The 53,116-nt window shown below is 71.7% G+C and carries 65 protein-coding genes, 3 tRNA genes and 1 pseudogene (2 of these 69 cut by a window edge); 40 read left to right on the top strand and 29 right to left on the bottom strand.

Features of this window, described 5'->3' with window-relative positions:
* On the bottom strand, nucleotides 1-689 hold the 5' portion of the coding sequence (locus tag FHU30_RS25425; RefSeq protein WP_253879107.1) for an ABC transporter substrate-binding protein. Its footprint begins 187 nt before the window's first position; only the first 689 of its 876 coding nucleotides appear in the window; it begins with the start codon at nucleotides 687-689; its stop codon lies off the left edge, out of view.
* Nucleotides 690-777: 88 nt separating this feature from the next.
* Complete coding sequence (locus FHU30_RS25420) at nucleotides 778-1,587, bottom strand: SAM hydrolase/SAM-dependent halogenase family protein (protein ID WP_253879106.1); 810 nt, start codon at nucleotides 1,585-1,587, stop codon at nucleotides 778-780.
* 170 nt (nucleotides 1,588-1,757) lie between these two features.
* Here FHU30_RS25420 and FHU30_RS25415 point away from each other — a divergent pair, with 170 nt between their 5' ends.
* Complete coding sequence (locus tag FHU30_RS25415; RefSeq protein ID WP_253879105.1) at nucleotides 1,758-2,696, top strand: LysR family transcriptional regulator; 939 nt, start codon at nucleotides 1,758-1,760, stop codon at nucleotides 2,694-2,696.
* Between the two features lie 7 nt (nucleotides 2,697-2,703).
* Here FHU30_RS25415 and FHU30_RS25410 read toward each other — a convergent pair whose 3' ends face one another.
* The 6 genes from FHU30_RS25410 to FHU30_RS25385 all read right to left on the bottom strand — a co-directional run bounded on the left by FHU30_RS25410 (nucleotide 2,704) and on the right by FHU30_RS25385 (nucleotide 8,182).
* Entirely contained in the window at nucleotides 2,704-3,102 is a 399-nt protein-coding gene (locus tag FHU30_RS25410; RefSeq protein WP_253879104.1) for a RidA family protein, read from the bottom strand.
* On the bottom strand, nucleotides 3,086-3,886 hold the full coding sequence (locus FHU30_RS25405) for an NAD(P)-dependent oxidoreductase (RefSeq protein ID WP_253879103.1): 801 nt from the start codon (nucleotides 3,884-3,886) through the stop codon (nucleotides 3,086-3,088). The genes FHU30_RS25410 and FHU30_RS25405 overlap by 17 nt, the downstream gene beginning before the upstream one ends.
* A gap of 135 nt (nucleotides 3,887-4,021) precedes the next feature.
* Nucleotides 4,022-4,384, bottom strand: coding sequence for a DUF202 domain-containing protein (locus FHU30_RS25400; protein ID WP_253879102.1), 363 nt, complete (start codon nucleotides 4,382-4,384; stop codon nucleotides 4,022-4,024).
* Entirely contained in the window at nucleotides 4,381-4,767 is a 387-nt protein-coding gene (locus FHU30_RS25395; RefSeq protein ID WP_253879101.1) for a YidH family protein, read from the bottom strand. Before FHU30_RS25395 ends, FHU30_RS25400 begins: the two co-directional genes overlap by 4 nt.
* Before the next feature lie 220 nt (nucleotides 4,768-4,987).
* Entirely contained in the window at nucleotides 4,988-5,623 is a 636-nt protein-coding gene (locus FHU30_RS25390; protein WP_253879100.1) for a MerR family transcriptional regulator, read from the bottom strand.
* Nucleotides 5,624-5,815: 192 nt separating this feature from the next.
* The gene (locus FHU30_RS25385) at nucleotides 5,816-8,182 is read right to left on the bottom strand and encodes a glycoside hydrolase family 3 protein (RefSeq protein WP_253879099.1); all 2,367 of its coding nucleotides are present in this window, start codon (nucleotides 8,180-8,182) and stop codon (nucleotides 5,816-5,818) included.
* Between the two features lie 86 nt (nucleotides 8,183-8,268).
* On the opposite strand from FHU30_RS25385, the gene FHU30_RS25380 reads away from it, so the two are divergent.
* Nucleotides 8,269-8,883, top strand: coding sequence for a TetR/AcrR family transcriptional regulator (locus FHU30_RS25380; RefSeq protein WP_253879098.1), 615 nt, complete (start codon nucleotides 8,269-8,271; stop codon nucleotides 8,881-8,883).
* Nucleotides 8,884-8,960: 77 nt separating this feature from the next.
* Here FHU30_RS25380 and FHU30_RS25375 read toward each other — a convergent pair whose 3' ends face one another.
* Nucleotides 8,961-9,680, bottom strand: coding sequence for an IclR family transcriptional regulator (locus FHU30_RS25375; protein WP_253879097.1), 720 nt, complete (start codon nucleotides 9,678-9,680; stop codon nucleotides 8,961-8,963).
* Nucleotides 9,681-9,777: 97 nt separating this feature from the next.
* On the opposite strand from FHU30_RS25375, the gene leuC reads away from it, so the two are divergent.
* From leuC to FHU30_RS25355, 4 genes are all read left to right on the top strand, one after another.
* On the top strand, nucleotides 9,778-11,184 hold the full coding sequence (gene leuC, locus FHU30_RS25370; RefSeq protein WP_253879096.1) for a 3-isopropylmalate dehydratase large subunit: 1,407 nt from the start codon (nucleotides 9,778-9,780) through the stop codon (nucleotides 11,182-11,184).
* 58 nt (nucleotides 11,185-11,242) lie between these two features.
* Complete coding sequence (gene leuD, locus FHU30_RS25365) at nucleotides 11,243-11,830, top strand: 3-isopropylmalate dehydratase small subunit (protein ID WP_253879095.1); 588 nt, start codon at nucleotides 11,243-11,245, stop codon at nucleotides 11,828-11,830.
* Nucleotides 11,831-12,067: 237 nt separating this feature from the next.
* Nucleotides 12,068-12,313 carry an SCO5555 family protein gene (locus FHU30_RS25360; protein WP_253879094.1) on the top strand — a complete coding sequence of 82 codons (246 nt, stop codon included), beginning with the start codon at nucleotides 12,068-12,070 and terminating at the stop codon, nucleotides 12,311-12,313.
* A gap of 158 nt (nucleotides 12,314-12,471) precedes the next feature.
* On the top strand, nucleotides 12,472-12,750 hold the full coding sequence (locus FHU30_RS25355) for an HU family DNA-binding protein (protein ID WP_253879093.1): 279 nt from the start codon (nucleotides 12,472-12,474) through the stop codon (nucleotides 12,748-12,750).
* Nucleotides 12,751-12,907: 157 nt separating this feature from the next.
* Here the strand turns inward: FHU30_RS25355 and FHU30_RS25350 are convergent, their stop codons facing one another.
* Together FHU30_RS25350 and cofC are read right to left on the bottom strand one after the other, a co-directional pair.
* Nucleotides 12,908-13,111 carry a hypothetical protein gene (locus FHU30_RS25350; protein WP_253879092.1) on the bottom strand — a complete coding sequence of 68 codons (204 nt, stop codon included), beginning with the start codon at nucleotides 13,109-13,111 and terminating at the stop codon, nucleotides 12,908-12,910.
* 9 nt (nucleotides 13,112-13,120) lie between these two features.
* Entirely contained in the window at nucleotides 13,121-13,792 is a 672-nt protein-coding gene (gene cofC / locus FHU30_RS25345) for a 2-phospho-L-lactate guanylyltransferase (protein ID WP_372503947.1), read from the bottom strand.
* Nucleotides 13,793-13,882: 90 nt separating this feature from the next.
* Here cofC and FHU30_RS25340 point away from each other — a divergent pair, with 90 nt between their 5' ends.
* The 4 genes from FHU30_RS25340 to FHU30_RS25325 are packed head-to-tail and all read left to right on the top strand — an operon-like array spanning nucleotide 13,883 to nucleotide 18,316.
* Complete coding sequence (locus FHU30_RS25340) at nucleotides 13,883-14,737, top strand: lysophospholipid acyltransferase family protein (protein ID WP_253879090.1); 855 nt, start codon at nucleotides 13,883-13,885, stop codon at nucleotides 14,735-14,737.
* Nucleotides 14,734-15,771, top strand: coding sequence for an NAD(P)H-dependent glycerol-3-phosphate dehydrogenase (locus tag FHU30_RS25335; RefSeq protein WP_308211394.1), 1,038 nt, complete (start codon nucleotides 14,734-14,736; stop codon nucleotides 15,769-15,771). The genes FHU30_RS25340 and FHU30_RS25335 overlap by 4 nt, the downstream gene beginning before the upstream one ends.
* A 13-nt stretch (nucleotides 15,772-15,784) precedes the next feature.
* Nucleotides 15,785-17,182: a trans-sulfuration enzyme family protein gene (locus FHU30_RS25330; protein ID WP_253879089.1), complete on the top strand. Its 1,398-nt coding sequence runs from the start codon at nucleotides 15,785-15,787 to the stop codon at nucleotides 17,180-17,182.
* A gap of 21 nt (nucleotides 17,183-17,203) precedes the next feature.
* Nucleotides 17,204-18,316 carry a D-alanine--D-alanine ligase family protein gene (locus tag FHU30_RS25325; RefSeq protein WP_253879088.1) on the top strand — a complete coding sequence of 371 codons (1,113 nt, stop codon included), beginning with the start codon at nucleotides 17,204-17,206 and terminating at the stop codon, nucleotides 18,314-18,316.
* A 55-nt stretch (nucleotides 18,317-18,371) separates the two neighbouring features.
* Here the strand turns inward: FHU30_RS25325 and FHU30_RS25320 are convergent, their stop codons facing one another.
* A complete protein-coding gene (locus tag FHU30_RS25320) occupies nucleotides 18,372-20,129 on the bottom strand; it encodes a beta-propeller domain-containing protein (protein ID WP_253879087.1) in 1,758 nt (585 codons plus the stop codon).
* Nucleotides 20,130-20,365: 236 nt separating this feature from the next.
* Here FHU30_RS25320 and FHU30_RS25315 point away from each other — a divergent pair, with 236 nt between their 5' ends.
* A complete protein-coding gene (locus FHU30_RS25315) occupies nucleotides 20,366-20,950 on the top strand; it encodes an acetamidase/formamidase family protein (protein WP_253879086.1) in 585 nt (194 codons plus the stop codon).
* Here FHU30_RS25315 and FHU30_RS25310 read toward each other — a convergent pair.
* Genes FHU30_RS25310 through FHU30_RS25295 form a run of 4 tightly spaced genes read right to left on the bottom strand, consistent with a single transcriptional unit; the run spans nucleotide 20,904 to nucleotide 24,355 of the window.
* Complete coding sequence (locus FHU30_RS25310; RefSeq protein ID WP_253879085.1) at nucleotides 20,904-21,281, bottom strand: carboxymuconolactone decarboxylase family protein; 378 nt, start codon at nucleotides 21,279-21,281, stop codon at nucleotides 20,904-20,906. The genes FHU30_RS25315 and FHU30_RS25310 overlap by 47 nt on opposite strands.
* Nucleotides 21,274-22,125, bottom strand: coding sequence for an NAD(P)-dependent oxidoreductase (locus FHU30_RS25305; protein WP_253879084.1), 852 nt, complete (start codon nucleotides 22,123-22,125; stop codon nucleotides 21,274-21,276). The genes FHU30_RS25310 and FHU30_RS25305 overlap by 8 nt, the downstream gene beginning before the upstream one ends.
* Entirely contained in the window at nucleotides 22,122-22,874 is a 753-nt protein-coding gene (locus tag FHU30_RS25300) for an SDR family oxidoreductase (protein ID WP_253879083.1), read from the bottom strand. The genes FHU30_RS25305 and FHU30_RS25300 overlap by 4 nt, the downstream gene beginning before the upstream one ends.
* Before the next feature lie 2 nt (nucleotides 22,875-22,876).
* Nucleotides 22,877-24,355 carry an aldehyde dehydrogenase gene (locus FHU30_RS25295; protein ID WP_253879082.1) on the bottom strand — a complete coding sequence of 493 codons (1,479 nt, stop codon included), beginning with the start codon at nucleotides 24,353-24,355 and terminating at the stop codon, nucleotides 22,877-22,879.
* A gap of 23 nt (nucleotides 24,356-24,378) precedes the next feature.
* Here FHU30_RS25295 and FHU30_RS25290 point away from each other — a divergent pair, with 23 nt between their 5' ends.
* From FHU30_RS25290 to FHU30_RS25260, 7 genes are all read left to right on the top strand, one after another.
* Nucleotides 24,379-25,059 (top strand): hypothetical protein, encoded by a 681-nt coding sequence (locus FHU30_RS25290; RefSeq protein WP_253879081.1) that lies wholly within the window; start codon nucleotides 24,379-24,381, stop codon nucleotides 25,057-25,059.
* A 98-nt stretch (nucleotides 25,060-25,157) separates the two neighbouring features.
* Nucleotides 25,158-26,036, top strand: coding sequence for a metal-dependent hydrolase (locus tag FHU30_RS25285; RefSeq protein WP_253879080.1), 879 nt, complete (start codon nucleotides 25,158-25,160; stop codon nucleotides 26,034-26,036).
* The gene (locus tag FHU30_RS25280; RefSeq protein WP_253879079.1) at nucleotides 26,033-27,070 is read left to right on the top strand and encodes a PDR/VanB family oxidoreductase; all 1,038 of its coding nucleotides are present in this window, start codon (nucleotides 26,033-26,035) and stop codon (nucleotides 27,068-27,070) included. The genes FHU30_RS25285 and FHU30_RS25280 overlap by 4 nt, the downstream gene beginning before the upstream one ends.
* A 190-nt stretch (nucleotides 27,071-27,260) precedes the next feature.
* Nucleotides 27,261-27,334 (top strand) — tRNA-Leu (locus FHU30_RS25275).
* Nucleotides 27,335-27,338: 4 nt separating this feature from the next.
* Nucleotides 27,339-27,411, top strand: a tRNA-Leu gene (locus FHU30_RS25270).
* Nucleotides 27,412-27,416: 5 nt separating this feature from the next.
* Nucleotides 27,417-27,499 (top strand) — tRNA-Tyr (locus FHU30_RS25265).
* 348 nt (nucleotides 27,500-27,847) lie between these two features.
* Nucleotides 27,848-28,402 (top strand): cysteine hydrolase family protein, encoded by a 555-nt coding sequence (locus FHU30_RS25260; protein ID WP_253879078.1) that lies wholly within the window; start codon nucleotides 27,848-27,850, stop codon nucleotides 28,400-28,402.
* Nucleotides 28,403-28,405: 3 nt separating this feature from the next.
* On the opposite strand, the gene FHU30_RS25255 is transcribed toward FHU30_RS25260, so the two are convergent.
* Complete coding sequence (locus tag FHU30_RS25255) at nucleotides 28,406-28,939, bottom strand: TetR/AcrR family transcriptional regulator (RefSeq protein ID WP_253879077.1); 534 nt, start codon at nucleotides 28,937-28,939, stop codon at nucleotides 28,406-28,408.
* 140 nt (nucleotides 28,940-29,079) lie between these two features.
* Here FHU30_RS25255 and FHU30_RS25250 point away from each other — a divergent pair, with 140 nt between their 5' ends.
* On the top strand, nucleotides 29,080-29,733 hold the full coding sequence (locus FHU30_RS25250; protein WP_253879076.1) for a class I SAM-dependent methyltransferase: 654 nt from the start codon (nucleotides 29,080-29,082) through the stop codon (nucleotides 29,731-29,733).
* On the opposite strand, the gene FHU30_RS25245 is transcribed toward FHU30_RS25250, so the two are convergent.
* Complete coding sequence (locus FHU30_RS25245) at nucleotides 29,715-30,134, bottom strand: DUF6463 family protein (RefSeq protein ID WP_253879075.1); 420 nt, start codon at nucleotides 30,132-30,134, stop codon at nucleotides 29,715-29,717. The genes FHU30_RS25250 and FHU30_RS25245 overlap by 19 nt on opposite strands.
* A gap of 113 nt (nucleotides 30,135-30,247) precedes the next feature.
* Here FHU30_RS25245 and FHU30_RS25240 point away from each other — a divergent pair, with 113 nt between their 5' ends.
* On the top strand, nucleotides 30,248-30,796 hold the full coding sequence (locus FHU30_RS25240) for a TetR/AcrR family transcriptional regulator (protein ID WP_253879074.1): 549 nt from the start codon (nucleotides 30,248-30,250) through the stop codon (nucleotides 30,794-30,796).
* Nucleotides 30,797-30,815: 19 nt separating this feature from the next.
* Here the strand turns inward: FHU30_RS25240 and FHU30_RS25235 are convergent, their stop codons facing one another.
* From FHU30_RS25235 to FHU30_RS25210, 6 genes are all read right to left on the bottom strand, one after another.
* Entirely contained in the window at nucleotides 30,816-31,391 is a 576-nt protein-coding gene (locus FHU30_RS25235; RefSeq protein ID WP_253879073.1) for a GNAT family N-acetyltransferase, read from the bottom strand.
* A 71-nt stretch (nucleotides 31,392-31,462) separates the two neighbouring features.
* Nucleotides 31,463-32,014, bottom strand: a complete 552-nt coding sequence (locus FHU30_RS25230) for a hypothetical protein (RefSeq protein WP_253879072.1) — start codon at nucleotides 32,012-32,014, stop codon at nucleotides 31,463-31,465.
* Nucleotides 32,015-32,068: 54 nt separating this feature from the next.
* Nucleotides 32,069-32,326, bottom strand: a complete 258-nt coding sequence (locus FHU30_RS25225; protein WP_253879071.1) for a DUF397 domain-containing protein — start codon at nucleotides 32,324-32,326, stop codon at nucleotides 32,069-32,071.
* Between the two features lie 7 nt (nucleotides 32,327-32,333).
* Nucleotides 32,334-32,585, bottom strand: coding sequence for a DUF397 domain-containing protein (locus FHU30_RS25220; protein ID WP_253879070.1), 252 nt, complete (start codon nucleotides 32,583-32,585; stop codon nucleotides 32,334-32,336).
* A 7-nt stretch (nucleotides 32,586-32,592) separates the two neighbouring features.
* Complete coding sequence (locus FHU30_RS25215) at nucleotides 32,593-32,778, bottom strand: DUF397 domain-containing protein (protein ID WP_253879069.1); 186 nt, start codon at nucleotides 32,776-32,778, stop codon at nucleotides 32,593-32,595.
* Nucleotides 32,769-33,632, bottom strand: a complete 864-nt coding sequence (locus tag FHU30_RS25210) for a helix-turn-helix domain-containing protein (protein WP_253879068.1) — start codon at nucleotides 33,630-33,632, stop codon at nucleotides 32,769-32,771. The genes FHU30_RS25215 and FHU30_RS25210 overlap by 10 nt, the downstream gene beginning before the upstream one ends.
* 104 nt (nucleotides 33,633-33,736) lie before the next feature.
* On the opposite strand from FHU30_RS25210, the gene FHU30_RS25205 reads away from it, so the two are divergent.
* The 5 genes and pseudogenes from FHU30_RS25205 (at nucleotide 33,737) to FHU30_RS25185 (ending at nucleotide 36,016) form a co-directional block, all read left to right on the top strand.
* On the top strand, nucleotides 33,737-34,123 hold the full coding sequence (locus FHU30_RS25205) for an ATP-binding protein (RefSeq protein WP_253879067.1): 387 nt from the start codon (nucleotides 33,737-33,739) through the stop codon (nucleotides 34,121-34,123).
* A 229-nt stretch (nucleotides 34,124-34,352) separates the two neighbouring features.
* Nucleotides 34,353-34,676 carry a hypothetical protein gene (locus tag FHU30_RS25200; protein WP_253879066.1) on the top strand — a complete coding sequence of 108 codons (324 nt, stop codon included), beginning with the start codon at nucleotides 34,353-34,355 and terminating at the stop codon, nucleotides 34,674-34,676.
* Nucleotides 34,673-35,017, top strand: a complete 345-nt coding sequence (locus FHU30_RS25195) for a nucleotidyl transferase AbiEii/AbiGii toxin family protein (protein WP_253879065.1) — start codon at nucleotides 34,673-34,675, stop codon at nucleotides 35,015-35,017. Before FHU30_RS25200 ends, FHU30_RS25195 begins: the two co-directional genes overlap by 4 nt.
* Before the next feature lie 27 nt (nucleotides 35,018-35,044).
* Nucleotides 35,045-35,380 (top strand): annotated as a pseudogene (locus tag FHU30_RS25190) (nucleotidyl transferase AbiEii/AbiGii toxin family protein); the annotation flags it as partial.
* Between the two features lie 57 nt (nucleotides 35,381-35,437).
* Complete coding sequence (locus tag FHU30_RS25185; RefSeq protein WP_253879063.1) at nucleotides 35,438-36,016, top strand: HD domain-containing protein; 579 nt, start codon at nucleotides 35,438-35,440, stop codon at nucleotides 36,014-36,016.
* Nucleotides 36,017-36,043: 27 nt separating this feature from the next.
* On the opposite strand, the gene FHU30_RS25180 is transcribed toward FHU30_RS25185, so the two are convergent.
* On the bottom strand, nucleotides 36,044-37,054 hold the full coding sequence (locus FHU30_RS25180; RefSeq protein WP_253879062.1) for an aldo/keto reductase: 1,011 nt from the start codon (nucleotides 37,052-37,054) through the stop codon (nucleotides 36,044-36,046).
* 47 nt (nucleotides 37,055-37,101) lie between these two features.
* Entirely contained in the window at nucleotides 37,102-37,809 is a 708-nt protein-coding gene (locus FHU30_RS25175; protein WP_253879061.1) for an MBL fold metallo-hydrolase, read from the bottom strand.
* Nucleotides 37,810-37,904: 95 nt separating this feature from the next.
* On the opposite strand from FHU30_RS25175, the gene FHU30_RS25170 reads away from it, so the two are divergent.
* The 8 genes from FHU30_RS25170 (at nucleotide 37,905) to FHU30_RS25135 (ending at nucleotide 44,089) form a co-directional block, all read left to right on the top strand.
* The gene (locus tag FHU30_RS25170) at nucleotides 37,905-38,435 is read left to right on the top strand and encodes a TetR/AcrR family transcriptional regulator (protein ID WP_253879060.1); all 531 of its coding nucleotides are present in this window, start codon (nucleotides 37,905-37,907) and stop codon (nucleotides 38,433-38,435) included.
* An 89-nt stretch (nucleotides 38,436-38,524) separates the two neighbouring features.
* On the top strand, nucleotides 38,525-39,082 hold the full coding sequence (locus tag FHU30_RS25165) for a TetR/AcrR family transcriptional regulator (protein ID WP_253879059.1): 558 nt from the start codon (nucleotides 38,525-38,527) through the stop codon (nucleotides 39,080-39,082).
* 14 nt (nucleotides 39,083-39,096) lie between these two features.
* Complete coding sequence (locus FHU30_RS25160; RefSeq protein ID WP_253879058.1) at nucleotides 39,097-40,281, top strand: cytochrome P450; 1,185 nt, start codon at nucleotides 39,097-39,099, stop codon at nucleotides 40,279-40,281.
* Nucleotides 40,282-40,329: 48 nt separating this feature from the next.
* Entirely contained in the window at nucleotides 40,330-41,109 is a 780-nt protein-coding gene (locus FHU30_RS25155) for an SDR family oxidoreductase (RefSeq protein ID WP_253879057.1), read from the top strand.
* Nucleotides 41,106-42,431, top strand: coding sequence for a lanosterol 14-alpha demethylase (gene cyp51, locus FHU30_RS25150; RefSeq protein WP_253879056.1), 1,326 nt, complete (start codon nucleotides 41,106-41,108; stop codon nucleotides 42,429-42,431). The genes FHU30_RS25155 and cyp51 overlap by 4 nt, the downstream gene beginning before the upstream one ends.
* The gene (locus FHU30_RS25145; protein WP_253879055.1) at nucleotides 42,428-42,628 is read left to right on the top strand and encodes a ferredoxin; all 201 of its coding nucleotides are present in this window, start codon (nucleotides 42,428-42,430) and stop codon (nucleotides 42,626-42,628) included. Before cyp51 ends, FHU30_RS25145 begins: the two co-directional genes overlap by 4 nt.
* A 59-nt stretch (nucleotides 42,629-42,687) precedes the next feature.
* A complete protein-coding gene (locus FHU30_RS25140; protein WP_253879054.1) occupies nucleotides 42,688-43,239 on the top strand; it encodes a nuclear transport factor 2 family protein in 552 nt (183 codons plus the stop codon).
* Nucleotides 43,240-43,282: 43 nt separating this feature from the next.
* The gene (locus FHU30_RS25135; RefSeq protein ID WP_253879053.1) at nucleotides 43,283-44,089 is read left to right on the top strand and encodes a Rossmann-fold NAD(P)-binding domain-containing protein; all 807 of its coding nucleotides are present in this window, start codon (nucleotides 43,283-43,285) and stop codon (nucleotides 44,087-44,089) included.
* A gap of 63 nt (nucleotides 44,090-44,152) precedes the next feature.
* Here the strand turns inward: FHU30_RS25135 and FHU30_RS25130 are convergent, their stop codons facing one another.
* Nucleotides 44,153-44,608: a DUF3515 domain-containing protein gene (locus FHU30_RS25130; protein ID WP_253879052.1), complete on the bottom strand. Its 456-nt coding sequence runs from the start codon at nucleotides 44,606-44,608 to the stop codon at nucleotides 44,153-44,155.
* Nucleotides 44,609-44,642: 34 nt separating this feature from the next.
* On the bottom strand, nucleotides 44,643-44,876 hold the full coding sequence (locus FHU30_RS25125; RefSeq protein ID WP_253879051.1) for an Lrp/AsnC family transcriptional regulator: 234 nt from the start codon (nucleotides 44,874-44,876) through the stop codon (nucleotides 44,643-44,645).
* 112 nt (nucleotides 44,877-44,988) lie between these two features.
* Here FHU30_RS25125 and FHU30_RS25120 point away from each other — a divergent pair, with 112 nt between their 5' ends.
* From FHU30_RS25120 to thiD, 3 genes are all read left to right on the top strand, one after another.
* A complete protein-coding gene (locus tag FHU30_RS25120; protein ID WP_253879050.1) occupies nucleotides 44,989-45,948 on the top strand; it encodes a thiamine-phosphate kinase in 960 nt (319 codons plus the stop codon).
* 125 nt (nucleotides 45,949-46,073) lie between these two features.
* Nucleotides 46,074-46,655, top strand: a complete 582-nt coding sequence (locus FHU30_RS25115; RefSeq protein WP_253879049.1) for a cellulose binding domain-containing protein — start codon at nucleotides 46,074-46,076, stop codon at nucleotides 46,653-46,655.
* Between the two features lie 49 nt (nucleotides 46,656-46,704).
* The gene (gene thiD, locus FHU30_RS25110; RefSeq protein ID WP_253879048.1) at nucleotides 46,705-47,517 is read left to right on the top strand and encodes a bifunctional hydroxymethylpyrimidine kinase/phosphomethylpyrimidine kinase; all 813 of its coding nucleotides are present in this window, start codon (nucleotides 46,705-46,707) and stop codon (nucleotides 47,515-47,517) included.
* A 106-nt stretch (nucleotides 47,518-47,623) separates the two neighbouring features.
* Here the strand turns inward: thiD and rpmB are convergent, their stop codons facing one another.
* On the bottom strand, nucleotides 47,624-47,818 hold the full coding sequence (gene rpmB, locus FHU30_RS25105) for a 50S ribosomal protein L28 (protein ID WP_067883900.1): 195 nt from the start codon (nucleotides 47,816-47,818) through the stop codon (nucleotides 47,624-47,626).
* Nucleotides 47,819-48,074: 256 nt separating this feature from the next.
* On the opposite strand from rpmB, the gene FHU30_RS25100 reads away from it, so the two are divergent.
* The 4 genes from FHU30_RS25100 to FHU30_RS25085 form a co-directional block, all read left to right on the top strand.
* Nucleotides 48,075-48,350 carry a hypothetical protein gene (locus FHU30_RS25100; protein WP_253879642.1) on the top strand — a complete coding sequence of 92 codons (276 nt, stop codon included), beginning with the start codon at nucleotides 48,075-48,077 and terminating at the stop codon, nucleotides 48,348-48,350.
* Entirely contained in the window at nucleotides 48,305-49,687 is a 1,383-nt protein-coding gene (locus tag FHU30_RS25095; protein WP_253879615.1) for a DAK2 domain-containing protein, read from the top strand. The genes FHU30_RS25100 and FHU30_RS25095 overlap by 46 nt, the downstream gene beginning before the upstream one ends.
* Before the next feature lie 72 nt (nucleotides 49,688-49,759).
* Complete coding sequence (recG, locus tag FHU30_RS25090; RefSeq protein WP_253879047.1) at nucleotides 49,760-51,952, top strand: ATP-dependent DNA helicase RecG; 2,193 nt, start codon at nucleotides 49,760-49,762, stop codon at nucleotides 51,950-51,952.
* Nucleotides 51,953-52,147: 195 nt separating this feature from the next.
* On the top strand, nucleotides 52,148-53,116 hold the 5' portion of the coding sequence (locus tag FHU30_RS25085; protein ID WP_253879046.1) for an MFS transporter. It continues 465 nt past the right edge of the window; 969 of the gene's 1,434 nt are visible here — the first part of the coding sequence; its start codon is at nucleotides 52,148-52,150; its stop codon lies off the right edge, out of view.

Here is a 53,116-nt window from a genome sequence, read left to right as displayed (position 1 = left end):
GAGCCCTCGACCTGCGCGGCGGTCACGTAGAACGCGGTCGGCAGGTCGACGACGATCGCGTCCACCTGCTTGTTCTTCAGCGCGTTCACCGCGTCGATCTGGTTGTTGAACACCTTCGGCTGGCTGCCCGGCTTGATCTGGTCGCGGACGGCCGCCAGCGCGGTCGTGCCGACCTGCACCGCGATCTTCGCGTCCTTCAGCTGGGCGACCTGCGTGACGTCGGCGAACTTGCCGTCCTTCATGGTCACCACGCCCTGCTGGACGTCGTAGTACCCGTCGGAGAACGTCACGGCCTTCTCGCGGGCCGGGGTCACCGAGATCTGGTTGATGTCGAAGTCGAACTTCTTGGGGCCCGGCGCGTAGGACGAGTCGAACGACTCGGTCACCCACTTGACCTCGGTCTTGGCGAAGCCGAGCTTGCCCGCGACCGCGTACGCCACGGCGCTTTCGTAGCCCTGCCCGTTGGTCGGGTCGTCCTTCTTGAACCAGGGCTCGAAGGCGGGCTTGTCGGTCGCGACCGTGAGCTGGCCGGGCTTGACGAGCTTGAGCTTGTCCTTGGTGCAGGACGCCGCCGGCACCGGGGACTTCCCGGCGGACGAGTCGTCCTTCTTCTGTGGCGCGCACGCGGACGCGGCGAGGGTGAGCGCGGCCAGCCCGGCGAGGGCGGTCAGCAGGGGACGGCGGGCCAAGGCGGGCCTCCAGCGATGCGACGGGATCGGAGTGGCGGTGGAACCGGGAGCGGCGGGGTCTGCGGGGTCCTCGGGTGGCGCGGGTGCGTCAGGCTCGGGTGATCGTCAGGGCCATGCCGTCGGCGAGGCCGAAGCGTTCGGCCGCCGAACCCTGGTTGACGGCGAGGCCGAGCCGCCCGGACGAGTCGACCCACACCAGGGACTCGCCGACGGCGACCTTGCCGAAGGTCTCCTCGAACGGTACGCGCGCCCGGCCGCCGTCCCAAGCCAGTTCGAGGCCGGTGCCGAACGGCAGTTCACCGAGCGCGCCGGTGAGGTCGGCGGGCTCGGCGCCGAGGACGAGGCTGCCGAACTGGTCGGTGTAGAGGACGGACGCGGTGAGCGAGCCGTCCGCGACGACGGGGGCGGGCAGGTCGAGCGGGAGCAGGGCGTCCGCGGCGGCGCCCAGCTCGGCGATCGGGACGCCCGTGAGGAGGTGTCCGGCGGCGGGCGCGAAGATGTCCCGGCCGTGGAAGGTGGTGGAGACCGCGGGCTGCCGGTAGGCGGGGTTCTCCAGGTAGTGCGCGGCGGTCACGCCGCCGAGCGCCTCGGCGGCGGGGACCAGCAGGCCGTTGTCCGGGCCGACCAGCACGTCGCCGCGTCCGGTGGCGACCGCGACCGGACGGCGCGGGGTGCCGACGCCCGGGTCGATGATCCCGACGTGCACGCCGACCGGCAGGTAGGGCAGCGCCTGCCGGAGCAGCATCGCGCCCTCGACGATCCGGTACGGGGTGACCTCGTCGCTCAGCACGAGCACGTTGGCTTCGGGGGCGATCGCGTACATCACACCCGCGCAGGTGCCGCTGTAGGCGGCGCCGAAGTCGGTGGTGAGGCTGGCGAACGGGCGGGTTTCGGGCACGGGCGGACCTATCACGAGCTGCGGTGATCACGGAAAGTGATGCCTGAGCGTACCAAGCCGCCCCGCATTCCACACAATCGCGGTGGGGTATCCCGCGCCGGTCCGCCCCCTGTCGTGCGGCGTCCGCTCGGGCGCGCGCGGACCGGGCGGGCGGGACGTATGCTGCGGCGGTGCGCGCCGAAGCCCTGGATCCCGTGCTGCTGCGGACGTTCGCGTCGGTGGCCGAGCTGGGCTCGTTCACCGCCGCCGCGACCGCGCTCGGCTACACGCAGTCGGCGGTGTCGCGGCAGGTCAGGACGCTGGAGGAGGCGTGCGGCGTCGAGCTGTTCGCGCGCGGCGCCCGGGGCGTCCGGCCGACTCCGGCGGGGGAGTACCTGCTGCCGCACGCGCGCGCCCTGCTGGAGCGGTACGCCGACACCGCGCGGGCGCTGGACGGCCTCCGCCAGGTGGATACGGGGATGCTGCGGCTCGGGGCGTTCTCGACGGCGAACGCCGTGCTCGTCCCGCGCGCGCTCGGCCGGTTCGGGGCGCGGCATCCGGGCGTGGAGATCCGGTTGCGCGAGGGGCTGACCGAGCGCCTGCTGCCCGCCCTGGACGCTGGGGAGCTCGACCTCGCCCTGGTCAGCACCCACAAGCTGGGCAAGCTCGGAACCGATCTGATCGCGCTCGGCGGCGACCCGCTGCTCGTCGCGCTGCCGAAGGCGCACCGGCTGGCGCGCCGCCGGACCGTCCCGCTGGACGAGCTGGCGGGCGAGAACTGGATCGTCGCGGACGACGCGGCGGCCGTCGCCGCCCTGCACGCCCGCTGCGCGCCTGCCGGGTTCGTCCCCCGGACGCCGCTGCGGGTGGCGGAGTGGACGTCCAAGCTGGGCCTGGTCGCCGCCGGTTTCGGCGTGACGTTCGTGCCCGCGCTGGCGGTCGGCGGCGTCCGCGACGACGTGGCCCTGAAGCCCCTGTCCGTCGCGGACGCCGATGCCGAGCCCCAGCGGGCGGTCTATGCGGCGGTCGCGCGCCACGCCCGCCGCGCCCCCGCGGTCACCGCCTTCCTGGACGACCTGCGCGCCGTGGCCGCCGAGCTGCTCCAGCCCGCGGCCACGGCGCGGCCGTGACGCCGGGTCAGGCGGCCGGCGCGGCGGCGACGACCTCGACCTCCAGCAGGGCGTCCGGGTGGAACAGCTTGGACACCTCGACGGTCGTGCTGGTCGGCGGGTCCTTGGGGAAGTAGCGGTTGCGCACCGCGCCGTACTCCCGGACGCGGGACAGGTCGGTGACGAAGGTGCGGATGTTGATCACGTCGGCGAAGGACGCGCCGTGCGCGGCGAGCAGCCGCTCGATGATCGACATGATCACCTCCGACTGCCGGCCCATGTCGCCGACGCCGTCGATCTCGCCGTCGTCGCCGAACGCGACCTGCCCGGACAGGAACAGCAGCGGCCCGGCCGACACGTGCGCGACGTGCGAGTAGAAGCCGTTGGTCGCCGGGACGGTCGGCGGGTTGTCAATGGTCACGCGCATCGGCGGCCTCCGAGGGGACGAGAACGGTGATGTCGGCGCCGCCGAGGCCGCGCTCGACGGCGGCGGCGGTGTGGGCGCGGGCGGCGGCGAGCACGCCGGCGTCCGGGCCGAGCAGGCCGAGCGCGAGGCCGAGGTCCTTGTCGGCGAGCCCGGCGGTGAAGGTGACGGGCGCGTCCGGGTTGCGGGTCCGGGTGCGCTCGGCCTGCGGGAGCGCGCGGCCGAGCAGTTCGAGCGCGGTGTCGCGGTCGAGCCCGAGCGAGGTCGCGAGCTGGACGGCCTCCGCGACGGCGCCGAACGCGGCGATCAGCGCGCTGTTGACGACGAGCTTCGCCGCCGCCCCCTGCCCGGACGCGCCGACCGGCCGGACGGGCCCGAACACGCCGAGCACGTCCGCGGCGCGCTCGACGTCCGCGTCCGCCCCGCCCGGCATGATGATCAGCTCGCCGGCCTCCGCGTGCGGGACGCTGCCGAGCACCGGCGCGTCCACGAGCGCGACGCCCGCCGGGAGGCGTTCGCGCAGCTCGCGCACGGCGTCCGGGCCGATCGTGGACATCTCGACGACCAGCGTGCCGGGCGCGATCCGCGCGCCGAGCAGCACGTCGTGCACGGCCGCGGCGTCGGTCAGCATGCTGATCACCAGGTCGTGCCCGGCGACGGCCTCGGCGGGCGTCGCGGCGGTGCGCGCGCCCCGCGAGGCGAGAGGGGCGGCACGCTCGGGCGTGCGGTTCCAGACGGTCAGTTCGTGGCCGGCGGCGAGGAGCCGTCCGGCCATCGGGGCGCCCATGCGCCCGAGTCCAAGGAAAGCGATGCGTGTCATAACGCGAACGACGTTAGGACGCCGCGAGCCATACCACCAGCGAACATCTCACATGGCAGCCATGCGCACCCCGCATGGCTCGCATGGGCTCGCATGGATCGCTCAGTGCAGCGCGAACGCGATCCCCATCAGCCCAAGCAGGACGGTCACGCTGGTCAGCAGCAGGATCGAGCCGGGATCGGCCACCGACTCGCCCGCCCGGAGCCGCCGCCCGCGCTTGCGCCGCTGCCAGCTCGTCCGGCGGGCGTGCAGGGCCGCCAGGCCGAACACCGCGACGGCCGCGAGCGCGGTGCCCAGGTCGTCCGGGGCGAGGCGCACGCACAGCAGCCCGGCCGCCATGAACGCCACGGTCGTCCGCGTCCAGGCGAGCGAGGTCCGCTCCGGCTGCGCCCCCGGGTCCCAGATCTCCTGCGGCACGCGACCGGGGCGCCGCGCGGGCCTGCCGCTTCCGTCCCGGACGGTCATCGGGTGAGCAGGAGCGCCACCAGGACGACGACGGCCGCGGCGGCGAGGCCGTAGGACATCAGCGGCGCGAGGACGGGCGGCGGGAGCGTCTCGTCCTTGCGCAGCGCCCGCTCGGTGCGCAGCCAGCGCCGGAACGCCAGCATCGCGACCAGCGCGCCGACGGCCGCGAACGCGGCGGCCAGGCCGTGCCGGAGCGGACCGGTGATCAGGTGCCCGCTGAGCGCGAGCCCGACACCGCCCGCGATCAGGGCCAGCGCGGTGCGGATCCAGGCGAGGAAGGTCCGCTCGTTGGCGAGGGTGAACCGCGGGTCGGGGTCCCGGCCCTCGGCCAGCAGCCGCTCCGTCCAGCGCGGATGCCGGTCGCGGGAGTCCTGGACGCTCATCGGCCGCTCACTTCGCCCTCTTTTCGCACCGGTGAATTCCCATGTTACGTCGTTAATGCGACATGAGAATTCCGACCCGATATACGGGAAAAGTGCCGAAGTGGCGTGAGTCACACCGCCGGCGACGTGCGGGAACGCCATTCCGGCCGCCGAATCGGTTTTTCCGCCGGCCGGGCCGCCGTTTCGCGTGCCGGGGTTCGGCGTGCCAGGGTTTCGCGGGTCAGGACGCTTCGGGGGCGAAGCGGCGCGCGGAGGCGTCCTCCTGGGCGAGCCGGTGCAGCGCGGTGAGGACCTGCTCGTAGATCACGGTCGAGGCGAGCATCGCGTGCACGGTCAGCGTGCGCGGGTTGTCCAGCGCCACCCGGTTGATCTCGTGCTCGGCGACCGAGGTCGCGGCGGTGACGTAGGGGCGCAGGTCGGTGAGGGTGACCGGGAAGCCGAGCCGGCGCAGCGCGACGAAGGTCTGGGCGAGCAGCGCGCGGGCGGGCGCGCGCTCGCCGACCTCCCAGCCCAGCTCGCGGACGAGCATGTCCACGTCCTCGCGCGCGGCCCGCCAGTGCGGGTCGTTCGGCGGGATGATGTGCGGGCCGAGCGCGTACTGGGTGGTGCCGAACAGCTCGTGCAGCCCGACCGACTCGTCCTCCATCGCGGCGACGATCTTCTTGATGGACGCCACCGGCAGGTCGCCGACCTCGCGCAGCGCCCGGATCAGCCGCAGCCGCTCCAGGTGCCGCTGGTCGTAGTCGGCGCGGGTGACCGTGGTCGAGGTGCCCTTCGGCAGCAGGCCCTCGCGGATGTAGAACTTGATCGTCTGAACGGTCAGCCCGCTGCGGTCGCTGAGTTCGGAGATCTGCACCCGTCCACGCCCCTCGCCTGATGCCTGCCGCGTCTGGATATCGCCACTATCCAGCAGGAGGGGCATTGAATACCGGCACTATCCAACAAACGAGGGCGCCGTCCCGGCAGGCCGGGACGGCATAGTCTGACAAATCAGGCGTATCGCCTCGTTCGGCGCGTCCCCGGGGCGTCGGGGGGACGCGCCGGGGTCTCAGGCGTGCAGCCGGAGGTCCGCCACCGAGCGGCCCACGTGCACCCGGCAGGACGCCGGAAGCCGGTCGTCCAGCTCGATCCGGACGGTCACCGACTCGCCCGGAGCCGCCTCCGCGACGGCGAACCCCGCCAGCCGCACCGGCATCTCGTCGGTCGTCGCGTACGCCTGCACGACCTCGCGTCCGGTCCGGTGCCCGGTGTTGCGGACGGTCACCTCGGCGACGCCTCCCACGACCTTGACGTCCGCGTACTCCCAGGTCGTGTAGCCGAGGCCGTGGCCGAACGGGTACGCGACGTCGTCCGCCGGGTAGTGCCGGTAGCCGATCTTGTCGCCCTCCTCGTAGGCGAGCACGCCGTCCACCGGGACCGGCGACAGGACGTTGTCCTCCGACGCCGGGAACGTGGTGGGCAGGCGCCCGCCGGGCTCGGCCGCGCCGGTCAGCACGTCCGCGATCGCGTCGCCGCCCTCCTGGCCCGGCAGCCACGCCCACAGGACGGCCGCCACGTCGTCCCGCCACGGCATCAGCACCGGCGAACCGGCGTTCACGACCACGACGGTGCGCGGGTTGGCGGCGGCGACGGCCGCGACCAGCTCGTCCTGGCGGCCGGGCAGCGCGAGGGTGTCCCGGTCGAAGCCCTCGGACTCCACGTCGTCGTTGGTGCCGACGACCACGATCGCGACGTCCGCCTCGCGGGCGGCGGCGACCGAGGCGTCCAGCTCGTCGTCCTCGGGCAGGTGCGGCGCGAAGTACCCGAGCCCGAAGGACGCCGCGCCGAACAGCGCCTCGCCGCTCAGCTCGTGCTCCAGCCGGAACGGGACGGTCGCGCCCGCGTCCAGCTCCAGGACGAAGCGGCGCTCCGGGGGAGCGAGCAGGCCGCCGAGCGGGTCGTCGCCCTCCAGTGCCATCGTGATCTCGGTGACCGTGTCGCCGAGCGTCACCCCGTACGTGCCGAGGCCCTGCGCGGCGAAGGTGTGCAGGCCCGGCTCGGCGACCGTGACGTCCGTCGCCACCGTGATCTTCGCCGTGCCGTCCGGGATGCCCTCGAAGAACAGGAAGCTCGCGGCCTCGCGCCTCTCCGACTTGAGGACGCCGCCCTGCGCGTCCAGGAACGTCAGCCGGACGCCGCGCCCGCCCGTTTCGGGATCGGTCGCCAGCTCCATCGGCAGGCCCGCGTACCGCTTGTGCGGGTAGACGCCCGCACGCAGCTCGATCTCGGTGTCGTCCCCGAGGACGCGGCGCAGCCCCTCCAGCGGCGTGACCACGTGCTCCGGGTTCACGTGCGCGGACCCGCCGCCCTGCGCGCCGAACCGCACCGCGTTCGGGCCGATCAGCGCGATCTTGCGCGGCGCGTTCAGCGGCAGGACGCCGCCCTCGTTGCGCAGCAGCACCATCCCGCGCGCGGCCAGGTCGCGGAGCTGCTCGCGCGCGTCGGACGGCGTGCTCACCGGCGCCGGCTCGGGGAACCCGTCGAGCACGCCCACGCGCGCCGCCAGCCGCAGGATGCGCAGCACCTTGTCGTCGATCACCTCCTCGGAGACCGCGCCCTCGCGGACGGCCGCGACCAGCTTGTCCCGCCAGAAGTTCAGCGGGCCGGGCAGGCCGGGCATCTCCAGGTCCATGCCCGCGTTCGCGGACTCGGCGGTCGAGCGGATCGCCGTCCAGTCCGACATGACGATGCCGTCGAAGCCCCACCTCACCTTGAGCACGTCGGTGAGCAGCGGCCTGTGCTCGGTCATCGAGAGGCCGTTGACCTTGTTGTAGGCGGCCATGACCGCCCACGCGCCCGCCTTCACCGTCTCCTCGAACGGGCGCAGGTACAGCTCGTCCAGGGTCTCGTCGTCGATCACGGCGTCGTAGGAGTTCCGCTCGGTCTCCGAGTCGTTGCCCACGAAGTGCTTCACCGTCGCGGCGACGCCCGCCGACTGGACGCCGCGGACGAACCCCGCCCCGATCCGGGACACCAGCAGCGGGTCCTCGGAGAAGTTCTCGAAGTGCCGGCCGCCGAGCGGGGTGCGGTGCAGGTTGATCGTCGGCGCGAGCTGGACGTGCACGCCCTTGTCCCGCGCCTGCGCGCCGTTCAGCCGCCCGGTCCGCTCGGCCGCCGCGACGTCCCAGGTCGCGGCGAGCGCGGTGACGCTGGGGAACAGCAGGCTCGGGTCCCGCTCGTCCCAGGTGGTGCCGCGCACGCCGGACGGGCCGTCCGACAGCACCATCCGGCGCAGCCCGATCTTCGGGACCGGGTGCAGCGTCCAGAAGTCGGCGCCGGTCAGCAGGCCGACCTTCTCCTCCAGCGTGAGCTTGGCCAGCCGCGCCCGCAGCACGTCCTCCATGAGACCTCCTGAAACCAGCGGGGAACCCGTCATCGGTCCGGACTCTATGCCGCTTTACCGAGTACTCGGTAGGTTTGTTACCAGTGCGTGACCTACTCCGATGCGTAAAGTGAGGCGCCGTGGCCACCAGGACGGACGGGCGGCGGGGCTACGCCGCCGGAGACGCGCGACGCGAGCGGATCCTGCACATCGCGATGCAGGAGTTCGCCGAGAACGGCTACCGGGGCACGTCCCTGGCCCGCGTCGCCGAGCGCGCCGGGCTCTCCCAGCCCGGCCTGCTGCACCACTTCCGCAGCAAGGAGCAGCTCCTGGTCGCCGTCCTGGACCTGCGCGACCGCCGCGACGCCGAGCGCTTCCTCGGCCCGGACGGCGCCCCGCCCACCGGCGCCGCCATGCTGGACGCGCTGGCCGACCTGGTCGAGCACAACTCCCGCGCGCCCGAGCTGGTGCGCCTGTTCGCCGTCCTGACCAGCGAGGCCGTCACCGCCGACCACCCCGCGCGCGCCTGGGCCCGGGACCGCTACGCCCACCTGCGCGCCCGCGTGGCCGAGTCCTTCGCCGCCGGAGTCGCCGCCGGGGAGTTCCGCGCCGGCATCGACGCCGACTCCTATGCCGTCCGGGTCATCGCCCTCATGGACGGCCTCCAGACCCAGTGGCTCCTGGCGCCCGACGAGATCGACATGCCCGCCCTCTTCCGGGCCCAGGTGGCCGACATCCTCGCCGCCCTCCGCTGAAAGCCGGCTGCCGGGCGAACAAAAAGCCGGACCCTGGTGAAGGGTCCGGCTGAGGTCTGCTCGTAGGGGGCCGGGGGTCAGTTCGTGGTGCGGCGCATGGCCTCGCTGACCTTCTCGGCGGCGGCCGTGACGGGGGCGGCGTGCAGGCGTCCGGGGGTGCGGGTCAGGCGCTCCAGGGGGCCGGAGACCGAGACGGCGGCGATCACCCGTCCGCCCGCGCCGCGGATGGGGGCCGAGACCGAGCCGACGCCCTGCTCGCGCTCGCCGACGCTCTGCGCCCAGCCGCGCCGGCGGACCTGGGCGAGCGTGGTGGCCTCGAACTTCGCGCCGCGCAGCCCGCGGTGCAGGCGGTCCGGCTCCTCCCACGCGAGGAGGATCTGCGCGGCCGAGCCCGCGGTCATCGGCAGCGCCGCGCCGACCGGGATCGTGTCGCGCAGGCCGCTGGAGCGTTCCGCCGCCGCCACGCAGACCCGGACGTCGCCCTGTCGGCGGAACAGCGAGGCGCTCTCGCCGGTCATGTCCCTGAGCTGGGCCAGGATGGGCTGGGCGATCGCCAGCAGCCGGTCCTCGCCCGCCGCGACGGCCAGCTCGGCGAGCCGCGGACCGAGGATGAACCGGCCCTGGGTGTCGCGGTGCACGAGCCGGTGGTGCTCCAGCGCGACGGCGAGCCGGTGGGCCGTCGGGCGCGCCAGTCCGGTGGTCTGGACGAGCTGCGCCAGCGAGGCCGGACCGGCCTCCAGGGCGTTCAGCACGAGAACCGCTTTGTCGAGAACGCCGACTCCGCTAGAGTTGTCCATGCCTTGATATTGCCGTCTCGGGATGTGAGATGCAAGTCGGGGAGACGGAGGAGCCGGGCGCACCGAGGCGCCGGCCGGACACAGGTGAGGTGGAGCGATGGGCCGCACATTGGCCGAGAAGGTGTACGACGCGCACGTCGTGCGACGTGTCGAGGGCGAGCCGGACCTGCTCTACATCGACCTCCACCTCGTGCACGAGGTCACCAGCCCGCAGGCCTTCGACGGGCTGCGGATGGCCGGGCGGCCCGTCCGCCGCCCCGACCTGACGATCGCGACCGAGGACCACAACGTCCCGACGACCGACCTGCTGGCGCCGATCGCCGACCCGGTCTCCCGCACGCAGGTGGAGACGCTGCGCAAGAACTGCGCCGAGTTCGGCGTCCGGCTGCACCCGATGGGGGACGACGGGCAGGGCATCGTGCACGTCATCGGCCCGCAGCTCGGCCTGACCCAGCCCGGCATGACGGTGGTCTGCGGCGACTCGCACACCTCCACGCACGGCGCGTTCGGCGCGCTGGCCCACGGTATCGGCACCAGCGAGGTCGAGCACGTCCTCGCCACGCAGACGCTGCCGCAGGTCAAGCCGAAGATGATGGCCGTCACCGTGAACGGCTCGCTGCCGGACGGCGTCACCGCCAAGGACCTGATCCTGGCGATCATCGCCGAGATCGGCACCGGCGGCGGCCAGGGCCACATCATCGAGTACCGCGGCCAGGCGATCCGCGAGCTGTCGATGGAGGGCCGGATGACGGTCTGCAACATGTCCATCGAGGCGGGCGCCCGCGCCGGGATGATCGCCCCGGACGAGACGACGTTCGCGTACCTGAAGGACCGCCCGCACGCCCCGCAGGGCGCCGCCTGGGACGAGGCCGTCGAGTACTGGACGTCCCTGCGCACCGACGACGACGCCGTGTTCGACAAGGAGGTCGTCATCGACGCCTCCACGCTCACGCCGTTCGTGACCTGGGGCACCAACCCCGGCCAGGGCCTCCCGCTGGGCGAGTCCGTGCCCGACCCGGAGGCCATCGCCGACCCGACCGAGCGCCAGGCCGCCGAGCGCGCCCTCCAGTACATGGGCCTGACCGCCGGGACGCCGCTCCGCGACATCGCCGTGGACACCGTCTTCGTCGGCTCCTGCACCAACGGCCGCATCGAGGACCTGCGCGCCGTCGCGTCCGTGCTGTCCGGACGGCGGGTCGCGGACGGCGTCCGGATGCTGGTCGTCCCCGGCTCGATGAAGGTCAAGCAGCAGGCCGAGGCCGAGGGCCTGCACGAGGTGATCTCCGCGGCGGGCGCCGAGTGGCGCGAGGCGGGCTGCTCGATGTGCCTGGCGATGAACCCCGACAAGCTCACGCCCGGCGAGCGCAGCGCCTCCACGTCCAACCGCAACTTCGAGGGACGGCAGGGACCCGGCGGCCGCACCCACCTGGTGAGCCCCGCCGTCGCCGCCGCCACCGCCGTCACCGGCCGCCTGGCCGCGCCCGCCGACCTCTCTGCTCGGTGAGCCGGGGCCGCCTCGCCGCACCCTGTTCACCGGCCGACCTGTAAGGACGTAAAGAATCATGGAGAAGTTCGTCACGCACACCGGGCGCGCGGTCCCGCTGCGCCGCAGCAACGTCGACACCGACCAGATCATCCCGGCCGTCTGGCTCAAGCAGGTCAGCCGCACCGGCTTCGACAAGGGCCTGTTCTCCGCCTGGCGCGAGGACCCCGCGTTCGTGCTGAACCAGCCCGAGTACGCCGGCGCGACCGTGCTGGTCGCCGGGCCGGACTTCGGCACCGGCTCGTCCCGCGAGCACGCCGTCTGGGCCCTCCAGCAGTACGGGTTCCGGGTCGTGATCGCGCCGCGCTTCGGCGACATCTTCCGCAACAACAGCACGAAGATGGGGCTGCTGCCGGTCGTCCTGCCCGCCGAGACGGTCGAGGCGATCCAGGCCCGCGCCGAGCGCGACCCGCAGGCCGAGATCACCGTCGACCTGGAGAACCGCCAGGTCACGGCGGGGGACGTCGTCGCGTCCTTCGAGATCGACGACTACACCCGCTGGCGGCTCATGGAGGGCCTGGACGACATCGGCCTGACCCTGCGCCACGCCGACGCGATCGCCGACTTCGAGCGGAACCGCCCCGCGCTGCTCCCCACCACGGCCTGAACCGCGCCGAGCAGCTCCCCACCACGGCCTGAACCGCCCGACGGCCCTGGCCGCAGGTCCGGGCGCGGTGCCTGATTCCGTGCTCTGACCTGCGACGTCGTCCGCCCCGCGCCCGGGGCGCGTCCGCTGGACGCACCCCGGGCGTACCGGCATGCCCGCGCAGCAGGGACAATTCCCCTTGTGCGAAGGCACGCGCGACGTGCCGGAAAGGGGGCCGGGCGTGGCAGGAGGCGCGCGGTGAGCGGCGTTCCGTGGGCGGGACCCGCCTGGGACGACCCGGAGCTCACCCGGCTCGCCGAGCGGCTGCGCGAGGCGCACCGGAGGCTCGCGCCGCTGCCCGCGGGCGACCGCCGCAGGCTCCACCGGCAGCTCCTGGCGATCACCGACCTGGCCAAACGCGACCCCGGGCTGGCCGCCCGCAGGCTGGACGCCTTCCTGGAAGGGCGCGCCGCCGATTTCTCGTCTTCCCCCGACTCCCGCTAGCGTTCGCCGTGGCCGGATCCGGTCCGGCGCCCGCCCGAGACGGGGGCGAGACCGACAAAAACGCCTGCGACACGGGAACTCTCGCGTTCAGGTGATTGTGTCGGTGGCATGGCTCCCTTAGTTTCGTTCGGGCAAGGGGGGAACTAGAGGAGTAACCCATGAACAAGCGTGAGCTGGTCGACGCCATCTCAGAGCGGCTTGGCAGCAAGAAGGCCGCCGCTGAGGCCGTCGACGCGATCCTGGAGACGATCCAGGCCACGGTCGCCAAGGGCGACAAGGTCGCGATCACCGGGTTCGGTTCGTTCGAGAAGGCCGACCGGCCTGCCCGCACGGCCCGGAACCCCGCAACGGGCAAGACCATCGAGGTTCCCGCGACGTCGGTGCCGAAGTTCAAGGCCGGGGCCGACTTCAAGAACCTGGTCGCCGGCAAGAAGTAGGCGCAACGCAAGCGACGGCGCCCGGCATCCGCATCCCGCGGGGCCGGGCGCCGTTGTCTTGTGCCGCGGCCGTGCTGTGCCCGCGTCCCTGGCTGGCGCCGTTGTGCCGCGTCCCTGCTTGGTGCCGCGTCCCTGGCTGGTGCCGCGTCCCGGCCGGTCAGGGCAGGGGGAACGTGGAGAGGGTGATCGCGGTGACCCGGCCGTCCGGGGCCACGGCGAGGTTGACGCGCTGGCCGAGGCGGAGCAGGCGCAGGCCGCCCGCGTCGAAGGCGGGGGCGTCGAAGTCCAGCTCGGAGCCGTCGTCCAGCAGGACGCTGCCGGAGCGGGTCTCCGGGTCGTACACGCGCACGGTCGCCTGCATGCCCCGACCCTAGCGGCCGGTCACCGGTTCGGGGAGCAGGGCGGCGACGGCCGCCGTCCGCGGGCCGACGCCCAGTTCCAGCGCGGCCCTGAGATCGGCGGGGGTGTCGACGTCGCGGCGGACGCTGTCGATCTCCGGAAGCAGCAGCTCGCGGGCGCCCCGGGCGCGGTGCGCGGTGCGCGAGTCACCGCCGAACGCCGGAGCGAACGGCACCCCCGGACGGGCCGTGTAGAGCGTCGTGCCGACACCGACCGCGTCCGGGACGAACGCCTCGGGCGCATCGGACGCGGCGTCCAGGGCCCTGGCGAGTTCGGCAGGGCGCAAAGCGGGTAGGTCGGCAGAAAGCGCCCCGACACCCGAGTCGGGATGGAGCGCGCGGCCGCGTCCGGCGCCGTGCACGAGGGCGGGGTTGAGGCCCGCGTCCGGCTCGTCCGGGACGACCGTGGCGCCCAGGGCGGCCAGCTCGGCGGCGGGCAGCGGGTCGTCGGTGACGACGATCACAGCGCGGACCCGGTCGCAGGCCAGCGCCGCGGCGACCGTGTCGCCCGCGACCGCGAGCGCCAGGGCCTCGCGGTGCGGGCCCGCGCCGTCCGCCATCCGGGTCTTCGCCCTGGCCAGCACCTTGACCGGGACGACCAGCGTCCAGCCGGTGCGGAGCACGGCGCGTTCTGCTGTAGACATGGCCATTCGACTTTATGCGCTCGCAACCGCGACACTTGAGGACACCCCGCGTTCACCTCGGCGGGGGTTTCGGAACGAGGAGGGACGGGCATGGGCCACGGTTATTCGCCCGGCTGGCGGAAGCTGACCATCGTCATCCTTCGCCCGTTGCTGTACGGGCTGCTGAAGCGGGACTGGCGGGGCCGGGGGAACGTGCCGGGCGAGGGCGGCGTGATCATCGCGGCCAACCACATCTCCGAGTCCGACCCGCTCGCCCTCGCGCACTTCGTCTACGAGTCCGGCCGCTACCCGGTGTACCTGGCCAAGTCCACCCTGTTCGACGTCCCGGTGATCCGGAACGTGCTGCGCGGAACCGGGCAGATCCCGGTGTACCGCGACCGTTCGGACGCCGCCCTCGCGCTCCGCGACGCCGAGGAGGCCCTCCGCAACGGCCAGTGCCTGATGTTCTACCCCGAGGGCAGCTGCACGCGTGACCCGGAGCTGTGGCCGATGACCGGGCAGACCGGCGTGGCGCGGATGGCGCTGAAGACGGGCGCGAAGGTCGTCCCGGTGGCGAGCTGGGGCGCGCACGAGCTGCTGCCCTACAAGAAGGGCGAGCCGACCGGGCTGCGCGGACGGCTGAAGAAGGGCTTCCACCCGTTCCCGCGCAAGACCATGCAGGTGATCGCCGGGCCGCCCGTGGACCTGTCGGAGTACGAGGGCCAGCCGCTCACCAAGGCCACGCTGCGCGCCGCGACCGACGACATCATGCGCCAGATCGCCGACCTGCTCGGCGAGCTGCGCGGCGAGCAGGCGCCCGCCGAGCTGTACGACCACCACAAGGTCCTGGAGGAGCGCCGCCGCGCCGCCGAGGCCGCCGGCTCCGCCGAGGCCGCCGGTTCCGCCGAGCCGTCCGGGATCGTCGGCACACCGGAGCAGGCCGCGGAACAGGGGGACGGCAAGTGACCCTGCGCTGCGCCGTACTCGGCGCCGGTTCCTGGGGGACCGTCGTCGCCAAGCTGATGAGCGACGCGGGGAGCGAGGTGACCCTCTGGGGCCGCCGTCCCGAGGTCGTCGAGGCCGTCAACGAGCGCCACGAGAACCCCGACTACCTGCCCGGCGTCGCGCTGCCCGAGGACCTGCGCGCCACCACCGACGCCGCCGAGGCCCTCGCCGGCGCGGACGTGGTCGGCATCGCGGTCCCCGCGCAGACGCTGCGCACCAACCTCGCCGCCTGGGCCCCGCACCTGCCGCCGGACGCGCTGCTGGTCAGCCTGATGAAGGGCGTCGAGCTCGGGACCACGCGGCGGATGAGCGAGGTGATCGCCGAGGTGGCGGGCGCGCCGCCGGAGCGGGTCGCGGTGTTCTCCGGCCCGAACCTGGCGCGCGAGCTGGCCACCGGCGAGCCCGGCGCGGCCGTCGCCGCCTGCCTGGACATGGCGGGCGCCGAGCGCCTCCAGGCCGCCACGATGACCCCGTACTTCCGCACCTACACCTCCACCGACGTGATCGGCGTGGAGCTGGGCGGCGCGGTGAAGAACGTGATCGCGCTGTGCGTCGGGATGGCGGTCGGGCTCGGCTTCGGCGACAACACCAAGGCCGTGCTGATGACCCGCGGGCTCGCCGAGACCGCCCGGCTGGGCGCGGCGCTCGGCGCGGACGAGCACACCTTCGCGGGCCTCGCCGGGATGGGCGACCTGGTCGCGTCCTGCTCCTCGCCGCTGTCCCGGAACCGGACGTTCGGCGAGAACCTCGGCCGCGGCATGACGCCCGAGCAGGTCATCGCGGTGACCAAGCAGACCGCCGAGGGCGTCAAGTCGTCCAAGGCGGTGCTGGAGCTGGCGCGCAAGCACGACGTGGAGATGCCGATCACCGAGGAGGTGGCGGCGGTGCTGCACGAGGGCAAGCCGGTCAAGGAGGCGGGCCTCGCGCTGATCACCCGGTCGCCGAAACCCGAGCGTTACGGCGTGACACCGAAGGCGGATAAGCACAGTCCGTGACACACTGGGGACGATGCGTAGCACCTCCAGTACCCGGCAGGGTGAGAACACCCGAGCCGCACACCTGCCCCAGCCGGCGGTCCCGCAGCAGATCCCGGTCGGCGCGCCCGTGTGGCGCACGGCCGCCTTCGCCTACGCGGGCGCGGCCGAGCACGCCGAGCTGGCCGCCGCCGGATCCGCGGTAGGCGGGGCCGACCCGGTCGACAACCCGTCCGCGCTGGCGTTCGCGTCCGGCGTGGCCGCTCTGGACGGCGCCCGTCTGGACGGCCCGGCGACCGCCGAGGCGTTCCCGTCCGGCGCCGCCGCCGTCACGGGCGTGCTGCTGGCCTGCGCGACGTCCGGTGCGCACGTCGTCGCGCCCGCCGCCGCGCACGGGCCCGTCCGCACCGTGCTGACCGGGCTGCTCGCCCGTTTCGGCGTCGAGACCACGTTCGCCGAGCCGTCCGAAATGGCGGCGGCGATGCGTCCGACGACGCGCCTGGTGTGGGCGGAGGCGCTCTCCGAGCCCGATCTCGCCGTGCCGGACCTGCCGCGCCTCGCCGCGCTCGCGCATGCGCGCGGTGCGCTGCTCGCCGTCGACGCGTCCCGGACGACGCCGGTGGTGTGCCGCCCGCTCGAACACGGCGCCGACCTGGTCGTCCACGACGCGTCCGGCGGGCTCGGCGGGCACGGCGACGCGTCCGGCGGCGTGGTGGTCGGCGGCGCGCACGTGATGGCGGTGATCCGGCGCGTCCGGGTCGAGACCGGCGCGTCGCTCGGCCCGGACGACGCGTTCCTGCTGCGCCGCGGCCTGGAGACGCTGCCGCTGCGCGTCCGGCGGCAGTGCGACACGGCGAGCGTGTTCGCCGCCGCGCTGGCCAAGCACCCGGCCGTCCGGTCCGTGGGCTACCCGGGGCTGCCGCAGCATCCGTCGCACAAGCTCGCGCGCCGCCTGTTCGATGCCGGGCCCGAGGGCACGCGGTTCGGCGCGGTCGTGACGGTGACGCCGCACGGCGGGCTCGCCGCGGGCCAGGCGCTGGTCGACGCGGTCCGGCTGGCGCTCGTCGCCGGGACCGACGGCGGTGTCCGCACGGCCGTCGCGCACGCCGCGACCGAGCTGCCCGGCTGCGACCCGGCGGCCGTCCGGTTCCGGATCGGCCTGGAGGACGCCGCCGACCTCGTCCGCGACGTCGGCCGCGCCCTCGACACGGTCGCGCGCGTCACCGGCCGGGAGACCGGCGGACGCGCCGGACCCGCCGCCGGGCGCGCCGGAACCGACGCCCGGCGCGCCGGACCCGCCGCCGGGCGCGCCGGAACCGACGCCCGGCGCGCCGGACCCGTCGCCGGACGCGCCGGAATCGACGCCGAGCGCGCCGGAACCGATGCCGGACGCGGCGCCGGGCCGGTGCCGAGCGTGGCCGATAGCGCCTGATCACCGGTAGGGTCGGACACCATGTCCCAGGTTTCAGGCAAGATCCGTGTGGCGGTGGTGTTCGGCGGGCGCAGCTCCGAACACGCCATCTCCGCCGTCACCGCGGGCGCGGTGATGGCCGCGATCGACCGCGACCGCTACGAGGTGCTCCCGGTCGGCATCGCGCGTGACGGGCGGTGGGTGCTGCCCCCCGCGGACCTGGACCTGGCGATCACCGGTGGCCGGCTGCCCGAGGTCGGCGCCGAGGGCAGCGCGCTGGCGCTGCCGTTCGACCCCGAGGCGCGCGGCCTGATGGTCGTCGAGCCCGGCGAGGTGCCGCGCACGCTCGGCGAGGTCGACGTCGTCCTGCCGCTGCTGCACGGCCCCTACGGGGAGGACGGCACGCTCCAGGGCCTGCTCGAACTCGCGGGCGTCCGCTACGTCGGCGCGGGCGTGCTGGCGAGCGCGGTCGGCCAGGACAAGGGCTTCATGAAGCTGGTCTGGCAGGCGCAGGGCCTGCCGGTCGGCCCGTACGTGACGATGACCGACCGCGAGTGGCGGCGCGAGCGCAAGCGCAAGCTGGACGAGATCGCCGAGCTGGGCCTGCCGGTGTTCGTCAAGCCCGCGCGCGCCGGGTCCAGCATGGGCATCACCCGGGTGACCGACGAGGCCGACCTGGAGGCCGCGATCGAGACGGCCCGCGAGCACGACCCGAAGGTGATCGTCGAGGCCGCGATCGTCGGCCGCGAGATCGAGTGCGGCGTGCTGCAGGGCATCGGCGACGCGCCGGCCGAGGCGAGCCCGCCCGCCGAGATCCGGATGGCGAACGCGCACGACTTCTACGACTTCGAGACCAAGTACCTCGACGGCTCGACCTCGCTGACCATCCCGCCGGACCTGCCCGTCGGCGCGATCGAGGAGCTGCACCGGATCGCGGTGCGGGCGTTCGACGCGCTCGACTGCGAGGGCCTGGCCCGGGTCGACTTCTTCTACACGCCCGACGGCCGCTGGATCCTCAACGAGATCAACACCATGCCGGGCTTCACCCCGACGTCGGCGTTCCCGCAGATGTGGGCCGCCGCCGGGGTCGACTACCCGGCCCTGGTCGACCGCCTCATCCAGACCGCCCTGTCCCGCCGCGTCGGCCTCCGCTAGCCGCCTTCCGTCGGCCTCCGCTAGCCGCCTTTCAAGCCTTTCACGGTCGGGCGCGTCAGGGCTGGGGGTAGGTGATCTCGGCGCGCCTCTTCAGGTCGGTGAGGCCGGAGGCGATCGCGCCTGTGTCGGAGAACGTCCAGAGCGTGTCGCCGATGACCATCGCGCGGCGCACCCGGTCCTGCCTGATGAAGCCGGTGGGACGGATGCCCTTGGCGTCGATCGTCAGCGCGAAGGCGCCCTCGGGCGGCGGGTAGGTGCCGATCGACTGGGCCGGGATGACGGCCAGGCCGGTCGCGGGCCAGTACAGGAACGCGTGCGGGTCCATGCCGGTGTAGGAGAGCCGGTCCTTCTCGGTGTAGGACGCGATGCGCCGCGGGGGAGTCGAGCCGTCGAACTCCGAGACCAGCAGCCCGGTCGGGATGCCGCGGGCCGTGACGTCCTGGCCGACGCCGATGAGGTGGCCGTCCGGGGTGGGGTGCAGGTAGGACGAGTAGCCGTTGATCTTGAGTTCGCCGAGCGCGCGCGGGTGCGCGGGGTCGCCGAGGTCCAGCTCGTACAGCGGGTCCACCTGGCGGAACGTGACGGCATAGGCGATGCGTCCCAGGTAGCGGACGGCATACAGGCGCTCGTTGCGGCCCAGTCCGTCGAGCTGCCCGACCTGCGTGAGGCGGTCGTCCTTGCGGGTGAGGATGTGGACGCCGCTGACCTTCCCGACCGTCGTCGCGACGCGGAGCGCGCCCTGGTATTCGGACAGCGCGTACTGGTTGAGCAGCGTGCCGGGAACCGTTCCGGACGCGACCCAGCGGGGCTTTCCGGTCCCGCCGACGTCGAAGCGGTGGACGCGGGTCTGGATCGTCCCGGTGAAGGTGGAGCCCGCCACGTACAGGGTCGTCCCGTTGCCGTAGACGGTCTGGCCGTCGCCGACGACGCTGACCGGCTGCGGGTCGCCGAGGCCCTTCGCGGGGTCGATGGTCAGCACGCTGAGCAGCCCGCCACCGGTCGGCGCGGACGGGCGTTTCACCTGGTCGCAGGGCTCCTGGTAGGTCCTGGACGGCGCGCCGGGGACGGACACGGTCGCGCTGGGAAGCCAGTCGTCCAGCTTCGGCTGCGGCGTCGGCTCCTGGCTCGGCGACGTGGACGGGCTGTCCGGCATGGTGGTCCGGGGCAGGTGCTGCGGCATGTTCTCGCGCGGCCGGAACGGGATGATCATGCGCGGCGCCGAGCGGACGACGAGCCGGACCGTCGAGCCGGTCTGCCGCGCGTCCACGTACGAGCCGTTCACGGTCATCGTCCCGATCGCCTTCGGGACGCCGGTCAGATCGACGAGCGTGAGGGTCGTCTGGACGCGCCGGACGGCGGGCCCGCGGTCGGGCACGGTACCGGGCCGGACGGTCCCGGGCGGCGGGAGCAGGCTGCGCGTCGAGATCACGAGCGCGCGGTCGCCGCTGAGTAGCAGCTGGTCGCCGCGTATGTAGGGGCCGGGCGTGGCAGTCGCCAGCGAGAGCCGCGCGGTCAGCGTCCGGGTGGCGGCGTCGATGATCTGCAGGCGGTCTCCGGTGAGCGCGACAATGCGGCGGCCGTCGGTCTTCACGGAGTCGGGCTCGTCCGCGTCCGGTTCATAGGCATTTGTGCCGGAATGCTGTGCGGGGGCCTGGTTGGGCGCGGCGGCATAGGCGTTGCCGTCCGGGACGCCTGCTCGGCCCACCAGATCCCGGTCCTCCGGGACGGGCTCCGGCGGCGAGGCCTTGCGCAGATCCCGCAGGAGCGCGTCGCACGAGTCGTACCCGACCAGCTTCAAGGGCGGAAGGGCCACGGGACCGTTGCGGGTGCCGGAGGAGCCGCAGGCCGCAAGGGCGAGCGTCGCGGCCGTGAGCGCGGATGCACAAACCAGGGCACGCATGGGTGTTGGACGTCGCGGACGCGCGTCCGGTTCCTGGCTTTCCGGTGATGGCACGCTTACCTGCGCGTCGTCCCGTCGAAACGGTCCGGAAACAGCCGCGTAGGCATGATCGTGCCTGTCACCCCGCCGTCTCGGGAAGGGAACCCACCGTGCCGTCCTCGCTCATCGATCTCCCGCGCCGCTGGCATCCCCAGATCCCCGCTGCGGCCGAGGTCATCACGGGCGGGACGGCACGGCTGGCGGTCCCCGCGGCCGGACGGTCCGGACCGCTCGTGGTGGTCGGCGCCGAACCCGGCGATGTCGTGGTCGTGGACGTCCTGTCCGTAACGCGCGACGACGGCGCGCCGACCCCGCGCCCCGGACACCCGGGCTCGATCGGCTGCGCCTCGCCCGACCCGCGCGACGACCGCCCGCCCGGCGCGGGCCTGTGCGCCGAGCTGCGCGACGACCTGCACCGCGCCGGTCTGCGCGGCGCCGGCCTGAGCGAGGACGGGTTGCGCGACGCGGCCGGATGCTCGATCGCGCCGCTGACGGCCGGTTCGCGGGTGTTGCTGCCGGTCCGGGTGCTCGGCGCGCGGCTGGCGGTGGACGGCCTTCACTTTCCGGCGCGCGGCGTCTGCCATTCCGCGAGCGGCGTCGTCGAGGTGCGCGTGAACCTGACCAGGCGCGGTGTGGAGCGGTTCGCCGTCACCGGTCCGATCCTGATGCCCGACCCTTCTCCCATCTGGCGATGAGCGTGTCGACCTGCACCGACAGCTTGGATCCGAGCGGCCAGCCGATGTAGTGAGTCAGGAAGATCGCGATCTCGCGCAGCTCGTCCGGGGTGAGGTCGCCGCTTTCCAGCGCCGCCGGGATCTGGATGTCCAGAACGTCGTTCAAGCCCTGACCGGCGAGCATGCCGACCAGCAGTAGCCGCCGGTCGCGCAGGGACAGGCCCGGGCGCGTCCAGATGTCGCCGAACAGGTGGTCGACGGTGATGCCGAAGAAGTCGCCGGGCGCGTCGCCGACCTCCCAGCCGTAGACCTCGCGCATCTTGGCGAGGCCGCGGGCGCGCCGCTCATCCATCTCTCTCCTCAAGGCCGAGGCCGGCGGCGAACCGTTCGAGCGCGAGCCGGGCGAGCGGGGTGTCGACGTCCAGCTCGCCGGCCAGTTCGAGCGCGAACGCCAGGTCCTTCTCGCCGAGCGCCCGCACGTGCTCCAGGATCGGGCGCAGCGGATCGTCGTCCGCGAGCGGCGCGGTGGTCGCGCGCAGCATGATCGAGCCCGCGCCGCCGGTGATCGCGTCGGTGTGCCGGACGATCCGGGCGAGCCGCCGCAGCGACACCCCGGACGCCTCGGCGAGCCGCTGCGCCTCGGCGGCGGCCGTGAACGCGGTGAAGTGCAGCAGGTTGCGGGCCAGCTTCGTGCGCGTGCCCGCGCCGACCGGTCCCATGTGCAGGACGAGCCCGGCCCACGCCTCGAACGGTTCGCGGCAGCGCTCGAACGCCTCGTCCGAGCCGCCGACCATGACCGCGAGGGTGCCGTCTGCCGCGCCCATGAAACCGCCGCTGACCGGCGCGTCCACGACGTGCACTTCGCCTGCGCGGGCGGCCAGCGCCTCGGCGGTGCTCGCGCGGATGGTCGAGTGGATCGCGAACACGCTTCCGGGACGCATCACGGGCAGCGCCTCGTCCGCGACCTCGTTCACCTGCGCGTCGTCCCGGACCATGACCGAGACCAGGTCGGACGCCTCGGCCAGTTCGGCGACGCTCGTAGCGGCGCGCGCGCCCTCGGCGACGAGCGGCTCGACCGCTTCGGGACGCGTGTCGTAGACGACCAGACCGTGCTTGACCAGGTGTTTCGCCATCGGTGCGCCCATCTGGCCGAGCCCTATGAACCCGGTGGTCATCCGCACGGCCCCGGTGGTCATGCGCGGAACACCTCGCCGCCGTCCACGTTGATGATCTGCCCGGTGATCCAGCGCGCCTCGTCGGACAGCAGGAACAGGCACATCCCGGTCAGATCCTCCGGTGTGCCCATCCGCTTGATCGCGAGCCTGTCCCGGACGATCTTCTGCGACATGTTCCCCGGGACGACCGTCCGGTTCGCCTCGGTATCGGTCGGTCCGGGGGCGATCGCGTTGACCCGGATGCCCAGCGAGCCGAGCTCGTGCGCGAGCTGCTGCGTCAGGCCGTTCACGCCGACCTTCGCCAGCCCGTAGAACCCGGCGTACTGCCAGGCCGCCGTGGACGACTGGTTCACGACCGCGCCGCCGCCGCGCGCCTGCATGTGCGGGACGACGGCGCGGGTGCAGAGCAGCGCGCCGTCCATGTTCACGGCCATGAACCGCTTGTAGTAGTCCCAGTCGACCGTGAACAGGAAGTCGAGCTTCATCGTCCCGAAGATCGCGGCGTTGTTGACCAGCAGGTCGATGCCGCCGAAGCGCTCGGCCGCCGCGTCCGCCATGGCCTGGACGGACGCGGGGTCCGACACGTCGGCGTGCACGAACAGGCCCTTGATCTCGTCCGCTACGTCCTGGCCCGCGTCGTTGACGTCCGCGACGACGACGGACGCGCCCTCGGCGGCGAGCGCCCGCGCGTACGCCGCGCCGATCCCGCCCGCCGCGCCGGTGACGATCGCGACCTTCCCCTCGAACCGTGCCCCCTCGAACCGTCCCATCCTCACGCCCCTTCGGCGATCGCCTTGGTCTCCAGGTACTCCTCGAACCCGGCCACGCCCATCTCGCGGCCGATTCCGGACTGCTTGTAACCGCCGAACGGCACGTCCGCGCCGTACCAGACGCCGCCGTTCACGCTCACCGTCCCGGCGCGCAGCCGCGCCGCGACCGCGTTCGCCCGCGCGTGGCCGCCGTGCACCGCGCCGGACAGCCCGTACGGCGAGTCGTTCGCGATCCGGACGGCGTCGTCGTCGCCGTCGTGCGGCAGCAGCACCAGCACCGGCCCGAAGATCTCCTCGCGCGCCGTCCGCGCGGCGTTGGTGAGGCCGGTGACCAGCGTCGGCTCGATCCAGAAGCCGCGCTCGCGGCCCGCCGGACGCCCGCCGCCGCACGCGAACGCGCCGCCCTCCTCGACCGCGAGCCGCAGGTACGCCTCGACCCGGTCGCGCTGCCGCGCCGAGATCAGCGGCCCGCAGACCGTCCCGTCGTCGGACGGGTCGCCCGGCCCGAGCCTGCTCAGAGTCCTCGCCATGATCGCGGCGGCCTCGTCGTACCGGTCGCGCGGCACGAGCACGCGCGTGGTGATCGCGCAGCCCTGCCCGGCGTGCGTGACGCCCGCGAACGCCGCGTACGAGCAGGCCGCCTTGAGGTCCGCGTCGTCCAGGACGATGAACGCCGACTTGCCGCCGAGCTCCAGGAACACCCGCTTCAAGGTCCGCGCAGCGGCGGCCATGACCTCGCGGCCGGTCGCGGTCGAGCCGGTGAACGAGACGAGGTCGACGCGCGGGTCCTCGGCCAGCAGCGCGCCGATCCCGTGGTCGGACGAGGTGACCACGTTCAGCACGCCCGGCGGGATGTCGGTCTCCTCCGCCGCGAGGACGCCGAGCGCCGCCGCGCACCAGGGCGTGTCCGGCGCGGGCTTCAGCACGACCGCGTTCCCGGCGGCCAGCGCCGGGCCGACCTTCGCCAGGTTGATCTGGTGCGGGAAGTTCCACGGCGTGATCGCCGCGACGACACCGACCGGCTCCCGGACGATCCGCCGCCGCGACGCCATGCCCATCGGCGCGGCATGCCCGAGATCGGTCTCCCAGGCGTAGGACTCGGCGAGGTCGGCGAACCAGCCGAGATCGGCGACCGGGCCGTCCAGCTGCGCGCCGAATGTCAGGAAGCGCGGCGCGCCCGCCTCCTGGATCGTGATCTCGCGCAGCTCGTCCGCGTGCTTCTGGAGGGCGTCCCGGAGCTGGCGCAGGCAGTGCACGCGGAACTTCACATCGGACGACCAGCCGGACTCGTCGAACGCGCGGCGCGCGGCTTCGAGCGCGCGGTCGAGATCGTCCGCGGTGGCGTCGGCGGCCTGGCCGACCACCTCGCCGGTCGCGGGGTTCAGGGTGTCGAACGTGCCGCCGGAGCCGGGGACGAGGCGGCCGTCCAGGAGCAGGGGAGAGGGGTGGTTGCCGAACAAGCGATCGGTTGTTCTGGACACCTGTCCAGACTACATTTCAGAACATGACCGAACGCAAGCCCCGGCCCGACTATTCGGGGGAGTTCGACCCCGACTTCCGCTTCGAGGACCTGTCGCGGGACGCGCTCGTCCGGCTCGTCCGCGAGTACGCGCTGATCGTCCACCTGCTCGACCGCTCCGGCATGACCGCCGTCGGCCTCCGCTACGGCCAGGCGGCCGTCGAGGAGATCGCCATCGAGGAGTGGAAGGGCGCCAGCCCGATCTACACCGACCGGATCCGCGAGATCATGCGGATCGAGGGCGACGGCGTCTCGGCGATCTTCAAATGCCTCCAGCTCGACCCCGGGTTCGCCTTCTCCTACATGGACGTCGAGTACGAGCTGGTCGACGAGCGGCACGGCTACTTCCAGCTCCGCTCCTGCGGCGCGCTGCTCGACGTCGAGCCGTTCGGCGAGCGGTCGGTCACCGGCATGTGCCACACCATCGAGGACGGCACGTTCGACGTCACCGCGCAGGCCGTCAACCCGAAGGCGCGGATCCGGCCCGTCCACCGGCCGCCCCGGAACCCTGCCGGACGCGTCCCGCACTGCCGCTGGGAAGTGGTCATCGACGACGACACCGACACGCTCCCCGAGGCCGACATCACCCGCATGACCCGCGGCACCACCGCGGCCCGGCACCGCTTCCCGGCGATGCGGGACGGAACACCTCACATCCCCGGGTGACATGCCTCACCGGGACGTTACGTTGTCAACCGGCGAGCGTCCGTTGTACTTTCTGGACAGTTCGTCAATAAGACCCGTACCACCCGCCGGAGCCGCCCATGACCGCCCAGCTCGGGGAGCCGGACAACCTCGTCCTGCAGGCCCGCGACGTGCGCTTCGACTGGTCCGCGGTCCCGCTGCACTGGATCCCCGGCGACCCCGTCGCCACCCACCTGATCAACGTGCTGCACATGCTGCTCCCGGCCGGCGAGGAGTGGTTCGTCCGGGTCTTCAAGGAGGCCGTCCCGCTGATCGAGGACGACGACCTCCGCGAGGACGTGCTCGGCTTCATCGGCCAGGAGGCCATGCACGCCTCCTCGCACGACGCCGTCCTCGACCACTTCATGGAGCAGGGCCTGGACGTCCGGCCCTTCGTCCGGCAGGTCGAGTTCCTCTTCGAGAGCATGCTCGGCGACCGCGGCCTCACCGGCGACCGCCGCCGCGCCTGGCTCAACGAGCGGATCTCCCTCATCGCCGCCATCGAGCACTTCACCGGCGTCCTCGGCGACTGGATCCTCAACGCCACCGCCCTGGACGAGGCCGGCGCCGACCCGATGATGCTCGACCTGCTGCGCTGGCACGGCGCCGAGGAGGTCGAGCACCGGCACGTCGCGCACGAGCTGTTCATGCACCTCGACGGCCGCTACCCGGCCCGGCTCCGCGCCATGGCCGAGACGGTCACCGCCCTGGTCTCGCTCTGGCAGCGCGGCCACCGCTACCTCATGGCCGCCGATCCGATCGTCAAGGGCCGCATCAAGGGCGGCGTCCGGCACATCCGCCGCACCGGACGCGCCGGGCTCACCCCCGAGGGCCGCATGGTCGCCGCGTCCATCCGCCGCTACACGCGCCGCGACTACAGCCCCCTCAACGAGGGCTCCACCGAGCAGGCCCTCGCCTACCTCGCCACGTCCCCGGCCGCCCAGGCGGCGCTCCGGTGACCATCCCGCCCGACCTGTACGGCCGCCGCTCCCGCGACCGCTTCGTCATCGCCGCGTCCGCCCTGTTCAGCGGCCTGTACAGGCTCCGCACGCTCCGCACCCCGACGCTGCCGCCCGTCCGCCCGGTGGACCGCTCCATGCGCCTGGTCGTGCAAGCCGTCACGCAGGTCGCCGAGGAAGTCGTGTCCCTCACCCTCGCCGCCCCCGACGGCCGCCTGCTCCCGGCCTGGCAACCCGGCTCCCACCTGGACCTGCACCTGCCGTCCGGCCGCCGCCGCCAGTACTCCCTCTGCGGCGACCCGTCCGACCTGGGCACGTACCGCATCGCCGTCCGCCGCCTCCCCGACGGCGGAGGCGGCTCCCTGGAAGTCCACGGGCTTTCCGAAGGCACCGTCCTCAAAGTCCAGGGCCCCCGCAACGCCTTCCCCTTCATCCCCCGCAAGCGCTACCTCTTCATCGCGGGCGGCATCGGCATCACCCCCATCCTCCCGATGGTGAAAGCGGCCGAAAAACTGGGCGCCGACTGGCACCTCATCTATACCGGCCGCACCCGCGCGACCCTCCCTTTCCTGGACGAGCTGCCAGACCAGCGCGTCACCATCCGCACGGACGACACGGACGGCATCCCGACCAGCGATTTCCTCCTCGCCTCCGCCACTCCCGGAACCGCCGTCCACGTCTGCGGCCCGTCCCCGATGATCGACGCCATCCGAGCCGCCCTCCCCGCGGACGCGACCCTCCACTACGAACGCTTCGCCCCGGCCCCCATCACCGACGGCAAGCCCTTCGAGGTGGAACTCAAGTCCTCCGGCCGCGTCCTCCAAATCCCCGCCACCCGCTCGGCCCTGGACGTCATCAAAGAGGAGAAGCCCGACGTCGCCTACTCCTGCCGCCAAGGCTTCTGCGGCACCTGCAAGACGCGAATCCTCTCCGGCGCCGCAGACGACCGAGCCCCCTCCGACCCCGCAGGCGACAACACCATGCTCATCTGCGTCTCCCGAGCCACCCAAGGCCGCCTCACCCTGGACCTTTAATTCCGTTGCACGCCCTCCGCGGGGCTGGCAACCTAATGAACGTCCGCAACGGACAGAACCACCGAGAGGAGGACCGGCCATGCTGAAGCTCTATCGACTGCCCAAGGCGTCGCTCGCCAGCACCGGCCGGTATCCCACTTCCTGACTCCGGCCCGCGCGCAGGGTGACGCCGAGACTTCTCTCTATGTGCGCGGCTCTAGTCCAACTGGAAGAGGCGCCGGTTTCAGCGACCGGATGATCGGGGTTCGAATCCCCGGAGCCGCACTTCGCCCTCGTAGTCCAATGGTAGAGGCGTTCGGCTAAGGACCGAAATGTTGGGGGTTCGAATCCCTCCGAGGGCACGTATGGGGTGGCGCCGAAGTGGGAGAGTCGGGCCTGCCTGTAAAGCAGGTGCTTCGCGCTGAGTGGGTTCGAATCCCGCCTGCCCCACTTCTTACTTGATTCACGTTCCCGTGCGGGCCGATCAGGCATGCTGATCGGTCATGGGAATCTCGATGGAACTCGGCCGCGTCTCGCCCGAAGCCGCTCGGGCGGCGATGGCGGGCGGTTCGTGGCCGCGACCGGAGATGCAGGCGGGGGAGCGCTTCAGGGCAACCTTGTCGCTGGACAAGGCTTGGGGCGGGCTTTGTTGGCTGCTCGCCGCGGCTGGTTGCCCTGTCGATGCCGTGGGCGGCACTCCGTTCCCTGGAGAGCGGTCGTATGAGCGTCGGCTGATTCGAGTCCTTACGGTGCTGTGCATACGATGGCCTGCATCGGACGGATCGGACAGGAGAAGGCGTGGGCACCGCACTGATCATCGGGGACGTCCAGCAGGGCATCACGGGCGCGTATCCGTTCGCCAAGCAGGTCGTGGCGCCGCTGGCGGACCTCCTGCCGCGCGCTCGCGAGGCCGGCGCCCTGGTCGTGTTCGTGCATTTCGGGTTCCGCCCGAACGGGGCCGACCTGCCGGCCGACAACGATCTGTTCAAGTCGTTCTTCGAGGCGGGGGACACCTTCCACGAAGGGTCGTCCGGGACCGAGATCGCCCTTCCGGTCGCGGACGAGGACGTCGTCGTGATGAAGCGCCGTGCGAGCGCGTTCGCCGGTACTGACCTGGACCTCGTGCTGCGCGCTCGCGGTGTCGACACCATCGTGGTCGCTGGCGTTGCTACGAGCGCGATGGTCGCGGCGACCTGCTACGACGCCGCCGACCGGGGTTACCACGTCACCGTTCTGCGGGACGCGTGTGGTGACGGCGACCAGTCCATTCACGACTTCTTCATGGACGCCGTCTTCCCCGCCCGCGGCTTCAAGGTCACCACCTCTACCGAGTGGCCGAACGAACTCGGCTAGCGGTTACTGGACGGGCAGCAACGCCTGGACGCCTGGCAGGACGGTCGCGCGGAAGGCCGCGTCCAGTTCGGACGGAGTGGCCGTGACTTCGCCGTCCGCCCAGCGGGTCAGTAGCGCCATCAGAGCGCCGTGGACGCAGGTGACCGTCAGTTCCAGTGCGCCGGTCGGCGTTACGCCCCGGGCGAGGAGTTCGTCGCGGATGACGCCTCGGAGATGTTCGTTGGCGTGAGCGGCCTGTTCGTGTCCGCCGCGCCTGCCCAGCAGCGCTTGGATGATGCGGCGCTGTTCGTGGATGTGCTCGAACAGCGGACGGCTGAACGCGAACAAGGGCCCGTGGGGATCGGGCGCCGCGTTCAGGAAGCTGAGCTGTTGCATGGTCGCGGCGAGGACGGCGCGCTTGCCGTCGAAATGCGCGTAGAACGTGGACCGGCCGATGTCCGCGCGGTTGATGAGGTCGGTGACGGTCACCGCGTTGTAGCCCTTCTCCAGGATCAGGTCCATGAGGGCTTGCTGGATCGCCTGCCGGGTACGCCGCACGCGACGGTCGACCTTCTCTAACACTTCTCCGCCTTCTGTTCGGTAACGCACACCTGGCCCCAACTGGTTGTTGACCCCGTTCGGCGGCCGAACACACCATGCGTTAACGAACAGACTGTTCCGAATGAAGGAGATGCGCAATGGGGCTGCGTGGACTGGTGCACGGGACCGAACACGATCACGGCGAGTCGGGCGGGACGCTCAGGCACCCGCGCGCCTACGAGTTCGTGGCGGGCTTCGGGTTCCTGGGACGGCGGCGCGAGACCTTCCTCCGGCTGGCCGCGCTGGCCGGCGCCCGTCCGGGCGTGCGCGTCCTTGACGTCGGCTGCGGGACGGGCTACCTGACGAGAATCCTGTCCACGGTCGTCGGGGACGGCGAGGTCGTCGGGCTCGACCCGTCCGAGCCGATGGTCGAGTACGCGCGCCGCCGCGCCCCCGCGAACTGCACGTACGTCGTCGCGGGCGGTCGGGAGACCGGCCTTCCGGACGGATCGTTCGACGTGGTGGTCTCCAGCCTGGCCGTCCACCACATGCCGGTGGACGATCGCGCGCCCGCCTTCGCGGAGATGTTCCGCGTCCTGCGGCCCGGCGGGACGCTCCTGATCGCCGAGTTCCGTCCGCCGTCCAACCGGCTGGTCGCCGCGCTCACCGGCCACATGACCGGCCCGGCGATGCGGCACAGCCCCAAGGACCTGCTCGGAACCCTGATCCCCGACGCCGGTTTCGAGGTCGTCGACGAAGGCGATCTCCCGGTCATGCTGTCCTACGTCAAAGCTCACAAACCGGCCCGCTGAGTCTCAGCGGCCTGCTCCGCCGGGACGGTCTGGGCGCGTCCGGACGCCTTCTGCACCCCGCGCAGGAGCATGACGGCGAAGGCCACGAGCACCGGGCCCGGCGTCGGCTCGGCGATGACGGCGCAGACCACGGCCCAGCCCAGCACCATCCATGCCAGGAAGAGCGGCGGGGTGATGCCGCGCCGGTCCATCCAGACCACCGTGAGGCCGATGAGCAGGAGAGGCCATCCGAAACCGGCGGGGTTCGCCCAGAAGTAGCTGGCCTGGTGCGTGTCCTCCGTCCAGTGGCCCCACAGGCGCAGGGCGAACCAGTCGTCGAAGTAGCTCCTGCTGAGCAGCAGTCCGATGGCCAGATGCCCGCCACCGATCAGCGCCAGTCCCCGCCCGGCCCACCAGATCACCGCGCCACGCTCCCATCCATACAGTTCTGTACTGTATGGATGGGACGCTAGACTTCGCCCTGTTGCGAGCGCAAGGCACTGTGCCGCACCCCACAACCCGGGAGGAGACGGCGATGGCGGCGACGGCACGCACCCCGCGCAGCACGTGGATCGAGAAGGGATTCAACGCACTCGCCGCGGGCGGGCCCGACGCCGTCCGCATCGATGTGCTGGCAAAGGAACTCGGCGTCACCCGAGGCAGCTTCTACTGGCACTTCAAGGACCGGGACGCGTTCCTCGAAGCGCTCCTGGACGCCTGGCAGCAGAAAGGCGCCGACGAACTCATGGCCCAAGTGGAGGCCGAGACCGCCGACGCCAGAGAGAAGATCCGGCTACTGGGGACGCTCATCCCCACTTCGCCGCTAATACCTGTCGACCTGGCGATCCGCGACTGGGCCCGCCGCGATCCCGAGGTCGCGCAGCGCCTCCGGCACGTCGACAACCGCCGCATGGACTACCTGCGCAGCCTGTTCGGCGAATTCTGCCCCGACCCGGACGACGTCGAGGCCCGCAGCCTGCTCGCCTACTCACTGGCCATAGCCAACCAGTCCCTAGCCGCGGACCATCCGACCCGGACCCGCCCCGAAGTGCTCACCCAGGCCGTCCAGCACCTCCTCGCCTGACCTCCAGGGCGGAGATCGATCAGTTGGGAGCGGTCCACTCCTCGGCCAGGAGGGCGTAGGCGAGACCGTCGAGCCAGCCCTTGGTCCGGTGGAGGGAATCCTTCACCGTGTGCTGTTCGCGGCGCATGCCGACCCGCTCCATCAGCCGCCACGAAGCCTCGTTGTCGTAGAAGCACTGCGCGTGCAGGCGGCGCAGGCCGAGCTTCCCGAAGGCGACGTCGATGAGGGCGCGTACCGCTTCGGTGGCGTAGCCCTTGCCTCCGTAGGAGGGGTCCAGCGTCCACCCGAGCTCTCCTTGGACGCCCTTCGCCTGGTCGGCGACCTCCTGCTGGGCCCAAGCGTCCTGGACCTGCAGCGTCAGATCGCCGATCACCCGACCGTCCAGCTCGATGACGAGCAGGTTCGCGAGCCGATCCTCGCGGAGAAAATGCTCGCGGTAGTCGTCGAACGTCGTCGTGGCGCCCCCGACCCATTCCCAAGCTTCCGGCAGCTGCCGGTAGACCCAGGTCGCTTCCGCGTCGTCCGGGACGGCCCGGCGCACGAGCAGCCGGTCGGTGGCGATCGGCCAGTCCAGCGTGTCAAGAGGGTGGCGCATGGCCCACATGCTGTCAGAGCCCCAAGACCCCACAAAACCAATTATCCCGGGCGACACCACCTGCTCAATGGTCAGCGGCGCTGCCGGTCGTCGAGATCTCCTCGCCCGCCATCATGAGAATCGGCCAGGGCGCGGTGCTCAGCGTGTGCGCGATCAGGGCGCTCATCCGGCGCGCCGGCCTCGAACTGGCGCGCCTTGCGTGCGACCAGCAGGAGGACGAGCGCGCCCGGCAGTTCGGCAAGCGCCAGCACCGCCAGCGAGACCGCGAGATCGGACCTGCTCGCGGCGGTCAGCATGTCGAACCAGCCGTCGATGACGAAGACCGGAGCCGCGAGCAGCGCGGCGGTACGGGTCTCCCGGTGGCTGCCGCGCAACAGCCATCCGGTCGCGGCGAGCCCGGCGACCTCGAACACGTCAAGCCCGACCCACGTCAGCTGCCAGGTGTCGATGCCGGTCCAGGTGGTGTTCCAGTCCTGCGCCGGACCCTGGTCGGGCAGCGCGGAGCCCAGGTAGACGATCCAGACCGTCAGGCCCAGCGCCGCGACGAGGAGCGCCGTCCCGGTCAGCCGCGCGCGCCGCTCGTCCACCTCGGGGCCCACCAGCCACTTCACCCATGACCTCACGCGCAAACGGTAACCCACGGGCGGGGGATCTTCCTGAGCGCTGAATCCCGCCGACTACCTGGCGCGCACGGCCTCCAGCACGGCTTCGAACCCGTCCCGGCTCAGCGCCAGCACGCCGCCGTCCGGGTCCTTGCTGTCCCGCAAGGCCGCCCCGCCCACAGCGTCCGCAACCTCAACGCAGTTGTCGCCGATCTCGTCGCTGCGAGAAGCCTTGCGCCAGGCGGACGCGGGCACGGCGCCCACTTCGACGCATTCGCCGCCATTGGGGGCGCTGTAGCTGCTCTTTCGCCACTCGAAACCTTCGAGGTCCATCGCCTAGCTACCTCTCGCGAACGGCTGCAAGCACGGCCCCGAACCCATCCCGACTCAGCTCCAGCACTCCGCCGCCCGGATCCTTGCTGTCCCGTACGGCCACTCCGCCCAGAGCGTCTCCAACCTCCACGCAGTTGGCGCCGTCTTCGTTGCTTCGGGACGCCTTGCGCCACGCAGGTGCAGTGCCTACCTCAACGCATTCGCCGCCGTTGGTGCCGCTGTGGCTGCTCCTTCGCCACTCGAAACCTTTGAGATCCATCGCCTGGCTACCTCTCGCGGACGGCTGCGAGGACGGCCCCGAACCCGTCCCGGCACAGCGCCAGTACCCCGGCGTCCGGGTCCTTGCTGTCCCGCAAGGCCAGCCAACCCGCAACGTTCGCAACCTCAACGCAGTTGTCGCCGATCTCGTTGCTGCGAGAGGCCTTTCGCCACACCACCTGGCTCAGGTCCATTTCTCCTCAAGCGCCTCTCTGATCTTCGTGCGTGAGTCTGGGACGTTCAGGGACTGGGCCTGCACGCGTGAGAAGGTCTCGCACACGATGGCCAGGTCTTCCGGATCTCTGGACGTCTCTCCTCCGTAGGCCTTTGACGTGTAGACTACCTGCTTTTGATCGGCTTGCGTCGCGATCGCGAAGGACGCCCACAGGTTGCGAATGTAAATCGGGGGGAGTATCTGTAGGCAAATGTTTTCCGCTTGTGACAGTTCGTAAAGGAATTCGAGCTGCTCCCGCATGATCTCGACGGAGCCGACCTGGCGGTAGAGGACGCTCTCGTCCATCACGGAGTAGATGGATGGGGCGGGGGTACGGCTGCGAACATTCTGGCGCCGCATGCGGGCAAGCACGTCCTCTTCCTTCTTCAGGAGGACGCGTGCGTAGGCCTCGGTCTGGAACAGGCCGTAGACGATGCGTTGCTCGAACGAGCGCAGCGCACTCGCCGTGGCCTCGGCGTGTGGGTAGTTGCCGAAGACTGATGGATAACGGGCTGCCTTTATCGCCTGAAGCAGGTCGTCCCAAGCTTCGACGACTGTCGTCCCGCTGTGCAGCGCGTGGTCGAGACGTTGGGCGAAGTCCCGGCGGCAGCGGGTGTTGCCCAACTCGACCTGCGTGATGTACGTCCGCGCCACATTGGTGAGAGCTGCGACTTCGCGCTGTGTGAGCCCTGCCGAGAGGCGTAGCCGCTTCACCTCGTCACCGAAGGCGAGGAGTTCGGGGGCGTTCTTCTGTGCGGGCATATCGGTCTTTCGGGAGGTCAGCAACGGGGCAGTGGATGTCACTGAGTTGTTCGCACCCTGCAGTTGACTCATGACGCTACGCCTTGGCGTGACTGGATGAGTGTGTATTCGGCAACTCAGCGTGAGGGATGTTGCGAGGGACGCTCATGGCCAGGGAAAACGATCAGGGTGTGACGATGGCGGACGCCGAGATCGTGGTGGAGGCGTGCGGGGAATCGATCAAGGTGGTGCGGGATTTCGTGGGGGAGTGGTTCGGGGCGCGTGGGTATGCGTCCGAGCTTGTCTACGTTGCGCGGACGGTGGCTTCCGAGCTTGTTACCAATGCGCTCCTGCATGGCAGTGACCCGGGCGACCCGATCACTGTGCGTCTTCTGCTCTCGGATGCGGGGCCCGTGATTGAGGTGGAGGACGGGTCGGAGGTGCGGCCGGTCGTCCGGCCACTCGCGCTGGACGCGTTGTCCGGGCGTGGGCTGGCGATGATCGAGCTCATGACGCGCGCGTGGGGTGTTCGGCCGCGGGCCGGCGGCGGCAAGGTCGTCTTCGCGGTGCTGGACGTCGGGTGACCGGCCGCGTTCTGCTCCTGCACGTCCTGCGCGGCCTCTTTCCAGGGTGGGACGTGTTCGTGGATGACCGTTCGGTCTGGCGCGCGTCCGGGTTCGTCCTCGTCAGTGCCTCGTCCGCCGAAGCGCTCGCGGACGCCCTTCTAAAAGCTGAAGGGTGTCGGGAGCCTAGAGTCCCGTCTCGATCACAGAGAGGCACTCATGCTGTCGAGGATTGAGAGATAATGGGTTCATGCACGAGCCAGAGGGGCTTCCGTCGCGCAACGCGGACTACGCAGCGCGGCTGCCCGCGTCGATCGATGACCTGCACGGGCCGGTGACGGGGGCCGTGGAGCTTCCGCTTCATGTGGTCTGGTCGGGGCGGAAGAGGTTTGACCTCGGTGACACCCGCCAGCGCCTGGTGTTGTACGCCTTGCTGCTCTCGGAAGCTCCAGCCGCCGATCTCTGCAAGTGGCTGAATGGCGATCTTCTGCTTGAACAGTGGTCCGAGCTTCGGATGATGCTCAGTCCAGCACGCCGGCGTGCATGGGAGTCCGTCCTGCCCAGCGGCGCATGACGACGATCGAGCCACTCCCCGGTGGTCATCGGCGCGTCATTGTGGACGGCCTTCCCGCCTTCGACCGATTCGGGCTTCTGCTGGCCGGCGGATACTCCATGCGGGCTCACGACCTGCTCTGCCGCCCGTCCCAAGATCTGGACTTTGCCACCAACGATCAGCGTCCGCTGCGGGAGATCGCCGATGCGGTGGCCGAGCACTACCTGGCCCTGGGGTATTCGGTGGATGTCATCGAGGCGAGGGCCCGCTCCGCGAGACTGATGCTCACCTTGCCGGACGATGCCCAGGAACTGGAACTCGATCTGCTGAAGAAGCCTTGGGGCCTCGACGGGTTGCCCTAGAAGTCGACTGGGGGCGTCGTCCTCGCCACGATGCCTCTCGATGACGCTGTGGGGCTGAAGGTCCGTGCGCTGCACGATCGGACGGTGGTCCGGGACATCGTCGATCTTGAGGCGGCGGCCTCGAAGGGCGGCTTCTCCTTCGTCGATCTCGAGGTCTTGGGGCGACGCCACGAGCCCGAGCTCGATTTCGAGACCCTTGTCTACCGACTCGGAGCCGTCTCGCTGTTCGAGGATGAGGATTACGCTCCCTACGGACTCGCTGCGGACAAGATTGCGATGATCAGGCAGTTCGCGACCGCCTGGCAACAGGATCTGGCGAACCGGCTTGCCGAGCAGGGCTGGCTGGACGGCGCCGCTGACTGACCGTGCCTGCACTTGCCAAACGGCTGAGGCTTCTTGTCGGTGCCTTACGGTCTCTCTATGTTGCAGCGTGCTTTGGACGACCAAACTGATCCGCCGCTTCGTCCGCTGCCCGAGCAGGTTGCGGAGCTTCTGCGGGCGTTGGACTGTGCGCCTCGATTGGGGGCCCATTTACGGCTTGTGCATGATGTTGCCGCTGACCTCGCTGAATGGGTTGAGCAGCGGCATCCTGGGCTGGAGTTCGACAGGAAGGCCGTCTTGTTCGGGGCTGCTACCCATGACATTGGGAAGTTCGTGCATGTGGGCGAGCTTTCGGGGCCCGGGGCGTCCCATGAGGAAGCCGGGCGCGAGTTGCTGCTGCGGCACGGGTTCGACGAACGCCTCGCGCGCTTCGCGGCGACCCATGCGTCCTGGACGGAGGACATCCCGCTGGAGGACCTGCTCGTGAGCCTCGCGGACAAGGTCTGGAAGAACAAGCGCGTTCCCGAGCTGGAGGATCTTGTTGTCGCGCGGCTGGCTGAGGCTGGTGGGCGGGCGCGGTGGGAGGAGTTCGCGGCGTTGGACGACTTCCTCACGCGCATCGGGGACGGCGCGGACGAGCGGCTCGCCTTCCAGAACGCCTTTCCGCTGCGTGCGTGAGCGCCCGGCCGGGCCGGGCGCTCGTAGTCAGCGGTTGTCGACCTGGGACGCGACCTTGCCGTAGACGAACTCCTGCGTGCCGTTGATGAAGTCGGATGGGAAGCCGGGCGTGAAACCGGAGGCTTCGTTGAGGCGCTGGATGGCGTCCGGTTCGAGCGTCACGTCCAGGACGCCCAGGTTGTCGGTCAGCTGCTCGGCGGTCCGTGCCCCGACGATCGGGTGGACGGCCGGCGAACTCGCACGGACCCAGGCCAGGGCGACCTGGGCGCTCGTCGCTCCTAGCTCCTGCGCGACCTCGCCAACGGTCTTGGCCACCTCCAGGTCGTGGTCGCTGATTTGGCTGGGGTCGAGGCGGGTGCGGGGCGCGTTGCCCGAGTTGTACTTGCCCGACAGGATGCCGTTCGCCAAAGGGCTCCAGGCGGCGACGGACAGGCCGAAGTGCTCGGCCATCGGCAGCAGTTCGTTCTCGATGTCGCGCTTCAGCAGGCTGTAGGGCACCTGGAGGCCGGCGAACGGCGTCCAGCCGCGCCACTCGGCGAGGGTGTTCGCGCGGGCGACCACCCAGGACGGCGCGTCCGAGATGCCGACGTACAGCACCTTGCCCTCGCGGACGGCGTCGTCCAGGGCGCGCATCGTCTCCTCGATGGGAGTGTTGCGGTCCCAGATGTGCACCCAGTAGACGTCGATGTGGTCGGTCCGCAAACGGCGCAGGCTGGTTTCGAGGGACGCGCGCAGGTTCTTGCGGTGGTTGCCCGCCGCGTTGGGGTCGGCGCCGTCCCGGGACACGGTGTACTTCGTCGCGAGGACGAAGCGGTCGCGGCGGTCGGCGAGGAGTTCGCCCAGGTACTCCTCGCTCGCGCCGTTCCGGTAGTTGATGGCGGTGTCGACGACGTTGCCGCCCGCGTCCGCGTAGGCGTCGAGGACGCGGCGGCTCTCGTCGAGGCCGGCGCCGGGGCCGTCCGGCTGGCCGAACGTCATGGCGCCGAGGAAGAGTTCAGAGACGCGCAGGCCGGTTCGGCCGAAGAGTCGGTATCGCACCCCTGCCACGGTAGTGCTCGGCCGTGCTGACCGATCTTCGTTTGCCGCTAGGCGTTCCGGACGGCCTCGCCCACGTCGGCCGGTGAGACCTGCCAGGGGGCGCCGTGGCCGGGGAGGACCCAGGACGCCGAGAGTCCGGCGATCCGGTCGAGGGAGGCGAGTGCTTCGGCCGGGTCGTCGGTGAACGGCGCGGGCTGCGGTCCGGTGCGTCCGGTGAGGACGTGCCGGGTGGTCAGGGCGTCCCCGACGAAGAGCGCGTCGGCGATGGGGACGTGGATCGCGATGCTGCCCGGCGAGTGTCCGGGCATGCCCACGATGGCGGGCTTGCCCGGCAGGTCCAGGACGTCGCCGTCGGCGATCTCGGTGACCTCGCTGACGTACCGGGGGCGCAGGCCGTTCTTGCGAAGGGAGTAGCCGAAGAAGCCGAGCGCCGGGCCGAGGCGCAGGGGGCCGGTCGCGACCTTGGGCTTCTCGCCCGTGCGGGTGCGGACGGAGTCGTCCGCGTGGACGTACACCGGGACGCCGTGCTCGCTGCGCAGCCGCTCGGCGAAGCCGATGTGGTCGGAGTCGCCGTGGGTCAGGATGAGGCCGCGGATGTCGTCGGCGGTCTTGCCCAGCGAGCGCAGCTCGTCCTGGAGGTCCTTCCAGTGGCCGGGCAGCCCGGCGTCGATGAGCGTGATGCCCTCGGGGGTGTCGACGAGGTAGCACGCCACGATGTCGTTGCCGAGGCGGTGCAGGTGGGGGGCGAGTTTCACGGGGTTCTCCGGAAGGGGGGACGAAGATCGATGGCGGCTAAGATAAGTAGCTATCATGGCTAACGTCAATAGCTTTGATGGCGGAAGGACGAGCGGTGCCCACCCCTGAGAAGACCTCGTTCGACGAGATCGTCGCGGCGGGCCGCGATCTCCTGGAGGCGGCCGGCGTGAAGCGGCTGACGATGCAGGGCGTCGCGGAACGGGTGGGCGTCCGCGCTCCGTCGCTGTACAAGCACGTCAGCAACCGTGCGGCCCTGCTGGCGGCCGTCGCCGAGGCCACGCTTGAGGACCTGGCCGTCCAGCTGGAGGCGACCGACGGATCGCTCGACGCGCTCGCGCGCGGCTACCGGCGGTTCGCGATGGCGTGGCCGGAGGGGTTCCGGCTGATGCACTCGGTGGAGGTGTCGGCCGACGCTCGCGTCCGGGCGGCCGATCCGGTGCTGCGGGCGGTCCGTCCGCTCGTGGGGGAGGACGAGGCGCTCGAAGCCGCGCGCCTGGTGACGGCCTGGGCGACCGGCTTCGTCGAGATGGAGCTGAGCGGCGCGTTCCGGCTCGGGGGCGAGATCGACCGGTCGTTCGAGTACGGCCTGGCCGGAATCACCCGCGCGCTGGCGGACCGCCGCTGAATACGCCGCGCGCCGGCGGACCGCCGCTGACCGAGGGTGGACGGCGGGGTGCGGCTGAACTAGTGTCTGGACATGTGTCCGGAAGAGAGATGGCCACCGAGTCCACGCGGCGGCGGCTGACGTCGCGGCAGGCGGAGACGGTGCGCGGGTTGACCGAGGCCGCCGTGGAGGAGGTCCGGGAGGTCGGGTTCGACTCGCTGACCGTGCGGAACGTGGCGCGGCGGGCAGGAGTGGCACCGGCTACGGCCTACACGTACTTCGCGTCCAAGAATCACCTGGTGACCGAGGTGTTCTGGCGGCGGCTGAGCGCGCTACCGGACGTCTCCGGGGAGCCGGGACGGGCGCGGGTCGTCGAGGTGCTGCGCGAGATCGCGCTCCTGGTTTCGGACGAGCCGGAACTGGCCGCGGCCTGCACGACCGCGATGCTCGGCACCGATCCGGACGTCCGCGAACTGCGCTTGCGGATCGGGGTCGCCATCCGGGAACGGCTCCAGACCGCGCTCGGCAAGGACGACCCGAAGGCTCTGGGGGCGTTGGAGCTTGCTTACTCAGGGGCGCTCGTGCACGCGGGAATGGGCTACACCTCGTACGCGCGCGTTGCCGATCGCCTGGAAGAAGTGGCGGAGCTGATCCTGCCCGACTCCTAAGTGAGGTGGCGGCTGTGGACCCCTCCTACAGCCCGTACGACTACGCCGTCCATGAAGACCCCTACCCCCTGTACGCGCGCCTCAGAGACGAAGCGCCCCTCTACCGGAACGACGAGCTGGACTTCTGGGCTCTGTCTAGGCACGAGGACGTCGCCAAAGCGTTTCGTGATTTCGCGACGTTCTCCAGTAGCAACGGCGTCTCGCTGGAGCCGAGTGCTTGGGGCCCCTACGCGCATCGGACGATGTCGTTCCTCGCGCTCGATCCGCCTAAGCACACGCGTATGCGCGCGCTGGTTTCCAAGGGGTTCACGCCGCGTCGCGTCGAACTCATGGCCGATGGCATACGCGAACTGACGGCGTCCTACCTGGACGAGGCGTTGAGCGGCGGCGAGTCCGATTGGGTGACCGACTTCGCCGGGTTGCTGCCGATGGACGTCATCTCGCAGATGATCGGCGTCCCGAAGGCCGATCGCGCGGAGGTGCGGCGGCTCGCCGACATCGTCGTCCACAGGGAGGAGGGCGTGTTCGACGTCCCGCCTGCGGGCATGGAGGCGGCCCTGACGCTGGCCGGGTACTACCAGGATCTCGTCGCGGAGAAGCGCGCGCGGCCCGGCGACGACCTGACCTCGGCGCTGCTGGACGTCGAGACCGACGGCGACCGCCTCACCGATAAGGAGGTCATCGCCTTCCTGTTCCTCATGGTCGTGGCCGGGAACGAGACGACGACGAAACTCCTGGCCAACGCCCTGTACTGGGGGTTCCGCCATCCGGAGCAGGTGCGCAAACCGCTGGACGATCCCGGACGCGTGGACGACTGGATCGAGGAGACGCTCCGCTATGACACGTCCTCGCAGATGATCGGACGGACCGTCGCGAAGGACGTCGAGCTGCACGGGACGACCGTCAAAGCGGGGGAGCGGATGCTGCTGCTCGTCGGCTCCGCCAACCGCGACCCGCGGGTGTTCGACCGGGCCGGCGAGTACGACCTCGATCGCGACACCTCGCAGCTCGTCAGCTTCGGCGGCGGGCGGCACTTCTGCCTCGGCGCGAACCTCGCCCGCCTTGAGGCCCGCATCGCGCTCACCGAACTCGTCCGGCGGGTCAGGGGCTTCGAGGTGGACGAGGCGGGCGCGCGACGCGTCCATTCGATCAACGTGCGCGGGTTCGCGAGCCTGCCCGTCCGCTGGGAGGCCAGGTAAATGCCCAGGTTCGAGCGCGAGGCCGGGTTCGAGTGGGAGGGGCGGTAGATGCCCAGGTTCGAGCCGCATCCGCGGCGGCGGCCGGCGGTGGTGACGGGCGCTTCGTCCGGGATCGGGGCGGCCACGGCGACGGCGCTCGCGATGGCCGGGCATCCGGTCGCGCTCGGCGCGCGCAGGGTGGACAGGTGCGAGGAGCTGGCCGCGACGATCCGCGCGGGCGGAGGCGAGGCGTTCGCGCACCCGCTGGACGTTAGCGACGGCGAGTCGGTGAAAGCGTTCGCGGCGGCGGTCGAGTACCAGCTCGGCCCGGCCGAGGTCGTCGTCTCCGGCGCGGGCGACCTGTCCGCGCAGCGCCTGGACGAGGTCGACTCCGACGACTTCGCCGCGCAGATCCAGGTGCACCTCGTCGGCGCGCACCGGATGGTGTCGGCGTTCGTCCCCGGGATGGTCGCGCGCAGGCGAGGCGACATCGTGTTCGTTTCGTCCGATGTCGTCCGGTCGCCGAGGACGCGCATGGGCGCGTACGTCGCGGCGAAGAACGGCGTCGAGGGCATGGCGCGGCAGATGCAGATGGAACTGGAAGGGACCGGCGTGCGCGCGAGCCTCGTCCGGCCGGGCCCGACGTCCACAGGAATGGGGATGAACTGGGACCCGGAGACGACCGGCCAGGTTCTCGAAGAGTGGGTCAAGTGGGGACACGCCCGGCATCCGTACTTCCTGCGCCCGTCCGATGTCGCGGCGGCGATCACGGCGGTCGTCGGGATGCCGCGCGGCGCGCACCTTTCCCTTGTCGAAGTCCAGCCGGAAGCGCCCCTGGAGGAGCGATGACGATTCCGGTCGTTTCGGGCGGGCCTGATCATCTGGAGGAGCTGCGCGTCGATCCGATCGCGCTCATGCAACGGGTCAGGGACGAGTGCGGCGACGTGGGCGAGTTCCGGATCGGCGGGCGCCGCGTCGTGCAGCTGACCGGCGCCGAGGCGAACGAGTTCTTCTTCCGCGCCCCGGACGAGGATCTCGACCAGGCCGAGGCGTACCCGTTCATGACGCCGATCTTCGGCGAGGGCGTGGTGTTCGACGCGACGCCCGAGCAGCGCCGCGAGGCCCTGCACAACCAGGCGCTCAAGGGCTCGTTCCTCAAGGGGCACGCCGCGACGATCGCCGCCGAGGTCGACCGGATGGTGGCGGGATGGGGTGACGAGGGGGAGATCGACCTGCTCGACTGGTTCGCCGAGCTGACGATCTACACCTCGTCCGCGTGCCTGATCGGGCGCAAGTTCCGCGCGCAGCTCGACCACCGGTTCGCCGAGCTGTACCACGACCTGGAACGCGGCACCGACGCGATCGCCTACGTCGACCCGTACGCGCCGATCGAGAGCTTCCGCAGGCGGGACGAGGCGCGCGCGGAGCTGGTCCGGCTCGTCCAGCAGATCATGGACGGCCGGGACCCGCACCCGCCGCGCGACGACCGCGACCTGCTCGACGTCCTGCTGTCGATCCGCGAACCGGACGGGACGCCGAAGTTCAGCGCCGACCAGGTCACCGGCATGTTCATCTCGATGATGTTCGCCGGGCACCACACCTCGTCCGGCACGGCCGCCTGGACGCTGATCGAACTCCTCCGCAACCCCGCCGCGCTGGACGAGGTCACCACCGAACTGGACGCCCTCTACGCGGACGGACGCGACGTCAGCTTCCAGGCGCTCCGCGCGATCCCGTGCCTCGAAGCGGCGGTGAAGGAGGCGCTGCGCCTGCACCCGCCGCTGATTCTCGTCCTCCGGGTCGCGCAGAAGGAACTCGAAGTGCTGGGGCATCGCATCGAACCCGGCACGATGGTCGGCTGCTCGCTCGCGATCTCGAACCGCATTCCCAAGGACTTCCCCGACCCCGACGCTTTCAGGCCGGAACGCTACGCCGTGCCCAGGGAGGAAGACCTGCTCAACCGCTGGACGTGGGTCCCGTTCGGCGCGGGACGGCACCGCTGCGTCGGCGCGAACTTCGCGATGATCCAGCTCAAGGCGATCTTCTCGGTGCTGCTGCGCGACTGGGAGTTCGACCTCGCCCAGCCGCCCGGAACCTACCGGAACGACCACTCGAAGATGGTCGTCCAGCTCGCCCGGCCGTGCGTCGTCCGGTACCGGAGGCGGCGATGAGGATCGACGCCGACCTGGACCTCTGCCAGGGGCACGCGATGTGCGAGCTGGAAGCCCCGGACGTCTTCGAAGTCCCCAAGAGGGGCAAAGTCCGCATTCTCGACCACGAGCCGGACGACGAGCTGCGCGACGACGTGGCGCGCGCCGTCCGCTACTGCCCGACCCAGGCCCTGCGCATGACCGAGCCCCACGCATGACCGAGCCCCACGCATGACCGAGCCCTGCGCATTACCGACGCCCTACGGATGGAGGCGTGATGCCTGCGTTCCCCCGCGCCGAGCTGGACGAGATGGTCGAGCACTGGCTGGACGCCAACCGGCGCTGCGAGGCGGCGGGCGACTGGCGTCCGCTCGCCGACCTCTACACCGAGGACGCCACCTACGGCTGGAACATCGGCCCCGGCCAGGACTTCATGGCCGTCGGGCGCGACGAGATCCGCGACCTCGCGCTCGGCTCGGAGATGGGCGGCCTCGACGGCTGGACCTACCCCTACCAGGCGATCCTCGTCGACGAGCGGCGCGGCGAGGTCGTCGGCTTCTGGAAGCAGGTCGCCGATGCGAAGCGTCCGGACGGGACGCCGTACGAGGTCGCCGGGATCGGCGGAAGCTGGTTCCGGTACGCCGGAAACCGACAGTGGTCGTGGCAGCGCGACTGGTTCGACCTCGGCAACGTCACGTCGGTGTTCGTCGAGATGATGAAGGCGGGCGCCCTGTCAGACGGCATGCGCCGCCGCCTCGACAGGGCCGCCTCCGGGCAGCCGATCCCCGGCTACTACGCGCGCGGGGAGCTGCCCGTCCCGATGTGGTGAACGGCAAGGGAAGAGAGCGGCGGCGGCCGAGGTTGCACCGCACGTGACAGATGTTCTTGTGCTGGGTGCAGGCGGTAAGACGGGTCGGCGCGTCGCGGCGCGCCTTGACGAGCTGGGGATCGCCTACCGGTCCGCGTCGCGGCGCGGGACGCCGCCGTTCGACTGGAACGTTCCCGAGACCTGGGACGGCGCGCTGGACGGAGTGGGCGCGGTCTACGTCGTCCGGCCCGAGCTGCAGCCGGCCGACGTGCTGGAGGCGTTCGTCGGACGCGCCGTGAACAGGGGAGCGGGCCGTCTGGTCTTCCTGTCGGCCCGCGCCGGTGGCGAGGACATGGACCGCCCGCGCGAGCGCGTCATCCACGACTCCGGAGCCGACTGGACGATCCTGCGCCCGACCTGGTACTTCCAGAACTTCAGCGAGGGCATGTTCCGCGCCGGGCTGGACTCGGGTGAGCTGCGCCTCCCGGCGGGAACCGGACGCGAGGCGTTCGTCGACACCGAGGACATCGCCGACGTGGCCGTCGCCGCCCTGACCCAGGCCGGTCACGAGGGACGGACCTACGCGTTGTCGGGGCCTCGCGCGCTGTCGTTCGGGGAGGCCGTCGAGCTGATCGCGGCGGCGTCAGGCCGTCCGATCGTCTACCGCGACATCGAGCCTGACGAGTATGCGCGCGAGCTCGTCGCCGCCGGGGAGAGCGAGCGTTTCGCCCAGTTGCAGGCCAAGCTGATGACGTGGATCGCCGAGGACGAGGGCGCGCACCTCAGCGACGGCGTCCGGCAGGCCCTCGGCCGCGAGCCGCGCGGTTTCGAGGACTTCGTCAAGCGGACGAACTGGAACCCGGCGTCGTAAGGCAACCCACGCCGTTCACGGTACGTGCCCGGCCGGACGGCCGGGCACGGAGATTTTCCCTGGCTAGATCTGGTTTTCGGGCTTGGCCGGAATCGTGGCGCTGATCGCCTGGCCGATCTCGATCAGGGTGTCCCCGGGCGGCGCGTACTTCGGCGGGATGGTCACCTCGACGTACGCCTGGCGGGCCAGCACGGTCCAGGTGACCGGCCGGTCATGCGGGTAGCCGTGCCACTTCAGCCCGTTGATCTCCATGAGCTGCTCGTCCATCCGGTACGTGGGCGGCAGCGGCACGCCGCAGCGCAGCGCGATCGCCGGGTCGCCCCACGCCGCCGTCAGCGGCGAGTCGGGCGTGGTGTTCCGGCGCTTGAGGCCGTGCAGCCTGGTGGGCAGCCGGAGGCCCTGGCAGAGCTTCACCGTCGCGGCGTCCGGCTTCGGCACGGGGACCTGGACGGCGCCGTCGCCGCAGCCGACGAGCAGCGGCACGGCGGCCAGCAGCGAGACCCCCGCCGCCCCGCGCACGAGCGCTCTGGAAGCCGCCCCGCGCACGAGTGTCCTAGATGTGGACGATCGGGCAGGTGAGCGTCCGGGTGATCCCTTCGACCGCCTGGATTTGCGCGACGACGAGCTTGCCGAGCTCGTCGACATTGCGCGCCTCCGCTCGAACGATCACGTCGTAGGGACCCGTGACGTCCTCCGCCAGGGTCACACCGGTGATGCCGCGGATCTGGCCCGCCACGGCGGCGGCCTTGCCCACTTCGGTCTGGATGAGGATGTAGGCCTGCACCATCACGTCCTCCCCAAGCGGAGATTCAACGTCGGACGGTCACCGTATCGTGTTACGCGCCGCCGCGGGCGACCGGGGTCCGGTCTGCGGGAAATCGGGGGAGAACGGGAGAAAAGTGGAGAGCATCGGGGACCTCGGCGAGTTCGGCCTGATCCGGAAGGCGACCGGGCGCGACCTCACTCCGGACGTGCTGCTCGGCCCCGGCGACGACGCCGCCGTGGTGGCCGCGCCGGACGGGCGCGTCGTCGCCACCACCGACGTCCTGGTCGAGGGCCGCCATTTCCGGCTCGACTGGTCGTCCGCTTATGACATCGGCCGAAAGGCCGCCGCGCAGAACCTCGCGGACGTCGTCGCGATGGGTGCGCGGCCCACGGCCCTGCTCGTCGGGTTCGGCGCGCCGTCCGGCACGTCCGCGGAGTGGGCGCTGCGCCTGAACGACGGCATCGCGGACGAGGCGGCCCTGGCCGGGACGTCCATCGCGGGCGGCGACACGGTCGGCTCGCCCACCGTCACGATCGCCGTGACCGCGCTCGGCGACCTCGGCGGCGCCCCGCCGATCACCCGGTCCGGCGCGCGGCCGGGCGACCTGGTGGCCGTCCGGGGGCGGCTGGGCTGGGCCGCATCCGGCCTGTACCTGCTGGAGAACGGCCTGGACGGCCCGGACGACTTCCTCGACGCGCACCGCCGCCCGCAGCCCCCGTACGCGGCGGGCGAGGAGGCCCGGTCGCACGGCGTGACCGCGATGCTCGACGTCAGCGACGGCCTGCTCCAGGACCTCGGCCACATCGCCGACCTGTCCGGCGTCGCGATCGACATCTCGGCGTCCGCGGTTCCGCTGCCACCGTCCCTGGAGGCGACGAGCCAGGGCGAACCGGCGCCCGACGCCGTCCCGATGCCCGACCCTCTGCACCTCGCGCTCACCGGCGGGGAGGACCACGCGTTCGCCGCGACCTTCCCCGCGGGCACCGCGCTACCGGCCACCTGGACGGTCATCGGACGCGTCGGCGAGGGCTTCGGAGTGACCGTGGACGGCCGCGTCCCGGGCGTCCGCGGGTGGGACCACTTTCGGGGTTAAGCGCAGGTTAAATGGGGTCGGCGCGGGTCCGGGCGTTTACTCGTCCAGTAGGCATGCTTGGTGAGGGTTTGGTATACATCCTGTGATCGAAGAGGGATGGGATGGGACGACACACCAGACTCCGGATGCCCGAAGACGAGGCCCCGCCGCCACCGGCCGGACCGTCCGACCGGCCTCGCTGGAAGGTGGTCGTCGCGCTCGTCCCGTTCCCGCTGATGCCGCTCGTCGCGCTGATGATCGCCACCGGTGTCGTCGTGCTCGCGTACAGCACCCAGCAGATCTCGCTGAACTTCAACAAGTCGCCGCAGGCGGCCACGCCGCAGGACGGCGAGGGCCCGAGCGACGGCACGATGTCCGAGCGCTCGCCGGGCGAGCGGGCCAGCCGCGGCGCGGGCCGCACCGGCGTCACCGTCGCGTTCCGGGTCGCGTCCCGGACGTCCGGCGGGTTCCGCGGCACGGTCACGATCAGCAACCACGGCGCGACGACCCTCTCCAGGTGGGCGCTCGCGTTCCGCGTCCCGGGCGGCGACGTCCGCGCGGTCAGCGGCGCGGCCGTCGTCTCGACCGGCTCCTCCGTGCACGTCCGCAGCCGCTCGGACCAGGCGCTCCCGCCGGGCGCCTCGATCCGCATCACCTACACGTCCGTGGGCGCCGTCGCCGCCCCGGTCGACTGCGTGCTGAACCGCCAGGCCTGCGTCCGCGGCTGACCTCGCACCCGCCGCAGTGGGCCGGGAATGGGTAAATAGAGTGGGCGGCATGACGTCCCACCAGCCGGGTCAGGCCCCTCCGCTCGTCCTCACCGTCGCCGGTTCCGACTCCGGCGGCGGCGCGGGGATCCAGGCCGACCTGAAGGCCATGCTCGCCAACGGCGTGCACGGCATGAGCGTGATCGCCGCCGTGACGGCGCAGAACTCCCTCGGCGTCCAGGGCTACTGGGAGCTGCCGCCCGAGGCCGTCCGCGCGCAGCTCGACTCGGTGCTCGGCGACATCGGCGCGGACGCCGTGAAGACCGGCATGCTCGCCTCGAAGGCGCTGGTGGAGCTGGTCGCCGAGGTGCTCGCCGGGGTGTCCGCGCCGGTCGTGGTCGACCCGGTCGGCGTCTCCAAGCACGGCGACTCGCTGCTCGCCCAGGACGCCGTGGAGGCCGTCCGGACCAGGCTGCTGCCCGTCGCGACGGTCGTCACGCCGAACCTGTTCGAGGTCGAGCAGCTCACGGGCGTCAAGGTCGTGGACGAGTCCGGCATGCGCGGCGCGGCCGAGGCCGTCAAGGAGCTGGGCCCGCAGTGGGTCCTGGTGAAGGGCGGCCACCTGCCGGGCGAGCCCGCTGACCTGCTGTTCGACGGGACGTCCGAGTACCGCTTCACCGCCGAACGGCACGACAACCGCCACACCCACGGGACGGGCTGCACGCTCGCGTCCGCGATCGCCTCGAACCTCGCCAAGGGCGAATCGGTGCCCGAGGCCGTGGAGAAGGCCAAGCGCTACGTGACGGGCGCCATCGCCGCCGGCTTCCCGCTAGGGGCCGGTATCGGCCCCGTGGACCACGCCTGGAACCTTCACCACGCCTGATCGACCCCGCCCGGACGCCGCGTCGGCGCGTCCGGGCTCAGGGCTTCCGGGATAACGAGAAAACCGGCCGGAGGTCGCCCTCGGCCGGTTCTCGGGGTCTGGAAGGTCAGACGGTCGGCTTGACGACCTTGCCCGCCTTGATGCAGGAGGTGCAGGCGTTGATCCGCTTGGTGGCGCCGTTCACGACGGCGCGCACGCGCTGGATGTTGGGGTTCCAGCGGCGCGGGGTGCGGCGGTGCGAGTGGGAGACGCGCATGCCGAAACCGGGTCCCTTGCCGCAGACGTCGCAGACGGAAGCCACGGGAAACTCCAAGTTGGGTGTCGATGCTCTGGATCAGACCGCCCCGGGCTAGGTGACCGGCACCGGAGGCGCATCCTGACGAGCGCCTCGGGACGAGGCGCATGGATCAGAGTAGCCCAGGCTGCGGCGTGTAGGCGAATCGGCCTGCGGATTCCCCGGTCGCCGGTGTTCCCAAGGACATGATGGGCGCGATAGACCGGTGGTCCGGAATCGCGAGTGGCCGTGGCCGGAAACCGGCGCGGCGGGCGGGAGCGGGATGGGCGAGGTTCTCGACGGCGCGGCGGTCCGGCGCTGGTGCGGGCTGGCGGCCGAGGCGCTCGGCCGGACCCGCGCGGAGATCGACGCGCTCAACGTGTTCCCCGTCCCGGACGGCGACACGGGCACGAACCTGCACCTGACCGTCCTGGCGGCCGCCGACGCCGTCCAGGAGCTGCCCGAGGACGCCGATACCCAGGAGGTGCCGATACCCAGGAGGTATGGCGGACGCTGGCCCGCGGCGCGCTGCTCGGGGCGCGCGGCAACTCCGGGGTGATCTTGAGCCAGTTCCTGCGCGGGCTCGCCGAGATCCTCGGCGGGCGGGACGCGCCGCCGCCGGACGGCCGGGTGCTCGGTGAGGCGCTCGGTTACGCGGCGCTGCTCGCCCGGCACGCCGTCGAGCACCCGGTGGAGGGGACGATCCTGAGCGTGCTCGCCGACGCGTCCGGGCAGATCGGCGACCAGCAGACGCTCGGCGGGGCGGCGCGGGCGGCGGCGGCCGGGGCGCGGCGCGCGCTGCGGGCCACGACCGGCCAGCTGGACGTGCTGTCCCGCAGCGGTGTCGTGGACGCGGGCGGCGCGGGCCTCTGCGTCGTGCTCGACGCGCTCGCCGCCGTGATCACCGACGAGTACCCCGAGCGGTACGTCGTCCCGCCGCGCACCGCGCCCGCCCCCGGCCCGGCCGCGCCCCGGGAGGACGAGCGCCCCGGCCCCGGCTACGAGGTCATGTACCTCCTGGACGCCCCCGACGACGCCATCCACATCCTCCGCGCCGCCCTGGACGGCCTCGGCGACTCCCTCGTGGTCGTCGGCGGCGACGGACTGTGGAACGTGCACGTCCACGTGGACGACGCCGGAGCCGCGATCGAGGCGGGGCTCGCGGCCGGCCGCCCGCACCGGATCCGCGTCACCTACCTGAAGGCCGCCGACGGCCACGGCCCGCAGGCACCCTGCATCGGACGCGCCGTCGTCGCCGTCACCGCCGCCGAGGGCCTCGCCGAGCTGTTCGAGGAGAACGGCGCGCTGGTGGTGCGGCGCGCGTCCGGGACCGTCCCGCCGCTGGCCGTGCTCGCCGAGGCGATCCTCGCGGCCGGGGACGAGGTGGCCGTCCTGCCGAACGAGCCGGAGGTGCTGGACCTGGCCGAGGCCGCCGCCGAGCGCGCCCGCGAGGGCGGCGCGCGGATCGCGGTCGTGCCGACCAGGGCGTCCGTCCAGGGGCTGGCGGCGCTCGCGGTGCACGACCCGGTGCGCCGGTTCGCCGACGACGTGATCGCGATGACCCGCGCCGCGGGCGCCACCCGGTTCGGCCAGCTGGAGATCGCCGCCGAGGAGGCCGTGACCAGCGTCGGGCTGTGCCGCCCGGGCGACGTCCTCGGGCTGATCGACGGCGACGTCGCCATGATCGGCCGGGACCTGTCCCGCACCGCGCACGGGCTGCTCGACCGGATGCTCTCCGGCGGCGGCGAGCTGGTCACCCTCGTCCGCGGCAGGCACGCCCCGGACGACCTCACCGACCGCCTCGAAGCCCACCTCCGCCTGCGCCACCCGGACGTCGAGACCGTCTCCTACGAGGGCCGCCAGGAGCTCTACCCGCTGCTCGTCGGCGTGGAATGACGGGCGGGCCCTGCTGGCGACCCTGTCGGTGACCCTGCATGGAATGACGGGCGGGCGCGGTAGAAAAGACGGGTGACGAACCTCGACGAGCCGTTGCGCAAAGTCCTGGGCGACAAGACCGCCAAGGTCCTCTCCAAGGGGCTGGACCTGCACACGGCCCGCGACCTCCTGCACCACTACCCGCGCCGCTACGCGCACCGGGGCGAGCTGACCCCGCTGAACGAGCTGGCCGACGACGAGCACGTCACCGTCATGGCCGAGGTCGTCAAGGTGCAGGGCCGCACGCTGAGCCGCAGCCCCGGCTACGTGCTGGAGATCACCGTCACCGACGGCACCGGCGAGCTGAAGCTGAGCTTCTTCGGCCGGCGCGGCTCCTACGTCGCCGAACGCGACCTGTCGCCGGGCACCCGCGGCCTGTTCGCGGGCAAGATCAGCACCTACCGGCCGCGCTCGGGCCGCCCGCAGCGCCAGCTCACCCACCCGCAGTACAAGGTCGTGCACGCCCGCGACGCCGACGCCGCCGCGCGCGAGTGGGCGGACGAGATCATCCCGATCTACCCGACCACCAAGGGCCTGGACATCGACGCGATCGGCAAGTCGGTCGGGACCGTCCTGGACATGGCCGACCTCGGCGACGACCCGATGCCCGAGTCGATCCGCAAGCGGCTCGGCATGATCTCCTTGGCCGACGCCTACGAGGGCATCCACCGCCCGAAGGACTGGGAGCAGCTGGGACGCGCCCGCAAGCGGCTGAAGTGGGACGAGGCGTTCGTCCTCCAGATCGCCCTGGCCCAGCGCCGCCAGGCGGCCGCCGCGCTGCCCGCGAAACCCCGTCCGGCCACGGCCGACGGCATCCTGAGCGCCTTCGACCAGCGCCTCCCGTTCGACCTCACCGAAGGCCAGCTCCAGGTGGGCGAGGAGATCACCGCCGACCTCGCCGAATCCCACCCCATGCACCGCCTCCTCCAGGGCGACGTCGGCGCGGGAAAGACCATAGTCGCGCTGCGGGCGATGTTGCAGGTTGTGGATAACGGCGGGCAGGCGGCGCTTCTCGCGCCTACCGAAGTGCTCGCGCAGCAGCATTTCCGGTCGATCAGCAAGATGCTGGGGGAGCTGGGTCAGGCCGGGCAGATCGGCGGGGCCGAGAACGCGACGCGGGTGACGCTGGTCACCGGGTCGCAGGGAGCCAAAGCCAAGCGGGAATCGCTGCTTGAGGCGGCGTCCGGAAGCGCCGGGATCGTCGTCGGGACGCACGCTCTGCTGGAGAACCACGTGCAGTTCGCCGACCTCGGGCTCGTGGTGGTGGACGAGCAGCACCGGTTCGGCGTCGAGCAGCGGGACGCGCTGCGCGAGAAGGTGTCCGGCGGACGCCCGCACGTGCTGGTCATGACCGCGACGCCGATCCCGCGGACGGTCGCCATGACGGTGTTCGGCGATCTGGAGACGTCCGTGCTGGGCCAGCTCCCGGCCGGACGGGCGAAGATCAGCACGCATGTGGTGCCGCCGGAGAAACCGGCGTTCCTCGCCCGCACCTGGGAGCGGATCCGGGAGGAGGCGGGCACCGGGCGGCAGATCTACATCGTGTGCCCGCGGATCGGCGAGCAGGAGGGCGACGAGGGCGACGTGCCCGCGCCGGACGAGGAGGGCCGGCGCTCCCCGCTCGGGATCATGGAGCTGCTGCCGATGCTGGAGGGCGAGCTGCTGTCCGGCCTGCGGATCGGCGTCCTGCACGGCAAGCTGCACCCGGACGAGAAGGACGCGGTCATGCGCCGGTTCGCGGCGGGGGAGCTGGACGTGCTGCTCGCCACGACGGTGATCGAGGTCGGCGTGGACGTGCCGAACGCGACCGTGATGGTGATCATGGACGCGGACCGGTTCGGGGTGTCGCAGCTGCACCAGCTGCGCGGCCGGGTCGGGCGCGGCACGCTCCCGGGGCTGTGCCTGCTGGTCACCGACGCCGAGCCGGGCTCCAAGGCGCGCGAGCGCCTGGACGCGGTGGCCTCGACGACCGACGGCTTCGCGCTCTCCCGGCTGGACCTGGAGCAGCGCCGCGAGGGCGACGTGCTCGGCGCGGCCCAGGCCGGACGGGCGTCCAGCCTGCGGCTGCTGACCCTCCAGCGGGACGAGGACGTGATCCGGCTGGCCCGCGAGGAGGCGACCGCCCTGGTCGAGGACGACCCGGACCTGGAACGGCACCCCGGCCTGGCGGCCGAGCTGGCGTCCCTGCTCGACGAGGAGCGCACCGAGTACCTCGAAAAGACCTGACCGGGTACTCGAAGAGGCCCACCGCCTAGGAAAGCCCTGATCAGCGGGCTGCCAGGCCCCCGGAGCGCGATGACCGCGTCCGGGGGCCTCCGCATTTCCAGGTCCGGGTGACGCACGTCACAGAGCATACCCCCCAGGGGTGTGTTAGGTTTCTCCGCGTCAAACAGATACCCCCCATAGGTATAGGAGGCGGAGATGTCCGCGTCGAACCCGAGGCGGTGGTGGGCGCTGCTGGTGCTCGCCACGGCCCAGTTCATGGTCATCATGGACACCTCGATCATCGGAGTGGCGCTGCCCGACATGCAGCGCGACCTGGGCTTCTCGCCCGGCGGGCTGCAGTGGGTGTTCAACGCCTACGTGGTCGTGTTCGGCGGCCTGCTGCTGCTCGGCGGGCGGCTCGCCGACCTGCTCGGCGCCCGCCGGGTCTTCGCGGCGGGCTGGGCGGTGCTCATCGGCGGCTCGGTGGTCGCCGCGGCCGCGCAGGACGCCTGGGTCGAGCTGCTCGGCCGCGGCGTCCAGGGCGTCGGCGGCGCGCTGATCACCCCGGCCGCGATGGCGCTGCTCATGGCGACCTTCGGCGGCAACCCGAAGGAGCTGGGCAAGGCCATGGCGCTGTACGGCGCGGCGGCCCCCGCGGGCGGCACCGCGGGCGTGTTCCTCGGCGGCGTGCTCACCCAGTGGCTGAGCTGGCCGTGGGTGTTCGTGATCTACATCCCGATCGGGCTGGCGACGCTCGCCGCCGTCCCGGCCGTGCTGCCCGCCGTCGCCGCCCGCCGCGGCTCGGTGGACCTGCTCGGCGCGGTCTCGGTGACCGGCGGCCTCGCGCTGGCCGTGCTGGCGGTCGTCCGCGCCCCGGAGCAGGGCTGGACCGCCGCGTCGACCCTGCTGGAGCTGGGCGGCGCCGCGCTGCTGCTGGTGCTGTTCGCGATCGTGCAGAAGGCCGTCCGGGAGCCGCTCGCGCCGCCGTCGATCTGGCGGGTGCCCGGCCTCGCCGCCGCCAACCTGGCGTTCGCGCTGCTCGGCGCGGCCTGGATCCCGGCCTGGTACTTCCTGAACCTCTACCTGCAGCAGGTGCTCGGGTTCGGGGCGTTCGCCAGCGGCGCGGCGCTGCTGCCGATGACCGTCACGATCATGATCCTGATGGTCGGCGTGACCGGACGGCTG

Origin of the sequence: Actinomadura rupiterrae, from assembly GCF_024172125.1 — a bacterium.
GTDB classification, from domain to species: domain Bacteria; phylum Actinomycetota; class Actinomycetes; order Streptosporangiales; family Streptosporangiaceae; genus Spirillospora; species Spirillospora rupiterrae.
This window is presented reverse-complemented; position numbering and strand designations above follow the sequence as displayed.

Bases quoted from the DNA above. Each gene is read 5' to 3' on its own strand.
- FHU30_RS25250 (WP_253879076.1), top strand. From the start codon at position 29,080: ATGGGGCTGCGTGGACTGGTGCACGGGACCGAACACGATCACGGCGAG.
- FHU30_RS25195 (WP_253879065.1), top strand. From the start codon at position 34,673: ATGACGACGATCGAGCCACTCCCCGGTGGTCATCGGCGCGTCATTGTG.
- FHU30_RS25400 (WP_253879102.1), bottom strand. From the start codon at position 4,384: ATGACCGTCCGGGACGGAAGCGGCAGGCCCGCGCGGCGCCCCGGTCGC.
- FHU30_RS25235 (WP_253879073.1), bottom strand. From the start codon at position 31,391: ATGCGCCACCCTCTTGACACGCTGGACTGGCCGATCGCCACCGACCGG.
- FHU30_RS25145 (WP_253879055.1), top strand. From the start codon at position 42,428: ATGAGGATCGACGCCGACCTGGACCTCTGCCAGGGGCACGCGATGTGC.
- FHU30_RS25350 (WP_253879092.1), bottom strand. From the start codon at position 13,111: ATGCAGGCGACCGTGCGCGTGTACGACCCGGAGACCCGCTCCGGCAGC.
- FHU30_RS25290 (WP_253879081.1), top strand. From the start codon at position 24,379: ATGACCGAACGCAAGCCCCGGCCCGACTATTCGGGGGAGTTCGACCCC.
- FHU30_RS25395 (WP_253879101.1), bottom strand. From the start codon at position 4,767: ATGAGCGTCCAGGACTCCCGCGACCGGCATCCGCGCTGGACGGAGCGG.
- FHU30_RS25215 (WP_253879069.1), bottom strand. From the start codon at position 32,778: ATGGACCTGAGCCAGGTGGTGTGGCGAAAGGCCTCTCGCAGCAACGAG.
- FHU30_RS25375 (WP_253879097.1), bottom strand. From the start codon at position 9,680: ATGGACAACTCTAGCGGAGTCGGCGTTCTCGACAAAGCGGTTCTCGTG.
- FHU30_RS25240 (WP_253879074.1), top strand. From the start codon at position 30,248: ATGGCGGCGACGGCACGCACCCCGCGCAGCACGTGGATCGAGAAGGGA.
- FHU30_RS25205 (WP_253879067.1), top strand. From the start codon at position 33,737: ATGGCGGACGCCGAGATCGTGGTGGAGGCGTGCGGGGAATCGATCAAG.
- FHU30_RS25225 (WP_253879071.1), bottom strand. From the start codon at position 32,326: ATGGACCTCGAAGGTTTCGAGTGGCGAAAGAGCAGCTACAGCGCCCCC.
- FHU30_RS25210 (WP_253879068.1), bottom strand. From the start codon at position 33,632: ATGAGTCAACTGCAGGGTGCGAACAACTCAGTGACATCCACTGCCCCG.
- FHU30_RS25285 (WP_253879080.1), top strand. From the start codon at position 25,158: ATGACCGCCCAGCTCGGGGAGCCGGACAACCTCGTCCTGCAGGCCCGC.
- FHU30_RS25405 (WP_253879103.1), bottom strand. From the start codon at position 3,886: ATGGGCGCCCCGATGGCCGGACGGCTCCTCGCCGCCGGCCACGAACTG.
- FHU30_RS25355 (WP_253879093.1), top strand. From the start codon at position 12,472: ATGAACAAGCGTGAGCTGGTCGACGCCATCTCAGAGCGGCTTGGCAGC.
- FHU30_RS25310 (WP_253879085.1), bottom strand. From the start codon at position 21,281: ATGGATGAGCGGCGCGCCCGCGGCCTCGCCAAGATGCGCGAGGTCTAC.
- FHU30_RS25100 (WP_253879642.1), top strand. From the start codon at position 48,075: ATGGGCGAGGTTCTCGACGGCGCGGCGGTCCGGCGCTGGTGCGGGCTG.
- FHU30_RS25125 (WP_253879051.1), bottom strand. From the start codon at position 44,876: ATGGTGCAGGCCTACATCCTCATCCAGACCGAAGTGGGCAAGGCCGCC.
- FHU30_RS25305 (WP_253879084.1), bottom strand. From the start codon at position 22,125: ATGACCACCGGGGCCGTGCGGATGACCACCGGGTTCATAGGGCTCGGC.
- FHU30_RS25185 (WP_253879063.1), top strand. From the start codon at position 35,438: ATGTTGCAGCGTGCTTTGGACGACCAAACTGATCCGCCGCTTCGTCCG.
- FHU30_RS25155 (WP_253879057.1), top strand. From the start codon at position 40,330: ATGCCCAGGTTCGAGCCGCATCCGCGGCGGCGGCCGGCGGTGGTGACG.
- leuC (WP_253879096.1), top strand. From the start codon at position 9,778: ATGGGCCGCACATTGGCCGAGAAGGTGTACGACGCGCACGTCGTGCGA.
- FHU30_RS25115 (WP_253879049.1), top strand. From the start codon at position 46,074: ATGCCCGAAGACGAGGCCCCGCCGCCACCGGCCGGACCGTCCGACCGG.
- FHU30_RS25220 (WP_253879070.1), bottom strand. From the start codon at position 32,585: ATGGATCTCAAAGGTTTCGAGTGGCGAAGGAGCAGCCACAGCGGCACC.
- cofC (WP_372503947.1), bottom strand. From the start codon at position 13,792: ATGTCTACAGCAGAACGCGCCGTGCTCCGCACCGGCTGGACGCTGGTC.
- FHU30_RS25385 (WP_253879099.1), bottom strand. From the start codon at position 8,182: ATGACGGGTTCCCCGCTGGTTTCAGGAGGTCTCATGGAGGACGTGCTG.
- cyp51 (WP_253879056.1), top strand. From the start codon at position 41,106: ATGACGATTCCGGTCGTTTCGGGCGGGCCTGATCATCTGGAGGAGCTG.
- thiD (WP_253879048.1), top strand. From the start codon at position 46,705: ATGACGTCCCACCAGCCGGGTCAGGCCCCTCCGCTCGTCCTCACCGTC.
- FHU30_RS25300 (WP_253879083.1), bottom strand. From the start codon at position 22,874: ATGGGACGGTTCGAGGGGGCACGGTTCGAGGGGAAGGTCGCGATCGTC.
- FHU30_RS25340 (WP_253879090.1), top strand. From the start codon at position 13,883: ATGGGCCACGGTTATTCGCCCGGCTGGCGGAAGCTGACCATCGTCATC.
- FHU30_RS25140 (WP_253879054.1), top strand. From the start codon at position 42,688: ATGCCTGCGTTCCCCCGCGCCGAGCTGGACGAGATGGTCGAGCACTGG.
- FHU30_RS25410 (WP_253879104.1), bottom strand. From the start codon at position 3,102: ATGCGCGTGACCATTGACAACCCGCCGACCGTCCCGGCGACCAACGGC.
- leuD (WP_253879095.1), top strand. From the start codon at position 11,243: ATGGAGAAGTTCGTCACGCACACCGGGCGCGCGGTCCCGCTGCGCCGC.
- FHU30_RS25325 (WP_253879088.1), top strand. From the start codon at position 17,204: ATGTCCCAGGTTTCAGGCAAGATCCGTGTGGCGGTGGTGTTCGGCGGG.
- FHU30_RS25330 (WP_253879089.1), top strand. From the start codon at position 15,785: ATGCGTAGCACCTCCAGTACCCGGCAGGGTGAGAACACCCGAGCCGCA.
- FHU30_RS25200 (WP_253879066.1), top strand. From the start codon at position 34,353: ATGCACGAGCCAGAGGGGCTTCCGTCGCGCAACGCGGACTACGCAGCG.
- FHU30_RS25165 (WP_253879059.1), top strand. From the start codon at position 38,525: ATGGCCACCGAGTCCACGCGGCGGCGGCTGACGTCGCGGCAGGCGGAG.